This window comes from Streptomyces sp. NPDC020742 (assembly GCF_040641675.1).
GTDB lineage: Bacteria > Actinomycetota > Actinomycetes > Streptomycetales > Streptomycetaceae > Streptomyces.
Genome location: NZ_JBFAEA010000008.1, coordinates 113,883 through 171,024 on the forward strand (window position 1 = coordinate 113,883; position 57,142 = coordinate 171,024).

The 57,142-nt window shown below is 71.0% G+C and carries 50 protein-coding genes, 3 tRNA genes and 3 pseudogenes (2 of these 56 only partly in view); 21 read left to right on the forward strand and 35 right to left on the reverse strand.

Features of this window, described 5'->3' with window-relative positions; genetic code table 11:
• The 8 genes and pseudogenes from AB0G84_RS16770 to pdhA form a co-directional block, all read right to left on the reverse strand.
• A protein-coding gene (locus tag AB0G84_RS16770; protein WP_361320756.1) for a hypothetical protein crosses the window boundary here: on the reverse strand, positions 1-605 show its 5' portion. 241 nt of this gene lie to the left of the window's left edge; 605 of the gene's 846 nt are visible here — the first part of the coding sequence; the start codon lies at positions 603-605; its stop codon lies off the left edge, out of view.
• 140 nt (positions 606-745) lie between these two features.
• The gene (locus AB0G84_RS16775; protein WP_361320758.1) at positions 746-1,723 is read right to left on the reverse strand and encodes an NAD(P)H-quinone oxidoreductase; all 978 of its coding nucleotides are present in this window, start codon (positions 1,721-1,723) and stop codon (positions 746-748) included.
• Between the two features lie 94 nt (positions 1,724-1,817).
• A complete protein-coding gene (locus tag AB0G84_RS16780) occupies positions 1,818-2,957 on the reverse strand; it encodes a potassium channel family protein (RefSeq protein ID WP_361320760.1) in 1,140 nt (379 codons plus the stop codon).
• A complete protein-coding gene (locus tag AB0G84_RS16785) occupies positions 2,954-4,582 on the reverse strand; it encodes a molybdopterin molybdotransferase MoeA (protein ID WP_361320762.1) in 1,629 nt (542 codons plus the stop codon). Before AB0G84_RS16785 ends, AB0G84_RS16780 begins: the two co-directional genes overlap by 4 nt.
• Positions 4,583-4,827: 245 nt before the next feature.
• Positions 4,828-5,661 (reverse strand): annotated as a pseudogene (locus AB0G84_RS16790) (NTP transferase domain-containing protein); the annotation flags it as partial.
• 148 nt (positions 5,662-5,809) lie between these two features.
• Positions 5,810-7,534 carry a dihydrolipoamide acetyltransferase family protein gene (locus AB0G84_RS16795; RefSeq protein ID WP_361320764.1) on the reverse strand — a complete coding sequence of 575 codons (1,725 nt, stop codon included), beginning with the start codon at positions 7,532-7,534 and terminating at the stop codon, positions 5,810-5,812.
• Complete coding sequence (locus AB0G84_RS16800) at positions 7,534-8,568, reverse strand: alpha-ketoacid dehydrogenase subunit beta (RefSeq protein WP_361320766.1); 1,035 nt, start codon at positions 8,566-8,568, stop codon at positions 7,534-7,536. Before AB0G84_RS16800 ends, AB0G84_RS16795 begins: the two co-directional genes overlap by 1 nt.
• On the reverse strand, positions 8,565-9,758 hold the full coding sequence (gene pdhA / locus AB0G84_RS16805; protein WP_361320768.1) for a pyruvate dehydrogenase (acetyl-transferring) E1 component subunit alpha: 1,194 nt from the start codon (positions 9,756-9,758) through the stop codon (positions 8,565-8,567). Before pdhA ends, AB0G84_RS16800 begins: the two co-directional genes overlap by 4 nt.
• A gap of 226 nt (positions 9,759-9,984) precedes the next feature.
• Here pdhA and AB0G84_RS16810 point away from each other — a divergent pair, with 226 nt between their 5' ends.
• Positions 9,985-10,506 (forward strand): Lrp/AsnC family transcriptional regulator, encoded by a 522-nt coding sequence (locus AB0G84_RS16810; RefSeq protein WP_361320770.1) that lies wholly within the window; start codon positions 9,985-9,987, stop codon positions 10,504-10,506.
• A gap of 221 nt (positions 10,507-10,727) precedes the next feature.
• On the opposite strand, the gene AB0G84_RS16815 is transcribed toward AB0G84_RS16810, so the two are convergent.
• Both AB0G84_RS16815 and AB0G84_RS16820 read right to left on the reverse strand, forming a co-directional pair.
• On the reverse strand, positions 10,728-11,318 hold the full coding sequence (locus AB0G84_RS16815; protein ID WP_361320772.1) for a TetR/AcrR family transcriptional regulator: 591 nt from the start codon (positions 11,316-11,318) through the stop codon (positions 10,728-10,730).
• 2 nt (positions 11,319-11,320) lie between these two features.
• Positions 11,321-12,841, reverse strand: a complete 1,521-nt coding sequence (locus AB0G84_RS16820) for a 3-hydroxyacyl-CoA dehydrogenase (RefSeq protein WP_361320774.1) — start codon at positions 12,839-12,841, stop codon at positions 11,321-11,323.
• Positions 12,842-12,989: 148 nt separating this feature from the next.
• Between AB0G84_RS16820 and paaN the strand changes: the two genes are divergently transcribed.
• A complete protein-coding gene (gene paaN / locus AB0G84_RS16825; protein ID WP_361320776.1) occupies positions 12,990-14,672 on the forward strand; it encodes a phenylacetic acid degradation protein PaaN in 1,683 nt (560 codons plus the stop codon).
• A 90-nt stretch (positions 14,673-14,762) separates the two neighbouring features.
• On the opposite strand, the gene AB0G84_RS16830 is transcribed toward paaN, so the two are convergent.
• The 3 genes from AB0G84_RS16830 to AB0G84_RS16840 form a co-directional block, all read right to left on the reverse strand.
• Entirely contained in the window at positions 14,763-15,440 is a 678-nt protein-coding gene (locus tag AB0G84_RS16830) for a TrmH family RNA methyltransferase (RefSeq protein WP_361320778.1), read from the reverse strand.
• Positions 15,437-16,678 carry an HTTM domain-containing protein gene (locus AB0G84_RS16835; protein ID WP_361321061.1) on the reverse strand — a complete coding sequence of 414 codons (1,242 nt, stop codon included), beginning with the start codon at positions 16,676-16,678 and terminating at the stop codon, positions 15,437-15,439. Before AB0G84_RS16835 ends, AB0G84_RS16830 begins: the two co-directional genes overlap by 4 nt.
• A gap of 197 nt (positions 16,679-16,875) precedes the next feature.
• Positions 16,876-17,547, reverse strand: a complete 672-nt coding sequence (locus tag AB0G84_RS16840) for a DUF5819 family protein (RefSeq protein ID WP_361320780.1) — start codon at positions 17,545-17,547, stop codon at positions 16,876-16,878.
• Positions 17,548-17,714: 167 nt separating this feature from the next.
• Here AB0G84_RS16840 and paaA point away from each other — a divergent pair, with 167 nt between their 5' ends.
• The 6 genes from paaA (at position 17,715) to AB0G84_RS16870 (ending at position 22,603) form a co-directional block, all read left to right on the forward strand.
• Positions 17,715-18,665: a 1,2-phenylacetyl-CoA epoxidase subunit PaaA gene (gene paaA / locus AB0G84_RS16845; RefSeq protein ID WP_361320782.1), complete on the forward strand. Its 951-nt coding sequence runs from the start codon at positions 17,715-17,717 to the stop codon at positions 18,663-18,665.
• On the forward strand, positions 18,662-19,000 hold the full coding sequence (paaB, locus tag AB0G84_RS16850) for a 1,2-phenylacetyl-CoA epoxidase subunit PaaB (protein ID WP_361320784.1): 339 nt from the start codon (positions 18,662-18,664) through the stop codon (positions 18,998-19,000). Before paaA ends, paaB begins: the two co-directional genes overlap by 4 nt.
• Positions 18,997-19,716 (forward strand): 1,2-phenylacetyl-CoA epoxidase subunit PaaC, encoded by a 720-nt coding sequence (gene paaC, locus AB0G84_RS16855; protein WP_361320786.1) that lies wholly within the window; start codon positions 18,997-18,999, stop codon positions 19,714-19,716. The genes paaB and paaC overlap by 4 nt, the downstream gene beginning before the upstream one ends.
• On the forward strand, positions 19,710-20,207 hold the full coding sequence (gene paaD, locus AB0G84_RS16860) for a 1,2-phenylacetyl-CoA epoxidase subunit PaaD (RefSeq protein ID WP_361320788.1): 498 nt from the start codon (positions 19,710-19,712) through the stop codon (positions 20,205-20,207). The genes paaC and paaD overlap by 7 nt, the downstream gene beginning before the upstream one ends.
• Complete coding sequence (locus tag AB0G84_RS16865) at positions 20,207-21,250, forward strand: 2Fe-2S iron-sulfur cluster-binding protein (protein WP_361320790.1); 1,044 nt, start codon at positions 20,207-20,209, stop codon at positions 21,248-21,250. The genes paaD and AB0G84_RS16865 overlap by 1 nt, the downstream gene beginning before the upstream one ends.
• A gap of 219 nt (positions 21,251-21,469) precedes the next feature.
• Positions 21,470-22,603 (forward strand): acyl-CoA dehydrogenase family protein, encoded by a 1,134-nt coding sequence (locus AB0G84_RS16870; RefSeq protein WP_361320792.1) that lies wholly within the window; start codon positions 21,470-21,472, stop codon positions 22,601-22,603.
• A gap of 170 nt (positions 22,604-22,773) precedes the next feature.
• Here the strand turns inward: AB0G84_RS16870 and AB0G84_RS16875 are convergent, their stop codons facing one another.
• The 5 genes and pseudogenes from AB0G84_RS16875 to AB0G84_RS16895 all read right to left on the reverse strand — a co-directional run.
• On the reverse strand, positions 22,774-23,118 hold the full coding sequence (locus AB0G84_RS16875) for a rhodanese-like domain-containing protein (protein WP_361320794.1): 345 nt from the start codon (positions 23,116-23,118) through the stop codon (positions 22,774-22,776).
• A 19-nt stretch (positions 23,119-23,137) separates the two neighbouring features.
• Complete coding sequence (locus AB0G84_RS16880) at positions 23,138-24,223, reverse strand: J domain-containing protein (RefSeq protein WP_361320796.1); 1,086 nt, start codon at positions 24,221-24,223, stop codon at positions 23,138-23,140.
• 282 nt (positions 24,224-24,505) lie between these two features.
• Positions 24,506-25,990, reverse strand: coding sequence for a DUF2252 domain-containing protein (locus AB0G84_RS16885; RefSeq protein WP_361320798.1), 1,485 nt, complete (start codon positions 25,988-25,990; stop codon positions 24,506-24,508).
• 226 nt (positions 25,991-26,216) lie between these two features.
• Positions 26,217-27,059, reverse strand: a pseudogene (locus AB0G84_RS16890) (ABC transporter permease); the annotation flags it as partial.
• A 363-nt stretch (positions 27,060-27,422) separates the two neighbouring features.
• Positions 27,423-27,642: pseudogene (locus AB0G84_RS16895) on the reverse strand (ABC transporter permease); the annotation flags it as partial.
• A 302-nt stretch (positions 27,643-27,944) separates the two neighbouring features.
• Here AB0G84_RS16895 and AB0G84_RS16900 point away from each other — a divergent pair.
• On the forward strand, positions 27,945-28,379 hold the full coding sequence (locus AB0G84_RS16900) for a MarR family transcriptional regulator (RefSeq protein ID WP_361320800.1): 435 nt from the start codon (positions 27,945-27,947) through the stop codon (positions 28,377-28,379).
• A gap of 111 nt (positions 28,380-28,490) precedes the next feature.
• Here AB0G84_RS16900 and AB0G84_RS16905 read toward each other — a convergent pair whose 3' ends face one another.
• The gene (locus tag AB0G84_RS16905; RefSeq protein ID WP_361320802.1) at positions 28,491-28,853 is read right to left on the reverse strand and encodes a helix-turn-helix domain-containing protein; all 363 of its coding nucleotides are present in this window, start codon (positions 28,851-28,853) and stop codon (positions 28,491-28,493) included.
• A 125-nt stretch (positions 28,854-28,978) separates the two neighbouring features.
• Here AB0G84_RS16905 and AB0G84_RS16910 point away from each other — a divergent pair, with 125 nt between their 5' ends.
• The gene (locus AB0G84_RS16910) at positions 28,979-29,629 is read left to right on the forward strand and encodes an NAD(P)H-dependent oxidoreductase (RefSeq protein WP_361320804.1); all 651 of its coding nucleotides are present in this window, start codon (positions 28,979-28,981) and stop codon (positions 29,627-29,629) included.
• Positions 29,630-30,061: 432 nt separating this feature from the next.
• Here the strand turns inward: AB0G84_RS16910 and AB0G84_RS16915 are convergent.
• A tRNA-Leu gene (locus AB0G84_RS16915) sits at positions 30,062-30,145 on the reverse strand.
• Between the two features lie 545 nt (positions 30,146-30,690).
• Between AB0G84_RS16915 and AB0G84_RS16920 the strand changes: the two genes are divergently transcribed.
• The 7 genes from AB0G84_RS16920 to AB0G84_RS16950 all read left to right on the forward strand — a co-directional run bounded on the left by AB0G84_RS16920 (position 30,691) and on the right by AB0G84_RS16950 (position 39,381).
• The gene (locus tag AB0G84_RS16920) at positions 30,691-31,521 is read left to right on the forward strand and encodes a DUF3662 and FHA domain-containing protein (RefSeq protein WP_361320806.1); all 831 of its coding nucleotides are present in this window, start codon (positions 30,691-30,693) and stop codon (positions 31,519-31,521) included.
• Between the two features lie 10 nt (positions 31,522-31,531).
• Positions 31,532-32,065 (forward strand): FHA domain-containing protein, encoded by a 534-nt coding sequence (locus AB0G84_RS16925; protein WP_361320808.1) that lies wholly within the window; start codon positions 31,532-31,534, stop codon positions 32,063-32,065.
• A 132-nt stretch (positions 32,066-32,197) separates the two neighbouring features.
• Positions 32,198-33,757 carry a PP2C family serine/threonine-protein phosphatase gene (locus AB0G84_RS16930; RefSeq protein ID WP_361320810.1) on the forward strand — a complete coding sequence of 520 codons (1,560 nt, stop codon included), beginning with the start codon at positions 32,198-32,200 and terminating at the stop codon, positions 33,755-33,757.
• 23 nt (positions 33,758-33,780) lie between these two features.
• Positions 33,781-35,178, forward strand: a complete 1,398-nt coding sequence (locus tag AB0G84_RS16935; RefSeq protein ID WP_361320812.1) for an FtsW/RodA/SpoVE family cell cycle protein — start codon at positions 33,781-33,783, stop codon at positions 35,176-35,178.
• The gene (locus AB0G84_RS16940; protein WP_361320814.1) at positions 35,175-36,644 is read left to right on the forward strand and encodes a penicillin-binding transpeptidase domain-containing protein; all 1,470 of its coding nucleotides are present in this window, start codon (positions 35,175-35,177) and stop codon (positions 36,642-36,644) included. Before AB0G84_RS16935 ends, AB0G84_RS16940 begins: the two co-directional genes overlap by 4 nt.
• Positions 36,645-36,789: 145 nt before the next feature.
• Complete coding sequence (gene pknB / locus AB0G84_RS16945) at positions 36,790-38,781, forward strand: Stk1 family PASTA domain-containing Ser/Thr kinase (RefSeq protein WP_361320816.1); 1,992 nt, start codon at positions 36,790-36,792, stop codon at positions 38,779-38,781.
• 162 nt (positions 38,782-38,943) lie between these two features.
• Positions 38,944-39,381: a hypothetical protein gene (locus tag AB0G84_RS16950; RefSeq protein WP_361320818.1), complete on the forward strand. Its 438-nt coding sequence runs from the start codon at positions 38,944-38,946 to the stop codon at positions 39,379-39,381.
• Between the two features lie 75 nt (positions 39,382-39,456).
• On the opposite strand, the gene AB0G84_RS16955 is transcribed toward AB0G84_RS16950, so the two are convergent.
• From AB0G84_RS16955 to AB0G84_RS16980, 6 genes are all read right to left on the reverse strand, one after another.
• A complete protein-coding gene (locus AB0G84_RS16955; protein WP_361320820.1) occupies positions 39,457-40,197 on the reverse strand; it encodes a class E sortase in 741 nt (246 codons plus the stop codon).
• Positions 40,198-40,222: 25 nt separating this feature from the next.
• Entirely contained in the window at positions 40,223-41,626 is a 1,404-nt protein-coding gene (locus AB0G84_RS16960; protein ID WP_361320822.1) for a class E sortase, read from the reverse strand.
• Positions 41,623-42,279 (reverse strand): aminodeoxychorismate/anthranilate synthase component II, encoded by a 657-nt coding sequence (locus AB0G84_RS16965; RefSeq protein WP_361320824.1) that lies wholly within the window; start codon positions 42,277-42,279, stop codon positions 41,623-41,625. Before AB0G84_RS16965 ends, AB0G84_RS16960 begins: the two co-directional genes overlap by 4 nt.
• A complete protein-coding gene (locus AB0G84_RS16970) occupies positions 42,276-42,452 on the reverse strand; it encodes a hypothetical protein (protein ID WP_361320826.1) in 177 nt (58 codons plus the stop codon). Before AB0G84_RS16970 ends, AB0G84_RS16965 begins: the two co-directional genes overlap by 4 nt.
• Positions 42,453-42,533: 81 nt before the next feature.
• Positions 42,534-43,274: a class E sortase gene (locus AB0G84_RS16975; RefSeq protein WP_361320828.1), complete on the reverse strand. Its 741-nt coding sequence runs from the start codon at positions 43,272-43,274 to the stop codon at positions 42,534-42,536.
• Positions 43,275-43,313: 39 nt separating this feature from the next.
• Positions 43,314-44,084 carry a DUF881 domain-containing protein gene (locus AB0G84_RS16980; protein ID WP_361320830.1) on the reverse strand — a complete coding sequence of 257 codons (771 nt, stop codon included), beginning with the start codon at positions 44,082-44,084 and terminating at the stop codon, positions 43,314-43,316.
• A gap of 216 nt (positions 44,085-44,300) precedes the next feature.
• Here AB0G84_RS16980 and crgA point away from each other — a divergent pair, with 216 nt between their 5' ends.
• Complete coding sequence (crgA, locus tag AB0G84_RS16985; protein WP_361320832.1) at positions 44,301-44,555, forward strand: cell division protein CrgA; 255 nt, start codon at positions 44,301-44,303, stop codon at positions 44,553-44,555.
• Between the two features lie 236 nt (positions 44,556-44,791).
• Here the strand turns inward: crgA and AB0G84_RS16990 are convergent, their stop codons facing one another.
• On the reverse strand, positions 44,792-45,709 hold the full coding sequence (locus tag AB0G84_RS16990) for a rhomboid family intramembrane serine protease (RefSeq protein WP_361320834.1): 918 nt from the start codon (positions 45,707-45,709) through the stop codon (positions 44,792-44,794).
• 114 nt (positions 45,710-45,823) lie between these two features.
• Complete coding sequence (locus AB0G84_RS16995; protein WP_361320836.1) at positions 45,824-46,351, reverse strand: peptidylprolyl isomerase; 528 nt, start codon at positions 46,349-46,351, stop codon at positions 45,824-45,826.
• A gap of 299 nt (positions 46,352-46,650) precedes the next feature.
• Here AB0G84_RS16995 and AB0G84_RS17000 point away from each other — a divergent pair, with 299 nt between their 5' ends.
• Positions 46,651-47,370: a DUF5324 family protein gene (locus tag AB0G84_RS17000; protein WP_361320838.1), complete on the forward strand. Its 720-nt coding sequence runs from the start codon at positions 46,651-46,653 to the stop codon at positions 47,368-47,370.
• A 185-nt stretch (positions 47,371-47,555) separates the two neighbouring features.
• On the opposite strand, the gene AB0G84_RS17005 is transcribed toward AB0G84_RS17000, so the two are convergent.
• Positions 47,556-47,628: transfer RNA gene (locus AB0G84_RS17005), tRNA-Ala, on the reverse strand.
• Positions 47,629-47,755: 127 nt separating this feature from the next.
• On the opposite strand from AB0G84_RS17005, the gene AB0G84_RS17010 reads away from it, so the two are divergent.
• Both AB0G84_RS17010 and AB0G84_RS17015 read left to right on the forward strand, forming a co-directional pair.
• A complete protein-coding gene (locus AB0G84_RS17010; RefSeq protein ID WP_361320840.1) occupies positions 47,756-48,304 on the forward strand; it encodes a DNA-binding protein in 549 nt (182 codons plus the stop codon).
• A gap of 56 nt (positions 48,305-48,360) precedes the next feature.
• Positions 48,361-49,719 carry a serine/threonine-protein kinase gene (locus tag AB0G84_RS17015; protein WP_361320842.1) on the forward strand — a complete coding sequence of 453 codons (1,359 nt, stop codon included), beginning with the start codon at positions 48,361-48,363 and terminating at the stop codon, positions 49,717-49,719.
• Between the two features lie 29 nt (positions 49,720-49,748).
• Here the strand turns inward: AB0G84_RS17015 and AB0G84_RS17020 are convergent, their stop codons facing one another.
• The 6 genes from AB0G84_RS17020 to gyrA form a co-directional block, all read right to left on the reverse strand.
• Positions 49,749-51,146: a hypothetical protein gene (locus AB0G84_RS17020; RefSeq protein WP_361320843.1), complete on the reverse strand. Its 1,398-nt coding sequence runs from the start codon at positions 51,144-51,146 to the stop codon at positions 49,749-49,751.
• 79 nt (positions 51,147-51,225) lie between these two features.
• On the reverse strand, positions 51,226-53,103 hold the full coding sequence (locus AB0G84_RS17025; RefSeq protein ID WP_361320845.1) for a VWA domain-containing protein: 1,878 nt from the start codon (positions 53,101-53,103) through the stop codon (positions 51,226-51,228).
• 243 nt (positions 53,104-53,346) lie between these two features.
• On the reverse strand, positions 53,347-53,481 hold the full coding sequence (locus tag AB0G84_RS17030; protein ID WP_003958712.1) for a DLW-39 family protein: 135 nt from the start codon (positions 53,479-53,481) through the stop codon (positions 53,347-53,349).
• Between the two features lie 188 nt (positions 53,482-53,669).
• Positions 53,670-53,743: transfer RNA gene (locus AB0G84_RS17035), tRNA-Ile, on the reverse strand.
• Between the two features lie 87 nt (positions 53,744-53,830).
• Positions 53,831-54,538, reverse strand: coding sequence for a DUF3566 domain-containing protein (locus AB0G84_RS17040; RefSeq protein ID WP_361320847.1), 708 nt, complete (start codon positions 54,536-54,538; stop codon positions 53,831-53,833).
• Positions 54,539-54,553: 15 nt separating this feature from the next.
• Positions 54,554-57,142, reverse strand: the 3' portion of a protein-coding gene (gene gyrA / locus AB0G84_RS17045) for a DNA gyrase subunit A (RefSeq protein ID WP_361320849.1). The gene runs 12 nt beyond the window's last position; only the last 2,589 of its 2,601 coding nucleotides appear in the window; its start codon lies off the right edge, out of view — the gene reads right to left on this strand; it ends in the stop codon at positions 54,554-54,556.

The following is a 57,142-nucleotide window of genomic DNA, read 5'->3' on the forward strand; positions in this document are numbered from 1 at the left end:
ACGCGGCGCATGGGCGAGCGGCGCGCCGGGGCAGTGGCCGGCGGCTCGGACGCGGCGGCATGACCCTTCGGTGACGCGGGGCGCCGGGGGTGCGCTCGGTCGGCGCCGTGCGAGCGGTCGGGGCGGCGTTCGTCCGGGCCGTAGTCGTCGGAGTACCGGCCGTCGTCGGGCCCGCCCGGCCCGTCGAACCCAGGGCCGAACGGGTGATGCGGGTGGTGGTGCCAGCGCCCCTCGCCGTAGTGACGGTGCCACCGGTGCGGGAACCGCCCGGGGCCGTACGGCGGGCCGTAGCGGTCCGGCAGGTCCCGGAAGCGTCCTCCCGGGCCGAGGCCGAAGCGCCCCTCGTCGGGGAGCCCGCCCAGCCGGTCGTAGGCCCCGAAATCGTCGGGGGTGAGGCTCTGCGGCGCGAGGGCCTCGGGCCCCAGGTCGTCGGGCGGGGAGTCATCGGGCGTATCGCCCGGGCGGACGAGGTTCGGGGGAAGGCCGGCCGGTGTGGCCTGCCGGTCCAAGGCCGCCGCAGGGGTGGCCCCCGTAGGGACAGGCAGGACGACGGCGGCGAACAACAGACCGGTGGCGATGCGCGAACGGAATCCTGGAGCGACCACAGTGCCCCTCCCGTGCCGAGCCGTCGGGTGACCAGCCCAGCGTCACATGTGATCAGTTTCACGGCATCTTGAAGCCGTCGGCAGGGGTACCGCGCGGCAGGGCGGGAGGGGCGGGCGCGGGGCTGGGGCCGGGGCCAGGGTCAGACCGTCAGCACGACCTTGCCGACGTGCGCGCTGGCCTCCACCACGCGGTGGCCCTCGGCGGCATCCGCCATCGGGAGCGTACGGTCCACGATCGCCCGTACCTGGCCATTGCCGATCAGCGGCCAGACGTGCTCACGGACGGCGGCGACGATCGCGGCCTTCTCACTGAGCGGGCGGGCACGCAACCCGGCTCCGGTGATCGCGGCGCGCTTGGCCATCAGCGCGGCGAGGTTCAGCTCCGCCTTCACCCCGCCCTGGAGCCCGATGATCGCCAGCCGTCCACTGACCGCCAGCGCCTTGACGTTCCGCTGGAGGTACTTCGCACCGATGATGTCGAGGATGACGTCCGCGCCCCTGCCGTCGGTGGCCTTGCGGACCTCCTGGACGAAGTCCTGCTCGCGGTAGTCGATGAGGATGTCCGCGCCCAACTCGGCACAGCGGGCCAGCTTTTCGGGACCCCCCGCGGTGACGGCGACCCGCGCGCCGACCGCCTTGGCGAGCTGGATCGCCATGGTGCCGATGCCGCTGGCGCCCCCGTGGACCAGCAAGGTCTCGCCGGGCCGCAGGTGCGCGATCATGAAGACGTTCGACCAGACCGTGCAGGTCACCTCGGGTAGCGCGGCGGCGGTGACCAGGTCCAGGCCGGGCGGCAGTGGCAGCACCTGCCCGGCCGGCACGGCGACCTTCTCCGCATAGCCACCGCCCGCCAGCAGGGCGCACACCTCGTCACCGACCGCCCAGCCGTGCACCCCGGGCCCGAGCGCGACGATGCGCCCCGCGCACTCCAGTCCGGGGTAGGGGGAAGCGCCGGGCGGCGGGTCGTAGAAGCCCTGACGCTGCAGCAGATCCGCGCGGTTCACGGCGCTGGCCACGACCTCGATCAGGACCTCGCCCTCGGCGGGCTGCGGGTCGGGCACGTCCGTCCAGACAAGTGCTTCGGGGCCACCGGGCTCCGGGATAGTGATCGCTCGCATGGGCGCGAGGCTACTCGTCGTCCGCGCCCGGAGCGATGCTGCGGGGGCCGGGAACGCTCCCGGGGCCGATCGTCCGCGCCGCGGTGACGTGCGGTTATTCGTCGGCCCGGCGCATCGGGGAGACCGTGGTACCGGGGAGCGTCGGCTTCCCGGGCTGCTTTCCGGCGGGGCCGGGCTCCTCGGGTGTGACCGCGCGGACGATGGTGATCAGACGGTCCGTGCTCTGCAGCGGACTGGCCTCCGGGTCGTCATATCCCAGCAGCCGGTGGCCCCGCAGGACGGAGACGACCAGGTCGTCGGTCTCCCGTACGGACCGGCCGACCTCGGACTTCACCACGGGGCGCTCCACCAGGTCCAGACCGCTGCCCTGCTGGATGAGGTCCTCCATGACGGTGCCCGCGCTGGGGCTGTGCACGGACAGACCCAGCAGCCGGCCGGCCGCGCTGGCCGAAGTGATCACCGAGTCGGCGCCGGACTGGCGCAGCAGCGGGGCGTTCTCCTCCTCCCGCACCGCGGCGACGATGGTGGCCTTCTTGTTGAGCTGACGGGCGGTCAACGAGACCAGGACCGCGGTGTCATCGCGCTGAGTGGCGATGACGACCTGGTGGGCGCGCTGGATCTCGGCCCGCAGCAGCACATCGCTGCGGGTCGCATCGCCGACCACCCCCGCGTACCCGTCGGCCACCGCCGCCTCGATCACCTTGGTGCTGGGGTCGACGATGACGATGCGGTCGCGGCTCAGCCCGGTCGCCCGCAGGGTCTGGACGGCGGAGCGGCCCTTGGTTCCGAAGCCGACGATGAGGGTGTGGTCGCGCAAGGCGTTTCTCCAGCGTTTCCGTTGCCATTGCTCGCGGGTGCGCTCGGTCAGCACCTCCAGTGTGGTGCCGACCAGAATGATCAGGAACAGCACCCGCAGCGGCGTGATGAGCAGGATGTTCAGCAGCCGCGCGCTGTCGCCGTACGGCACGATGTCGCCGTAACCCGTCGTGGAGAGGGTGACGGTCGCGTAGTAGAAGCAGTCCAGCAGGTCGAGCGGACCGCCCGCGTTGTCGTGGTACTCGTCGCGGTCCAGCCAGACGATGAAGACGGTCGCGAGCAGCACCAGCAGGGCCATCAGCAGCCGCCGGCCCACCTGCCGCAGCGGGGCCTTGGGGGCACGGCGCGGCAGCATCACCCGGTGCGAGCGGTCCTCGGGGACCTCATGTGCCGCAGCGTCGTGCGACGGGAGCTTCACGCGGGGCCTCCGGGCGGTCCGTACGGTGCCCCAGGGGCGGGCCAGTCCGTCGAGGAGTCCGGCGTCCAGCCCGCCGACCAGCCCGATGACCAGGGGAGTTCCAATAGTTCGACGTCGGTGCCGGGCCCCGCGCCCCCGGGCGGCACGACGGCCAGGGCATCGGCGGCGGCGATGCCGCGCAGCATCGCCGGGCCGTGGAAGCGCAGTGGCTCCGCCGTCAGGCCGTACCGCTCGTCGTCGCGACAGGCCACCGGGACCAGCCGGGTGTCCCCCGGGGGGCCGGGGACGGCGCTGGTCAGCGGGGCGCGGTACGGGGCGGCGGGCCGGCGGGCGGCGAGCCGGCGGAGCAGCGGCTCGGCGAGGGTGCACAGGCCGGCGACCGCGGCCAGCGGATTGCCGGGCAGGCCGACGAGGTGCCGGCGCGGGGCGAGCCGGGCGAGCAGCATGGGGTGGCCGGGGCGTACCGCCACGCCGTCCACCAGCACCTCGGCCGCCAGCCGGCGCAGGGTGGAGTGGACGTGGTCGACCGGGCCGGACGCGGTGCCGCCGGTGGTGATCACCACATCGGCGGTGGAACCGGAGACGGCCGCGTACAACGCGTCGGCGTCGTCGGACAGATGGAGCGGTGCGCCGGCCTCGACGCCCAGCGCATGCAGCCACGGGGCCAGCATCGGCCCGAGCGCGTCGCGGATCCGGCCGTCCTGTGGCAGCCCCTGGTCCAGCAGCTCATCGCCCAGGACCAGCACCTCGGCCCGCGGCCGCGGGTGGACGGTCAGCTCGTCGTAGCCGGCTGCCGCCGCCAGGCCCAGCACCGCGGGGGTCACCAGCGCCCCGGCGGGCAGCAGCCGGTCGCCGCGGCGGCACTCCTGGCCCCGCGGGCGGATGTCCTGCCCGGGCGGCGCCGGCCGGGGGGCGTACAGCCGCAGACCGCCGTCACCGGCCGTCCGCACCTCGCCGTGCTCGCTGCGCAGCACGGCGGTGGCGCCGACCGGGAGCCGCGCGCCGGTCGCGATCGGCACGGCATGGCCGTCGATGAGCGCCTCGGCAAGGGCCTGACCGGCGAGTATGCCGTGGTGCGGGCCTGTCCCGGACCCGGCCGCGGGAGGGTCGAGCCGCCAGGGACCGGGCCCGGAGACCGCCCAGCCGTCCATCGCCGAGGTGTCGAACGACGGCAGGTCGGTGAGCGCGGCCAGTGGCTCGGCGAGCGTACGGCCGAGCGCTGCGCCGAGCGCCGTGGTCGTGGGTTCGGGCGGGCCGGACACGGCGCGCCCGGCGATCCGGCGGGCGGTGTGCCAGGGGACGGCGGCCGGCCCGCCGCGGGGTGCGGAGCCGGCGGGGCCGTCAGGACCGTCGGGTTCCTGGGCGTCGGGGCGGCGTCCGGAACCGGAGACACCGGAGGCACTTGAGGCACCGGAGGCACCGCGGTCGCCGGGTCCGTCCGGGCGGGCGTCGCCTGCACCGCGGGGGCGGTCACCGGGGTCACCGCCGGCCCGGGCGTCGGCCGGCGGGGTGCAGCGGGCACCGTTGGCCAGTGCCAGCGCATCGTCGAACTCGTCACCGGGCGCCTCGTCGCAGGCCGCGTACGGCGCGCCGCCGGACCGCCCGGCACGCTCCCCGTCGGTCATCCGGCGCGCTGCGCTTCGCCGCCGTCGCCGACCGGGCCACCGGTATCGGCCTGGCCGCTGGTGCTGGTCGGGCCGCTGCTACCGGCTGGGCCAGTGGTGCTGGCCGGGCCACTGCTACCGGAAGGGGCACTGGTGCCGGAAGGGGCACTGGTGCCGGAAGGGGCGCTGGTGCCGGAAGGGGCGCTGGTGCCGGAGCGGGCACCGGTACTGGTCGGGGCGCCGGTACCGGTCGGGGCGCCGGACTCCTCGGCCTCCGCCGCCCAGCGGTGGGCCAGCGCCGCGGCCCGGTCAGCCAGCTCCGTCACCTCGCGGCCCTGGCGGCCCGCCGCATAGCCGATCAGGAAGGTCGTCAGCGGTGCGGCCGGACGGGCCACGCCGTGCGCCGCGTCCCGTGCGAGGTCGAGAAGCTCGGCGACGTCGACATCGAGCTCCTCGATGCCGAGTTCGGCCTTGACTGCGGTGATCCATTCGTCCAACACGCTTCCATGCTCCCTGATGCGGGCGCGTGCTGCGCTGACGTCCTCCCAGGTGTCGCAGTCGAAGGAGGCCGTGGACAGCGCGTCGGGGACCCGGGCCAGGGCCAGGCGTCCGGTCAGCGTCCGCAGCGACAGGCCGGTCAGGGTGCCGTGTGCCGCCCGCACCCGCGCCAGTTCCCGGCGCAGCACCCCGGTGCGGTAGGCGGCAACGAGCGGCTGGTCCCGTCCCGAGGCGTCCTGGAGGAGTGCGCCGTCCGCCGGTTCGGTGGTGGCCGCCAGCAGGCTCCGTACGGTCGCGACGGTCAGGAACGGCAGGTCGGCGGAGAGGACGAGCACCACCGGGGCGGTGATGTGCCGTAGGCCGGCGTCCAGGGCGGCGAGCGGGCCGCCGCCGGGCGGGTCCTCACGGGCCACCACGACGGCCCGGGCGGTCGGGCGGGCGGGCCCGACGACGACGGTGACCGCGGCATCGGGGCAGGCAGCGAGTACCCGGTCCAGGAGGGGCCGGCCGCCGACGGACAGGGCGGGTTTGTCCGCCCCGCCGAGCCGCCGGGCCGCGCCCCCGGCCAGGACGATGGCGTCGTGGTCGGTGCGGTCGTTCACCCCTTGAGTATCGCCGGGGCCGGCGGCGGTCACACCGAGGAGATGCGGGCCGTCGCGCCGCCGTCCGCCGTGCGGTCAGCCGCCGTGCCCTCCGCCGCCGTGCCGCCCGCCGCCGTGGCCTCCCGGTTACCGCCGCACGGCCCCCGTCTCACAGCCCCCGCAGCAGCAGCGCGGGCTGCTCCACACAGTCGGCCACGTACCGCAGGAACCCGCCCGCGGTGCCGCCGTCGCACACCCGGTGGTCAAAGGTGAGCGAGAGCTGGACGACCTGCCGCACCGCCAACTCGCCGTCGTGGACCCAGGGCTTGGCGGCGATCCGGCCGATGCCGAGCATCGCCGCCTCCGGGTGGTTGATGATCGGCGTGGAGCCGTCGACGCCGAAGACGCCGTAGTTGTTGAGGGTGAAGGTGCCCTGGGTCAGCTCGGCCAGGGACAGGCCGCCCGCCCTGGCGGTTTCGGTGAGCCGGGCCATCTCCGCGGACAGTTGCTCGACCGAGCGCGCCTGGGCGTCCCTGACGACCGGCACAACCAGGCCGCGGTCGGTCTGCGCCGCGAAGCCCAGATGGACCGCCGGCAGCCGGACGATCTCCCGGGTCGTGGTGTCGACCGTGGAGTTGAGCTGCGGGAACCGGGCGAGGGCTGCGGTGGTGATCCGGGCCAGCAGGGCCAGCAGCGACACCTTGGGAGCGCCGGGCACATTCATCGCCCGACGGGCGGTGAGGAGTTCGGTGGCATCGGCGTCCACCCAGCAGGTCGCTTCCGGTATCTCCCGGCGGCTGCGGCTGAACTTCTCGGCCGCCGCACCGAGCATCCCGCGCAACGGGATCCGCTCCTCGCCGGCGGGAGCACCGGCCGCAGCGGCGGTTCCGCCGGTCGCCACCGGGCCGCCGGTGATCATCGGACTGCCGGCGATCATCGGGCTGCCGGCGGTCACCGAACCGCCGACGGCCGTGGCGCCCATGGCGCTGGCTTCCCCGGTGGCGGTCGGGGCCCCCACGCCGCCCGTCACACCGGCAGCGGCACCCGCTGCCTCCGGCTCCGCCTGTCGTGCCCGGATCGCGCGCTCCACATCCGTACGGAGAATCAGCCCGTCCCGCCCGGAGCCCGTCAGCTCCCGCAGGTCCAGGCCGTGTTCCCGCGCCATCCGACGCACCAGCGGGGAGATGACGGCCACCGCACGACTGCCGGCGTCCGCCCCACCGATCGCATCGGCCGCGGTCGCACGGGCCGCTGTCGCACCGGTCCCGGCCACACCGGTCTCGGTCGCGCCGGCCCCGGTCGCATCGGCCGCCGTCGCACCGGGCCGGGCCGCTTCGGCCGCCTCCGTACGCGCCGTGGCTGCCGCTCCGGCCACCGCGCCGGTTCCGGCCACACCGGCCGCCGCCTGCTCCGCCGGCCGCGGCGCCTCCGCCGTGGGGCCCGGGCCGCTGCCCGGCCGGACCCGCCGCCGCCGGGCCGCCGCAGCGCTGGTGCCGTACCCGACGAGCACATTGCCGGACCCGGAGTCCGCGGCGTCCGGACCGCCACTGCCGGTCCGCCCGGAGACGGCTGCCTCCGCGCCGGCGCCCTGAGTCGCCCCGGCCCCCGGCGCCGGCGCCTTGGGTCCCGCCGCCAGATCCTCCGGCGCCGCGCCCACCGCCACCGTCACCAGCGGTGCGCCCACCGGGACTTCCTCCCCCTCCGCACCGAAGCGGGCGGTCACCACGCCGCCGTACGGGCACGGCACCTCCACCATCGCCTTGGCGGTCTCCACCTCGACCACCGGCTGATCGACGGCGACCACCTCACCGACCTCGACCAGCCACTGCACGATCGTCGCCTCGGTGAGGCCCTCCCCCAGGTCGGGCAGGGTGAATTCGCGGACCACGGCCATCACTCACCACGCCCCTCGGTCCAGTCCGACTCCCACTGGAGACGGGCGACGGTGTCCAGGATCCGGTCCACACCGGGCAGGTGGTGGCGCTCCAGCATCGGCGGCGGATACGGGATGTCGAATCCGGCGACGCGCAGCACCGGCGCCTCCAGGTGGTGGAAGCAGCGCTCCGTGATCCGTGCGGCGATCTCCCCTCCGGGACCGCCGAACCCGTTCGACTCGTGGACGACCACGGCCCGTCCGGTGCGGCGCACCGACGCGCAGACCGTGGCGTCGTCGAACGGCATCAGGGAGCGCAGATCGAGCACCTCCAGATCCCAGCCCTCGGCACGGGCGGCCTCGGCGGCCTCCATGCAGACCGGGAGCGACGGACCGTAGGTGATCAGCGTGGCGCTGCTGCCGCGGCGCCGCACCTCGGCCCGGCCCAGCGGAGCCACCGGCGCCGGCGCGTCCGGCGACCAGTCGGACTTGGACCAGTAGAGCCGCTTGGGTTCCAGGAAGACGACCGGGTCGTCCGAGGCAATGGCGGCCCTCAGCAGCCCGTAGGCGTCCTCGACGGTCGCCGGCGTGACGACCTGCAGGCCCGGGGTCGCGAGGTAGTACGCCTCGGAGGAGTCGCTGTGGTGCTCGACCCCGCCGATCCCCCCGCCATAGGGGACACGGATGGTCAGCGGCATGGGCAGCGCGCCGCGGGTGCGGTTGCGCATCCGGGCGACATGGCTGGCCAGCTGCTCGAACGCCGGATAGGCGAAGGCGTCGAACTGCATCTCCACGACCGGCCGCAGCCCGTACATCGCCATCCCGACGGCGGTGCCCAGGATGCCGGCCTCGGCCAGCGCGGTGTCGGTGCAGCGGTCCTCGCCGAACTCCTTGGCGAGGCCGTCGGTGATCCGGAAGACGCCGCCCAGAGTGCCCACGTCCTCGCCCATGACGTGGACGGACGGGTCCTCGGCCATGGCGTCGTGCAGCGCGCGGGTCAGCGCCTGGGCCATGGTGGCGGGCTTGCGCGCGGTGGCCGGAGCGGTGGTCGTCATGGCCTGGCCTCCTCGGCGGACCCGTCGGTGCCCGCTGCGTCCTCGGTGTGTCCGGCGGCCTCCGCGTCCAGCTCGGCACGCAACTGTGCCGCCTGCTCCCGCAGTTGACTGGTCTGCTCGGCGAATACGTGGTCGAACAGCTCCATCGGGTCGAGCCGCGGATCGGCGTTCATACGCTCCCGGAGGTCGGCCGCCATCTGCTCGGCACCCTCGCGGGTGGTGGCGACGAAGGCGTCGGTCAGCAGGTCCCGGGCCGCCAGCTCGTGTTCCACCAGGGCTATCGGGTCGTGCGCCTTCCAGGCCGCGACCTCGGAATCGGTGCGGTAGCGGGTGGCGTCGTCGGCGTTGGTGTGGGCCTCGATGCGGTAGGTCACCGCCTCCACCAGGGTGGGGCCACCACCCCTGCGGGCGCGCTGCACGGCCTCGGTGAGCACCTCGTGCATGGCGGGTGCGTCATTGCCGTCCACCAGGCGGCCCGGCATGCCGTAGCCGACCGCCTTGTGGGCGAGGGACGGCGCGGCGGTCTGCTTGGCGAGCGGAACCGAGATCGCGAAGCCGTTGTTCTGGACGAGGAAGACGACCGGGGCCTGCCAGAGCGCCGCGAAGTTCAGCGCCTCGTGGAAGTCGCCCTCGCTGGTGCCGCCGTCCCCCACCATGGCCAGCGCCACCACGTCGTCGCCCTTCAGGCGGGCCGCGTGCGCCAGGCCCACCGCGTGCGGGAGCTGGGTGGCGAGCGGGGTGCACAGCGGGGCGATCCGGTGTTCGTGCGGGTCGTAGCCGCTGTGCCAGTCGCCGCGCAGCAGCGTCAGGGCCTGCACGGGGTCGAGGCCGCGGGCCACGGCGGCCAGGGTGTCGCGGTAGCTGGGGAAGAGCCAGTCGCGCTCCTCCAGTGCCAGCGCCGCGGCGACCTCGCAGGCCTCCTGACCGGTGGAGGACGGGTAGACCGCCAGCCGACCCTGCCGGGTCAGGGCGGTGGCCTGGGCGTTGTAGCGCCGGCCGCGCACCAGCTGGGCGTACAGCCGGGTCAGCAGTCCGGAGTCGAGCCGGGCCGCGGCGTCCGTGCCCAGGAGGCGGTACGGCTCCGCGTCGGGCAGGAGGGGTGCGGGATCGACGCGCGGGCGCCAGGCGGGCGGCGGTCCGGCCAGGCTGCTCTTGTTCCTGCTGCTGCCGGGCTGCTCAAGGACCGTCATGTCGAGCACCTCCTCGGTTCGAAGGGGGTGGCGCGATGGCGCCTCATAGGGGTGGTGGGCGGACGGCGGGTGGGCAGGATGGACTCGGTCGGGGCGGGTCAGCCCTTCCCTACCGATTGTTCGGTCGCTGATGCATTTTGGCTACAGGCGGGTTCAGCCTGTGGACAAACGGTTCTCCACAGCCTGAGATGAAGACAGGGCGTCCACAAAGGGGAGGCGGGACCATATGCCGGACGAACAGATGGCCAACACCGGCGGACAGTCATCGGCACCACCCGCCACTCCGCCATCACCGGCCGCACGCCCGCTGGACACCATCGACCGCTCGATCCTGCGCATGCTGCAGACCGACGGCCGGGCCTCGATACGTTCCGTGGCCGAGCGGGTGCACGTCTCGCGCGCCAACGCCTACGCCCGGATCAACCGACTGATCGACGACGGCGTGATCCGCGGCTTCAGCGCCCTCGTCGACCAGGAACGGGCGGGCCAGGGCGCCTCCGCGTACATCACCCTGAAGATCGTCCAGAACTCCTGGCGCACCGTGCGCAAGCAGCTCACCTCACTGCCCGGCGCCACCCACATCGCGCTGGTCAGCGGTGACTTCGACGTGCTGCTACTGGTCCACACCAAGGACAACCGCGAGCTGCGGGAACTGGTCCTCACCCGCATCCAGTCCATACCCGAGGTGCTCAGCACCCGCACCCTGCTGGTCTTCGAGGAGACGGACCTGGGCCCCGAGGAGGAGTGAGACCGGCGAACGGGGGCGGGTGAGGGGGCGGGGCGGCTTTCCGTGGTGGGCGGCGCGTGCGGCCGGTCCGGTGCAGGCCGGTCCGGTGCAGGCCGGACCGGTGCAGGCCGGACCGGTGCCGCGCTCGCTCTGCGGCTCTCGCCCTGCGGGAACCTGTGGAGCCTCTGAGGCCTGTGGGGTCCGTGGGGCCCTGCCCGCCCCTCCCTCCGAGAGACCGCCCCTCAGACCTTGCGCAGTCCCGCGAACGCCGTCCGTACGACGGCCTCGGCGACCTCGTCGCGGCTCGCCGCGCCACCACGGCCCGGCCGGTACCACTCCACGATGGAGTTGATCATTCCGAAGAGCAGTCGGGTGGCCAGCCGGATGTCCACGTCGTCGCGCAGATCCCCATCTGCGGCGGCCTGCTTGAGCAGATCGGCCACCTCGTGGTCGAACTCCCGGCGGCGCTCCATGGCCCACCGCTCGGTGTCCGTGTTTCCGCGGACCCTCAACAGCAGCGTCACATAGGGGAGTTCATCCATCAGCACCTCAGCCACGCGCCGGGTGACGTACTCCAGCCGCTCGATGGCCCGCCCCTGGAGGGCCGCCGGCTCCGCCAGGACGCCGAACAGGCCGTCCAGTGACCGGCTTATCGCCCGGTGCAGCAGCTCTTCCTTGCTGCGCACATGGTGGTAGATCGAGGACTTCGAGATGCCGGCCGCCTTGGAGAGGTGCTCCATGGACGTGCCGTCGTAGCCGCGCTCGTTGAACACCTGGACGGCGACCGCGAGCAGCGAATCGGGCGTGTAGGTGTCGCGCTTGGCCATGGTCATGATTAGAGCACCCATTCCTCGAGGTCCGCACGGCGCCGGAGCGCCCAGCAGGGTACATACCGCTGGCCGACGCCCATGTGCCCCAGCGAATCCAGCAGGCCCCACACCCAGTGGGCACCCAGTCGCTCGAGCCACTCCATCGGGCCGCCGGGGTAGTTCACGCCCAACCGCATGGCCGTGTCGATGTCCTCGGGGGACGCCACCCCGCGGGCCGCCGCGTCCACGGCGACATCGATGATCATCGCGATCGTCCGGGCCACGATCATCCCAGGTACGTCCTCGATCACGCTGACCTGCTTGCCCAGCGCCTGGAACAGCCCGATGGCCTCCGACAGGTCCTCCTCGGAGCAGGCCGCCGAAGAGGCGAGGGCGATCCGTGTGGCGGCCCGGTAGTCGAGCGAGAGGTCGAAGCGGATGCACCTGCCGTGGGCCCCGCTCGTCGCCGGACGGCCGTCGGTCAGCGCCAGGCACGCGCCGCCCGGCAGCCTGATGCACCCCTGCGGCTCCCCTGGCGTGCGGTCGCGGGAGACCTTGATCCCCGCCTCCTCGATCAGCTGCGGTAGCTCTGCCGCGGGGCCGGGGAGCTCGGCGTGCACGACCACCGCCTCCGGGGCGGGCCGGGGCGCCTCGGTCCGCGGCTCGGGCCGACGGGCGCCCTCCGCGTAGTCGAACCATCCGCGCCCCGTCTTGCGGCCGTGCAGACCCGACTCGACCAGCCGGCGCTGCGCCAGCGAGGGGGTGAACTTCGGGTCCTGGAAGAAGGCCTGCCACACGGAGTGCGTGACCGCCTCGTTCACGTCCTGTCCGATGAGGTCGGTCAGTTCGAAGGGGCCCATCTTGAAGCCGGCACCGTCGCGCAGCAGCGCATCGAGGGTCGCCGGGTCGGCGGTCCGCTCCTCGTAGGCGCGCAGCGCCTCGGCGTAGAAGGGGCGGGCGATGCGGTTGACGAGGAAACCTGGGGTGTCGGTACAGCGCACCGGCGTCTTGCCCCAGGCAGCCGCGGTGTCGTACGCGGTGGTGGCGGCCGCCTCATCGGTGGCGAAGCCGCTGACCACCTCGACCAGGGGAAGCAACGGGGCGGGGTTGAAGAAGTGCAGGCCCACGCAGCGGCCGGGGTGGCGCAGCCGGCCGGCGACCGCGGTCACCGACAGCGAGGAGGTGTTGGTGGCCAGCAGGCAGTCGGCCGCCACGATGTCCTCCAGGGCCGCGAACAGCTCCTGTTTGGCCGGAAGTTGCTCCAGAATCGCCTCGATGACGACCGCTGCGTCGGCGAGTTCTGCGAGATCGGCGGCGGGGGAGAGGCGCTCACGGGCGGCGTCCCGTTCGGCCGCCGCGATCCGGCCCTTCTCCACCAGCCGGTCCAGCCGGCCGACGATCGCCCCTGCCGCCTGCTCGGCGCGCCCCGGGGCGGTGTCGTAGAGCCGCACGCGATGGCCGGCGACCAGGGCCACCTGCGCGATGCCCTGTCCCATGGTGCCCGTGCCGACCACTGCCACGGTGCTGCTGGTCCCGATAGCCGTCATGCCAGCTGATCCTCCCCGACCGACTTTTCCACAGGCCGGTCGGGCCCTCTTGCCCCGACCGATCGTTCGGTTACTCTAACTCCGTTGACCTGTCCGCTCCCAGCCCTTCATCCACCCTCCGCCCAGCTCGACGAGGAGTTGGTCATCGATGGCCGCCGAAATGACCGCAGCGCAGTTGATCGAGAAGCACCGCCCGACTCTCGACCAGGCGCTGGAGGCGATCCGCACCCGCGCGTACTGGTCCCCGCACCCGGAGCACCCCAAGGCGTACGGCGAGAGCGCCGCGCCCGACGGCCTGGCCGCCTTCGAGGCACTGCGCGGCAAGCGGTTCGAGCTCGACCAGCCCGGCACCGACGACTGGGCGGGCGAAGAAGTCTCGCCGTACGGTCCGGAGTTGGGCATCAGTTATCCGCACCCCGACGTGGACGTGCTGCTGCCGGCGATGCGCTCGGCGATGCCCGCCTGGCGGGACGCGGGTCCGGAGACCCGCGCGGCGGTGTGTCTGGAGATCCTCGCCCGGATCAGCGCGCGCACCCATGAGTTCGCCCAGGCCGTGATGCACACCAGCGGGCAGGCCTTCATGATGGCGTTCCAGGCGGGCGGCCCGCACGCCCAGGACCGCGGCCTGGAGGCGGTGGCGTACGCCTACGCCGAGCAGACCCGCACCCCCCAGCGGGCGGCGTGGTCCAAGCCGCAGGGCAAGCGCGACCCGCTGGAGCTGTCCAAGGGCTTCACGGCCGTGCCGCGCGGTGTGGCCCTGATGATCGGCTGTAACACCTTCCCGACCTGGAATGGCTACCCGGGCCTGTTCGCCTCTCTGGCCACCGGCAATCCGGTGCTGGTCAAGCCGCATCCGCGGGCCGTGCTGCCGCTGGCGCTGACCGTCAAGGTGGCCCGCGAGGTGCTCGACGACGCCGGTTTCCCCGCCGACCTGGTGTGCCTGGCCGTGGACCGGCCCGGCGAGGGGCTGGCCAAGGCGCTGGCCGTCCGCCCCGAGGTCCGGATCATCGACTACACCGGATCGACCGCCTTCGGCGACTGGCTGGAGGAGCACGCCCGGCAGGCGCAGGTCTACACGGAGAAGGCCGGCGTCAACACCGTGGTCATCGAGTCGACCGATGACTACAAGGGCATGCTCGGCAACCTCGCCTTCTCGCTGTCGCTCTACAGCGGCCAGATGTGCACTACCCCGCAGAACCTGCTGATCCCCCGCGGGGGCATCACCACCGACGCCGGCCCCAAGACGTACGACGAGGTCGTCAGCGATCTGGCGGGCGCGGTCAACGGCCTGCTGGGCGATGACGCACGGGCCAACGCCCTGCTGGGCGCGATCGTCAATCCGCAGGTCAGGGAGCGGATCGATACCGCCGCCGGACTGGGCGAGGTGGCGCTGGCCTCCCGCGAGGTGGCCAACCCCGACTTCCCCGGGGCCACGGTCCGCACGCCGGTGATCGTCAAGCTGGACGGGGCCAAGCCGGACTCCGAGGCGGCGTACCTGTCGGAGTGCTTCGGGCCGGTGTCGTTCGCGGTGGCGGTCGATTCGGCCGCCGACGCGGTGGACCTGCTGCGCCGCACGGTCCGCGAGAAGGGCGCCATGACGGTCGGCGCCTACACCACCTCGGCCGAGGTCGAGCAGCTGGTGGAGGAGGCCTGCCTGGAGGAGTGCGCCCAGCTGTCGCTGAACCTGACCGGCGGGGTCTATGTGAACCAGACCGCGGCGTTCTCGGACTTCCACGGCTCCGGCGGCAACCCGGCGGCCAATGCGGTGTTGTGCGACAGCGCGTTCGTGGCGAACCGCTTCCGCACGGTGGAGGTGCGGCGACCGGCCTGACCGGAGCACCGGCCGGGTCCGGGAGCCACCCCCGGGCCCGCCCTCGCCGGGCCGGCGGCGGACCCGGTCGCCGGCCGGCGACCGACTCCGTCAGCCGGCGTCCGGCCGCCCGTCGATCCGGGCATGGCGGCCGATCCAGGCGTGCATGGCAATGGCGGCCGCCGCCCCCGCATTGATTGAGCGGGTCGAGCCGAACTGTGCGATCGAGCAGACCAGCGAGGCGTGGCGGCGCGCCTCCTCGGTCAGCCCCGGCCCCTCCTGCCCGAAGAGCAGCACGCAGCGACGCGGCAGCTCGGTGGCCTCCAGCGGCACGGCTCCGGGGAGGTTGTCGATCCCGATGATCGGCAACCCCTCGGCCACCGCCCAGGCGGTGAGGTCCGCGGTGTCCGGGTGGTGGCGGACGTGCTGGTAGCGGTCGGTCACCATCGCGCCGCGGCGGTTCCACCGGCGCTGCCCGACGATATGGACCTCCTTGGCCAGGAACGCATTCGCGGTCCGTACCACCGAGCCGATGTTGAAGTCATGGCCCCAGTTCTCCACCGCCACATGGAAGTCATGGCGCTGGGTGTCGAGGTCCGCGACGATCGCCTCACGCGTCCAGTAGCGGTAGCGGTCGACGACATTGCGGCGATCGCCGTGCGCGAGCAGCTCGGGGTCGTAGCGGTCGTCCTGCGGCCAGGGCTCCGGGTGCGGGCCGACGCCGATCTGGCCCCCGTATCCGTCGTCGTACTGCAAGGGCTCGGCGGGGGCGGTCTTCTCGCTGCTCACCCCACGAGCGTATGGCCACCGCCGCCGTGCTCCGTACGTGCCTCCGGCGCTCCGCCCTCGGGCCCGCCGCCGGACACAGCCGCCTCCGGCCGCCGGAACATGCGCTCGCGCAGGCCGGAGAGACGACCGGAGAGCCAGGTCAGGGCGTTGGTGGGCAGGAAGACCGCATCCGCCGCGATCATCGCGAGCGAGAAGAACGGCAGCCCCAGCAGGAACGCGATCGAGAGGTGCTCACAGATCATCGCGACCAGTAGCACGTTCTTCAGCCGGCGGTTGAAGAGGGTGAACGGGAAGGCGACCTGCACGATCACCGTGCCGTAGGTCACCAGCATGATCACGATGCCGTTGCTGCCCAACAGCTGGGAGAGCGCCGGCCAGGGCGAGAAGTAGTCCAGGTGCATCGGGTAGAACACCGCGGTGCCGTCCTGCCAGCGGCTTCCCTGGATCTTGTACCAACCGGCGGTGGCGTAGATCAGACAGACCTCGACCATGATCACCAGCAGCGCGCCGTTGTGGGCGAGCTTGGCGAGGGTGTCCAGGACGATCCGCGGCTCACCGGGGGCGTACCGCTGCACCGCCCACCACACGGCGTGCGTCGCCCACAGCCCCCACAGCACCAGGCTCCAGCCGAGGTGCGGGAACGGGCCGTGTCCGAACCAGGTCAGGCCATGGGCCCCGCTCAGCTGGGCGGCGGCCAGGCAGAGCCCCAGCACGGCCCACAGCACGATGCCGGTCAGATCGCGGGTGGGTGCGGTGCCCCCGCCGGACCCGGCCTTCCGGGCACGGCGCGCGTCGAGCGACCAGACCTGACCGCACCGAGTCAGCACGAGGTACATCGACATCAGGTGGATGACGTTGTCGCCGCCGTCCCCTATGAAGATGCTGCGGTTCTGCAGCGAGATCACGCCGAGCATGAAGAGCACCGACATGGTGCGGGTGCGCCAGCCGAGCATCAGCGCCGCGCTGGCGGCGATGGCCACCAGGTAGACGATCTCGAACCAGCCGCGGCCGTCGGACCAGAGCAGTGCGGAGAAGGCGTGGTTGGCGTCCAGGAGGCGGCGCGCCATGTCCAGGCTCCAGGGGCCGTCGGGCCCGTAGAGCGCATGGCGGTTCGGCCACTCGCGCAGCAGGAACAGCAGCCAGGTCGCCGCGAAGCCGATCCGGATCACGGCGGTCTGGTAGGGAGCCAGCGCCCGGCCGGTGGCGCGCGCAAAGACCCGCCCTATGGCGCGCTCGATGCGGGTCTCCTCATATGGGGCGACGGGGCCGGCGGCAGACGCGTGGGGAGCCTGGGCCTCGCCGGCTTCCTGGGGCGACTGGAGGCTCGGGGGCTGCTGGGCTGCCTGCGCCTGTGGTGGCACCTCGGCCGGCTCCGTGGTGCCCGGGGACCGAGGTGCGCTCTGCGGCTGGTGCGGCTGCTGGGGCGTCGGTGACGTCACTGGATCTTCGCCCCCTCGGGCAGGTCGTTTGCGGTGACCTGCCACCAGGGCAGCACGCGGTACACGGGCCGGTTGCTGATCTTCTCGGTGCTCCACGGGGGCGGCACGACCGGTGTGGTCTGCGAACGGACCTGGACCTGCTCGATCCGGCCGCCGTCCCTGACCCACTCCCCGCTCATCCGGGCCATCACGATCCGTCGGATATAGCGCTCGGACAGCTCACCGCGCGGGCCGATGGGGCGGTTCTGCGGCGTGTGGGTGTTCACGACGAGCTCCCAGCCGCGGCGCAGCTGGTTCTGCTGGGTGTGGCTGGGCAGCGGGTTGTGGAGTATGGCCCGGCCGTCGCGGGCGGTCAGGTCGGTCCAGCCGGTGGTGCGGGTGGTGCCGTCCGCGCCGCGCATCTGGGCGCGGGCCTGGACGGCGATGTTCTGCTGGAGCGGGTTGGGCGCGAACAGCTTCCAGTTCTGCTCGTACTCGGGATACACGTAATCGCTGATCAGCGCGCCCTGCTGCTTGCTGAGCGTGTTCGACGGCGCGACGTGCAGGAACATCATCGCGACATGGATCGCGACGACCACCGCGACGGCGCAGGCCGCCGCTCCTATGACGATCCGCGCGGGCAGCGAGAGCGCGGCCAGTGGCCGCGTTTCGTCCCCGTATGACTGCATTCCCGCCCCGTTCCCAGAATCCATGCGGTCAACTCCGCTCCGGAACCGTACCTATGTGGCTGCACCCGGCACACCCTCCCCCGCGTTATCCACAGGCTTGACACCCGCGGCCCACCCACTCACCATTGAACCGAACGATCGGTCGGTCGGGAGCGAGGGGGCACCACATGACGACGATCGCGCCGGAGGAGGCGACTCGCGAGGCGGTGTTCGACGCCACGGTGGCGGCGGAGGAGCGCATCGAACCGCGGGACTGGATGCCGGATGCCTACCGCTCGACGCTGGTACGCCAGATAGCGCAGCACGCACACTCCGAGATCATCGGCATGCAGCCGGAGGGCAACTGGATCACCCGCGCGCCCTCCCTGCGCCGCAAGGCGATCCTGCTGGCCAAGGTGCAGGACGAGGCCGGTCACGGGCTGTACCTCTACAGCGCCGCCGAGACCCTGGGCACCAGCCGCGAGGAGCTGCTCGACAAGCTCCACTCCGGCCGTCAGAAGTACTCCTCGATCTTCAACTACCCCACGCTGACCTGGGCCGATGTCGGTGCCATCGGCTGGCTGGTGGACGGCGCCGCAATCACGAACCAGGTCCCGCTGTGCCGGTGCTCATACGGCCCCTACGCCCGCGCGATGGTCCGGATCTGCAAGGAGGAGTCCTTCCACCAGCGCCAGGGCTACGAGCTGCTGCTGCACCTCAGCCGCGGCACCCGGGCCCAGCACGAGATGGCGCAGGACGCGGTGGACCGCTGGTGGTGGCCCTCCCTGATGATGTTCGGCCCGCCGGACGACGAGTCGTCGCACTCCGCGCAGTCCATGGCCTGGAAGATCAAGCGGCACTCCAACGACGAGCTGCGCCAGCGCTTCGTGGACATCTGCGTCCCCCAGGCCGAGGCCCTCGGGCTCACCCTCCCCGACCCGGACCTGAGCTGGAACGAGGAGCGCGGCCACTGGGACTTCGGCCCGATCGACTGGAACGAGTTCCGCGAGGTGCTCAAGGGCAACGGCCCCTGCAACGACGAGCGGATCGGCCGCCGCCGGCGGGCTCATGAGGAAGGCGCCTGGGTGCGCGAGGCAGCCGCCGCCCACGCGGCGAAGCACGGGAAGGGCGTCCGATGACGACACCGCACCGCACCGAAGGCACCACGGCCGCGCAGGACGCGGTCGCCGGGCCGGCGGACTGGCCACTGTGGGAGGTGTTCGTCCGCAGCCGGCGCGGCCTGTCCCACACCCACGCCGGCAGCCTGCACGCCCCGGACGCCGCCATGGCGCTGCGCAACGCCCGCGATCTGTACACCCGCCGCTCGGAAGGCGTCTCCATCTGGGTGGTGCCCTCCGCCCAGGTCACCGCCTCCTCACCGGACGAGAAGGACAGTTTCTTCGAGCCGGCCGGCGACAAGCCCTACCGCCACCCGACCTTCTACGAGATCCCGGAGGGGGTGCACCACCTGTGACCGACGTCCTCACCACCCCGGCCCTCGCCCTCGGGGACGACGCGCTGATCCTCTCCCACCGGCTGGGCGAGTGGGTGGGGCACGCCCCCGTCCTGGAGGAGGAGGTCGCGCTCGCCAATATCGCGCTGGACCTGCTCGGCCAGGCCCGGGTCCTGCTCTCCCTGGCCGGTGACGAGGACGAGCTGGCGTACCTGCGCGAGGAGCGGCAGTTCCGCAACCTCCAGCTCGTCGAGCAGCCCAACGGCGACTTCGCCCACACCATCGCCCGCCAGCTCTACTTCTCCACCTACCAGGAGCTGCTCTACGAGCACCTCGCCTCCGGGGAGAGCGAGGTGGCGCCGCTGGCCGCGAAGGCCGTCAAGGAGATCGCCTACCACCGCGACCACGCCGAGCAGTGGACGGTGCGGCTGGGCGACGGCACCGACGAGAGCCACCGCCGGATGCAGGACGCCCTGGACGCCCTCTGGCGCTTCACCGGCGAGCTGTTCGAGCCGGTGGAAGGGCTGGCAGGGGTGCCGTGGGCCACCCTCCACGACGCCTGGACGGCCCGGATCACCGCCACCCTCGACCAGGCCACCCTCACCGTCCCCGACGGCCCACGGCGCGGCGGCTGGACGGCCGGCGCGGGCCGACAGGGCCTGCACACCGAGCCGTTCGGACGGCTGCTCGCCGAGATGCAGCACCTCCACCGCAGCCACCCGGGGGCGACATGGTGACCACCACCGCCCTCGAAACGGAGCTCCTGGCACTCGCCGGCTCGGTTCCGGACCCCGAACTGCCCGTCCTCACCCTCGCCGAACTCGGCGTCCTCCGTGGGGTACGCCTGACCGCCCCGGACCGCGTCGAGGTCACGCTCACACCGACGTACACCGGCTGCCCCGCCATCGAGGCGATGTCCGCCGACATAGAGCGGGTGCTGCACGACCACGGCATACCGGAGGTCGAGGTCCGTACGGTGCTCGCCCCTCCGTGGACCACCGACGCGATCACCTCCGAGGGCCGCCGGAAGCTCGCCGCCTTCGGCATCGCCCCGCCCCGCCCGACGGGACCGGCCACCGGACCGGTCACCGTCGACCTCACGCTCCGCTGCCCGCACTGCGGATCGACCGACACCACCCTGCTGAGCCGGTTCTCCTCCACCGCATGCAAGGCGCTGCGCCGCTGCGAGTCCTGCCGCGAACCCTTCGACCACTTCAAGGAGTTGTGATGTTCCACCCGCTCCGGGTCCAGGAGGTCGAGCGGCTCACGGACGACGCGGTGGCCGTCACCTTCGACGTCCCGCCCGCCCTGCGCACGACCTTCCGGCACGTCCCCGGGCAGCACATCGCACTGCGCAGAACGGTCGACGGCCAGGAGATCCGCCGTACGTACTCCATCTGCACTCCGGCCACCGACGAGCCGGTGCTCCGCGTCGGCATCCGTCTGGTCGAGGACGGCGCCTTCTCGACGTACGCCCTCAAGGAACTCGCCGTCGGCGACACGGTGGAGGTGATGGCCCCCGCCGGCCGGTTCACCCTCGCACCCCGCCCCGGCCACTTCGTGGGGATCGTAGGCGGCAGCGGCATCACCCCCGTGCTGTCCATTGCCACCACCCTGCTCGCCCAGCAGCCGGACGCCCGCTTCTGTCTGATCCGCAGCGACCGCACGGCGGCCTCGACGATGTTCCTGGAGGAGGTGGCCGACCTCAAGGACCGCTTTCCCGAGCGCTTCCAGCTCATCCACGCCCTCTCCCGCGAGGAACAGCAGACCGGCCTGCCCTCCGGCCGCCTCGACGAGCCCCGGCTCCGCACACTGTTGCCCGCCCTGCTCACGACCGACGCCGTCGACGGCTGGTACCTCTGTGGCCCCTACGGTCTGGTCCAGAGCGCCGAAAGCGCCCTGCGCGCACTCGGCGTCCCCCGCGACCGCATCCACGAAGAGATCTTCCACATAGCCGACGGCGCCCCGGCCGCGCCCGCTGCCGCCACCCCCGCCCACAGCGCCGTGACCGCCACCCTCGACGGCCGCTCCGGCACCTGGCCGGTCCAGGACGGTGAACCGCTGCTGGAAACGGTGCTCCGCAACCGCGCGGACGCCCCGTACGCCTGCAAGGGCGGCGTCTGCGGCACCTGCCGGGCCTTCCTGGTCTCCGGCAAGGTCCGCATGGACCGGAACTTCGCCCTGGAGTCCGACGAGGTCGACGCCGGCTACGTCCTGGCCTGCCAGTCCCATCCGGTCACCGAGAAGGTGGAGCTGGACTTCGATCGATGAGGGACGGTGCGCCAGGGCCGGAGCCCCAAGGGCACGACGACGCCGCCCACCTCCCTCCGCCGGCCCCGGCACGCCACCCCACCGCCCCGGCCGGCCTGATCCGTGCCGCCTTTGCCCACCGCCACCATTCCCAATTCCTGGAACCTGTTCTACCTTGACGCTTCGTCAGATCTCCTTCGTCAGATCTCAGGTCGAGGCGTCGCGTGGAAGGACGGACCAGTGGACTTCACCTTCACCGAGGAGCAGCAGGCCGCTGTCGAAGCGGCGCAGGCCGTCTTCTCCGGCATCGCCCCGGACAGCGTCCCCAGCCCCGCACTCCTCCCGGGAGCCGTCGCCGACGATTTCGACCGCGCCCTGTGGCACCGGCTCGCCGACGCCGATCTGCTGGGTCTGCCGATCACACCCGAGCACGGCGGCGCAGGCCTGGACCCCCTCGCACTCTGCCTCGTACTGCGGGAGTCCGCCAAGGTCCTGGCACGGGTGCCGCTGTTGGAGTCCGGTGCCGCGGCGCTGACCCTTCAGAAGTACGCGGCCGACGGACTGCGTACGGAGGTACTGCCACAGGTCGCCACCGGGGACCTCGTCGTGACCGCCGCTGCGGCCGGGCGCACCGGGCACGAACCGGCGGAACGCGCTGTGGAAGCCCGACAGGACGGCACCGACTGGATCCTCAACGGCCTCCAGACCGCGGTCCCCTGGGGCGGGGCCGCGGACCGGATCCTGCTACCCGCCCACACCGCCGACGGCCACGCCGTACTCGCCCTCGTCCCGCGTACCCACCCCGGCGTCACACTCGCCGATCAGGTCTCCACCAACGGCGAGCGCCTCGCCGAGGTCGGGCTGGACGGCGTACGCCTCGACGACCGGGAAGTGATCACCGACCCCGCTGCCTGGGAGCTACTGCGCCACCTGCTGACCGTCGGCACCTGCGCGCTCGCCCTGGGCCTGGGCGAACAGGTCCTCACGATGACCAGCGATTACACCAGCAAGCGCGAACAGTTCGGGCACCCGGTGGCCACCTTCCAGGCGGTCGCGGTCCAGGCCGCCGACCGCTTCATCGACCTGCGCGCCATGGAAGCCACGCTCTGGCAGGCCGCCTGGCGCCTCACCACCGACGCCGCCGGCCCGCTGCCGCCCGCCGGCGACGTCGCGGTCGCCAAGATCTGGGCCTCCGAGGGCGTCCGCCGCGTCGTCCAGACCGCCCAGCACCTGCACGGCGGCTTCGGCGCCGACACCGACTACCCGCTGCACCGCTACCACGCCTGGGCCAAGCAGCTCGAACTCTCCCTCGGCCCCGCCGCCGCCCACGAGGAGGCCCTCGGCGACCTGCTGGCGGCTCATCCACTGGGGTGAGAACGAGGTATGCGGGGGACGGCGTGCGGTGTGGTGTGCGTGGGGTACGGCGCGCGTGGAGCTCGGCTGGTTCGCGGGCGGAGCCTCACGGCTCGGCGCGCTGTGCGTGACGTACGGCGCCAGGCGGGTGCGGCGCGCCCGAGCCGCTTGGCCCGGACGCGGCCGCCCGCCTAGATCACGGTTCCCGAGCCGCCCTTGCCGTCCGATACGGGACGGCCGGCGGCCTCCCAGGCCTGCATGCCGCCCGAGACGTTCACCGCGTCGACGCCCTGCTGGATCAGGTACTGCGCCACCTGCGCCGAGCGCCCACCGACCCGGCACATCACATAGACCTTGCCGCTCTCGGGCGCCGCCTCGGTCAACTCACCGTAGCGGGCGACGAATTCACTCATCGGGATGTGCAGGGCTCCCTCGGCGTGCCCCGCCTGCCACTCGTCGTCCTCACGTACGTCCAGGAGGAAGTCGCCGGACGAGAGCGCATCGACGGCGACGGTGGGTACAGAACCAAATTGCATGGCCACGACGCTACCCGACCTACCCGACCAGCTGCGCAAGGTAGGCCTCGCGCTCGGCGACATCGGCGAGCAGCTTCTCGGCGATCTCGTCCAGCAACCTATCCGGGTCCTCCGGCGCCATCTTGATCATCGCGCCGATCGCGCTGTCCTCCAGCTCTGCGGCAACGGCGGCCAGCAACTCCTTGCGTTCGGCCAGCCACTCCAGGCGGGCGTAGAGCTCCTCGCTCTCGCTCAGCCGCTGCTCGGCCGGCGCCGGACCGGCCTCCCACTCCTGCGCCAGCTCCCGCAGGGCCGCCTCGTCACCCCGGCCGTACGCCGTGTTGACGCGCGCGATGAACGCGTCCCGGCGGGCCCGCTCCGCGTCGTCCCGCGCCAGGTCGGGGTGGGCCTTACGGACCAGGTCGCGGTAGGCCTTGCGGGCTTCCTCACTGGGCCGCACCTTCTGCGGCGGCTGCACCGGCTGCTCGGTCAGCATGGCCTGCGCCTCCGGGAACAGCCCGTCCGACCCCATCCAGCCGTGAAACAGCTCTTCCACCTGCGGCATCGGCAGCACGGCCGCCCGTGCCTCCCGCGCCTTGCGGAGGTCCTCCGGGTCGCCCGTACGCGCCGCCACCGCCTCGGCGATCTGCGCATCCAGCTCGTCCAGCCGCGCGTACATGGGGCCGAGCCGCTGGTGGTGCAGGCGGGAGAAGTTCTCCACCTCGACCCGGAACGTCTCCACGGCGATCTCGAACTCGATCAACGCCTGCTCCGCCGCCAGCACCGCCTTCGCCAGCCGCCGAGTCGCCTCGTGCTGCGCCTCGTCGTGCGGCTCGTCGTGCGGCTCGTCCTGCACCCCGGCGCCATCCCGGGACGTAGCGCTCTGGCCGGTGGCGTCCTGGCCGGTGGCGTCCTGGCCGGTCGTGGCCTGGCCGGTCGTGGCCTGGCCGGTCGTGGCCTGACGCGTCGCATCCTGGTCCGTGGTGTCCGGCCCCGTCGCGGCCTGGCGCGTGGCGTCCTGGCCCGTCGCGTCCGGGGACTGCGGATCGCCCTGGACACCCGATGTGCCCGGTACATCCGCTCCGTGCTGGCTGTCCTGCGCGTTCTCCGCGTGCGAGTTCGTCACCCGGTCAGCGTACGGCCCATAGGCGCCCCGGCCCTCGGCCGCCATTCACCGGCGGATTCCGTGCGCCCGCTCATCAGCTCATTCATCCCCTCGGCCGCTCACCGCTCACCGATCACCTGGCCCGTGAGCCAGGCCAACGCTCGCTGGGCACGCATGCACCGATGTATGCACCGGTGCATGCGCAGGCCTTCACCCGGCTCTCTCACCCCGCGCCCTTGCCTGGTCCTCCCACCCCGCGCCCTCCTCCAGGCCCTTCACGCCGCACTGCTGAAGCTTCTGCGCTCACACCCCCATCTCTGCCGCGATGTGGCCACCCTTCACGGCCTTGGTCAGCGCTGCGTGGTCGGCTTCGGTGCGGTCTGCGTAGGAGACCGCGAAGCGGGCCATCGCCTCGTCCAGCTCCTCGTTCTTGCCGCAGTAGCCGGCCACCAGGCGTGGGTCGGCGCTGTGGGCATGGGCCCGGGCCAGGAGGGCACCGGTCATCCGCGCGTAGTCGTCCAGCTGCTCGCCGGTGAGCTGCGCCGGGTCCACGCTGCCCTTGCGGTTGCGGAACTGGCGTACCTGGAAGGGAAGCCCTCCCGACAGCGCCGCCCCGGCCCCTGCCGCTGTCCCCGGCGAGGTGCCGGCGGCGGCCGGCGCTATGTCCTGCACCGTCGTCCAACCCAGCAGGATGTCGCTGACCACCTGCATCCGGCGCTGGCCGAGCACCACCCGGCGGCCCTCGTGGGTCACCGACGGAACGGGGAAGCCGGCCTTCTCGACGTACGGCGTCAGCACCGATCCGCGGGCCTCCTTCACCTGGAGCACCAACGGCTCGCCCCGGTGGTCCAGCAACAGCACCACATACGACCGCAGGCCCACACTGCCCGTGCCGACCACACGGAAGGCCACATCGTGCACCGCGTACCGAGCCAGCAGCGGCAGCCGGTCCTCGGGGAGAGTCTCCAGGTAGGCGGTGAGCGAGGAGGCCACCGCCGCTGCCTCGGCATCCGGTACCCGACGCAGCACCGGCGGGGCATCCACGAACCGGCGCCCGCCGCCCGCTGTCTGCTCCGTCGCCTTCGCTGCGAACCGCGCGCTGGTGTTCTTCCGCGCCTTGGCCGACACCTGCTCCAGCGTACCCAGCAGATCCCGTGCGTCGGTGTGCGAGACGAGTTCCTCGTCGGCGATCGCGTTCCACGCCTCGGTCACCGGCAGCTTCGCCAGCAGTCGCATGGTGCGCCGGTACGCGCCCGCGGCGTCCTGCGCCGCCGCCCGGCAGTCGTCCTCGCCGGCGCCGGCCTCCCGACCGGCCAGCACGATGGACGTGGCGAGCCGCTTCACATCCCACTCCCACGGCCCGTACACGGCCTCGTCGAAGTCATTGAGGTCGATGACAAGGCCGCCCCGGGCATCGCCGTAGAGGCCGAAGTTGGCGGCGTGCGCATCCCCGCAGATCTGCGCGCCGATGCCGGTCACCGGGGCGTCCGCCAGGTCGTACGCCATCAGGCCCGCGGAACCGCGGAGGAAGGCGAACGGGCTGGCGGCCATCCGGCCGACCCGTATCGGCGTCAACTCTGGCAGCCTCCCGGCATTGGACTCCTCGACAGCCGCCACAGCATCAGGCCTCCCGGCTTCGCACAGCAGCGCGTCCTGCTCGGAGCGGGGAAGCCGGTCACGAAGCGCCCGGCCGACGGCCTTGGGCGACGGCCCGGAAACCCCGAACGGTCCCGACGCCCCGTCCGCATCAGCCTTGGCAAACCCCGGTACGTACGGCACACGCGCCATGGCGGGCCACCTCCCCCTTCTGTCCTGCGCGGGCCGTCTCTGGCGTCGCGGGTCCTGTCACGGTTGTTGCGTTCGGCGCACCGGAGTTCCTCCCACTCGCCTGAGCTGTTCCGGCGTGGCCGACGCGTCATGACGTTACCGACACCTCGTCAAGGCCCGCACGGCCTGTGGATAACTCTCCGGCGACGCCCTGTCACGTCCCTGCATCAGCAGCCCGGTCACGGCCCTACACCCCGACGGCCTCCTCCAGTTCCTCCTCCGTTCCGTCCACGAGCTCCGCCTGCGCCCGGCCGCGTCCCCACTGCATCGGCATCGGCTCAGGCCCCGTCGCAGACACCGCAGCCACCGCGGCCGCCGCCACCGCCGCCGCGTTGGCCGCAGCCTCCGCCTCTGCGGTCCGCCGCCGCTTCTCGGCCAGCGCCGCCACCGCGACCATCACCACGCCCGCGACCAACCACAGCGCCAGCGACCAGAGATGACCGGACAAGCCGTAGTCGTCGAAGTAGACATGGCTGCGGACGCCCTCCACGAACCCCGCGCCGTTCCAGAAGGAGTGCAGCCCCGCGAAGAATCCGTTCTGCATCTCGGGGCGGAAGATGCCGCCGGAGGAGGTGAAGTTGAGCATCACGAAGAGGGCCATCACACCGAGCGTCGTCCAGCGCTTCAGGAAGGTGTGCAATCCGGTGCCGATCAACAGGATGCCCGCGGAGTAGAGCCAGGCCATCCCCCACAGGCCCGCCAGGCCGTGATCGACCAGATGGAAGACCGGGCCGGCGAAGGCCGTACCGATCAGGCTGACCACGAGGGACGTGCCGATCGCCAACGCCGCCCGCAGCCGGACCGGCAGCACGGCGCCGGCGCCGCCGATCACCGCGACCGAGGCGTACGAGCCGATGCTGATCGCGACCAGCAGGAAGAAGATGCCCTGGCCGGTCGGGTCGTCGTCCGCGGTCGGTACGACGTCGGTGACCTTCAGCGGGGCGCCCTGTTCCGCCGCGACGGGCGTGAAGATCTTCTGTACGACGGAGGCGCTGGTGTCGGACCCGGCGGTCGCCACCAGCAGTTCGGGCGCCAACGAGCCCGGAGCGCGCACCACCGCACGCGAAACTCCGGCCGCATCAGACACGCCAGACGTACCAGCTGCACCAGCTGCACCAGCTGCACCAGCTGCACTGGAAGCATCGGACACAGGGGAGGTACCGGAGGCACCGGAAGCAGGCGCATCGGAAGCGCTCCACGTCTCCAGCGAACGCGCAGACCCCGAAGACCCCACGCTCCCCAAAGACCCCACACCCCCCGAAGACCCTGCAGCACCCGAAGACCCTGCAGCACCCGAAAGCCCCGCAGCGCCCGAAGACTCCGCGGTCCAGGAAGGCTTCGCACCCCCCGAGACCCTCGAACCACGCTTCGCCGCCTCGGCCTCCCCCTTGCTCACATACGCGCCGAAGATCTCCTGGTGCTTGAGCTGATCGACCGCCGCAGACCGGTCGGCAACAGTCCGTACCTCCAGGTCACCGCCCGCCTTGTCGTTGATCGACTGCGCGAGCAGCTGTGCCCTGCGGCTCGTTCCGACGACCGCCACGGGAAGGAAGGTCATGCGGTTCCGGATGCGCGAACGCGCCCAGGTACGCCAAGCCCATCCCGATGCACATCAGCAGCGGGGTGAGCAGGTGCGTCAGGACATGACGCAGCCCGGCGGAATGGGCTGGACGCGTGGTGCGGTGGCCGCCGTGTTGTGCGCTTCGGTGGTCGGGACGTCGGACCCTGCTCATGGGCAGCCCTCTCAGCTCGTCGGCTCGGTTGCCGTCACCCGCCGGGCGGAAGCCGACCCGATAGGCCTCGTCACACACGTCAGGCCCGTCAGACCGCACCGGCCCGAACCGGAGGCAATAGTTGGCAAATACAACTCCCCCTTCACGTTGTACTGTACAACTACCTCTACGAAAGGCAAACCGTGGCCCACCGCGACGACTCCGTCGAGACCATCCAGCAGGAGATGACCGCATTCGCCCGACGGGCCCGGGCGACCGCCGCGCGGATGCACCCCGAGCTGTCGCTGGTCTCCTACACCTTGCTGGCACACCTCGACGACCAGCAGGGATGCCGCGCCACAGATCTCGCGGCGCACTACTTCCTGGACAAGTCCACGGTCAGCCGGCAGATCGCCGCACTGGAGAAGCTCGGCTTCGTCGAGCGCCGCGTCGACCCCGACGACCACCGCGTCCAGGTCCTGCACCCCACAGAGAAGGGCGCCCAGGTCCTGGCCAACGTCACGGCCAGCCGCCGCCAGGCCTTCCACGAACGCCTGGCCGACTGGGACGAGGACGACCTCGACCGCTTCGCGACATACCTGCGGCGCTACAACGCGGCCCAGGAACGCCTGGGGTGAACCCCTCCGACATGCGCCACCCGGAAAGCCCCCCTGAACCCCGCCCGCGCCCCAACCAGGCCAGCCACCCCCGCGCCAGCCGCCCCGCCCCGGCCTCGGCCCCCAGCCCGGCTACTTCCGGAACCGCTCCGGGCACTGCCCCCCGGCGGCAAGATAGGTCTCCGCCCAGCGCCCCAGCTCCGCGAGCGCGGGCTCCATCGCCAGGCCGGCCTCCGTGAGCCGGTAGGCGACGCGCAACGGCGGCCCCTCGTCCACCTCGCGTACGACCAGCCCGGTCGCCGCCAGCTCCATCAGGCGGTCGGAGAGCATCCGCTCACTGATGCCCGGGATGGCCCGGCGCAGATCGGCGAAGTGGACCCGGCCCGGCATCAGGGTGGCGACGATCAGCCCCGTCCACCGCTTCCCGAAGACCTCGAAGACGCGCGCCATGCCGTCATCGACCTGCCTGCACATCGCCTCGCCACGGTCCGCCATACGTCCCAGAATACCGCCCTCCGGTTTGCTACTGCAGAAAAGTAAGCTCCTGTGCTATCAATAGCCACGTACGAAATTCAACCAACTGCCGGACCCCGCCGGCCGCGCACCGAAGGACGTTTTCCATGGCCACGCTTCTGCTGATCGACTCCTCCGTCTTCCCCGAGGGCGGCTCCGCCTCCCGCTCCGTCACCGCCGCCTTCCGCACGGCATGGGAGGAGCAGCACCCCGACGGCACGGTGATCCACCGCGATCTGGCCGCCGACCCGCTGCCGCACCTGGACGGCGTCGCCGCCTCCGCGGGCTTCTCCGACCCCGCCACCCACTCCGCCGAGCAGCAGGCCGCCTTTGCGCTGCGGGTCAAGCTCGCCGAGGAGCTGGAGCAGGCCGACGCGGTCGTCATAGCCGCGCCGATGTACAACTTCACGATCCCCTCGACCCTGAAGGCATGGCTCGACCAGGTGATCATCATGGGTCGCACGGCCGGTGAGACGCCGTCCGCCAAGGGCACCCCGGTCACCGTCGTCGCCAGCCGCGGCGGGTCGTACGCACCGGGCACGCCCCGTGAGTCCTTCGAGTACGTGCAGAACTACCTGGAGGCCGTCCTCGGCGGCGGTATGGGCCTGGACGTCGACTTCATCGTCCCGGAGCTGACCATGGCCCCCAACAACCCGGCGATGGCCGAGCTCATCCCGCTGTACGAGGCCTCCCGCGAGAAGGCCCACGAGGAGGCCGCCACCAAGGCCAAGGTCCTGACCCAGCGCCTCGCCGTCTGAGTCGCCCCGCGCCTGCCCCCGGGGACACCGGGGGCGCCGGGACACCGGGGCTGCCGAGCCACCCCCGAAGCGGCTGCGCCCGCAAGCCGCCGAGGTGACCGAGGCCACACCCGCTGCGGGCCCCGGACACACAGGACGCCGGCCAACGGCCCCGGGAACGGCCGTTCGCGACACCGCTCCGGCCGGTCACCCACCGCCGCACCCGAGCCCACCTGCGGCACCTGTGACGCAGACCTCACACTTCTCGCGGTCTGCACGGTCGCCGGAATACACGGAGGGCCATCACCGAAATACCTCGTAATGCCACATGCCTCGCAATTGCCGTGCAAGCCATCGGGGTACCGGAGATTCCGTGACACACCCAACAATGTGAGGAAGACAACGAAAGACCCCCGGTCTCCGGATTTCTCCGGAGACCGGGGGTCTCATCTGTGCGCGAGGGGGGAGTTGAACCCCCACGCCCTTTCGGGCACTGGAACCTGAATCCAGCGCGTCTGCCTATTCCGCCACCCGCGCATGGGTGCTGCCGATTGATTCTCTCACGCGATCCGGGCTGTTCCGTCCGGGTCTTGTGCGAGCGCCTGCCGACATCCAGAACATTAGCACGCTGGAAGGGGTGGGTTCACACGCCTTTCCCCGGGCACCCGTCTCCTTGTCCGAGGCAGGGCGCACCCCGCCGTGCCTCGGACATTCGCCGAGCACCACCCCAAGGGTTCACACTCGCGGTAGCCCGTAACCGGAACCGATCCACCCGGGCCACTGTCCGGGTCGGGTGAGCGGACCCGTACCGTGCGGTGTCCGACTCCGGGCCCCGCCCGGCCGGAGTGGTCGACGGTTGCGGGACACTGTGCTCGGGGCACATCTACGATCGCAGTGCACAAGCAGTGGGCAAGGAGCAAGCAAGCAAGCAGGCACCGGGCAACCCTGTGAGGGGCGACACTCGTCCTCAAGGCGGGAAAGGGGAACCAGCCGATTTCCCGACGCGTGGATACGATCAGTAAGCAGTATCAGGACGACCCGAGCAGGACGACCCCGACGAAGACTGAGGAAGGAGGTGCCCCGTGGGAGTACTGAAGCGTTTCGAGCAGCGTCTCGAAGGTCTCGTCAACGGCACCTTCGCCAAGGTGTTCAAGTCAGAGGTGCAGCCCGTTGAGATCGCCGGCGCGCTGCAGCGCGAGTGCGACAACAACGCCACCATCTGGAACCGCGACCGCACGGTCGTCCCCAATGACTTCATCGTCGAGCTGAGCGCCCCCGACTACGACCGGCTGAGCCCGTACAGCGGGCAGCTCGGCGACGAGCTCTCCAGCATGGTTCGCGACTACGCCAAGCAGCAGCGCTACACCTTCATGGGGTCGGTCAAGGTCCACCTGGAGAAGGCCGAGGATCTCGACACCGGCCTGTACCGCGTCCGGAGCCGTACGCTCGCGTCCAGCTCCTCGCAGGACCAGCCCGGCCAGGCGGCCCACCGCGCCTCCTCGGCGCCCCAGGGCGGCCGGGCCGGCGGCGGCCATGTGAGTGCACCTCCGATGCCCTCGTCCCCGCCTCCCGGCGGCGCACAGCCCGTACCCCGTACGGCACCGCCCGGTGCAGGACCGCAGCCCCATGCGCAGACCCGGCGCTGGATCGAGATCAACGGCACCCGCCACCAGATCTCGCGCCCCACGCTCGTGCTGGGCCGCAGCACCGACGCTGACGTACGGATCGACGACCCGGGTGTGTCCCGGCGTCACTGCGAGATCCGGGTCGGAACGCCCCCCACGATCCAGGATCTGGGTTCCACCAACGGCATCGTGGTGGACGGGCAACACACCACTCGCGCTAGTCTCCGCGACGGCTCGCGGATTGTCGTGGGCAGTACCACCATCGTTTACCGGCAAGCCGAAGGGTGAAGCGGGGGCAATGTCAGAGCTGACCCTCACGGTCATGCGGTTGGGTTTCCTCGCCGTACTGTGGCTGTTCGTCATCGTGGCCGTTCAGGTCATCCGCAGCGATCTGTTCGGTACCCGCGTCACGCAACGCGGGGCCGCCAGGCGCGGCGGGCAGGAGGCGCGTAACCAGCGCCCGGCCGCCCCGCCGCAGCAGCAGCAACAACAACGGCGCCAGGACAGCGGCCGCGGCGGCAACCGGCAGCGGCGCGGGGCGCCCACCAAGCTGGTGGTCTCCGAGGGCTCGCTGACCGGTACCACCGTCGCCCTCCAGGGGCAGACGATCTCCCTGGGACGTGCGCACGACTCCACGATCGTGCTGGACGACGACTACGCCTCCAGCCGGCATGCCAGGATCTACCCGGACCGTGACGGCCAGTGGATCGTCGAGGACCTCGGTTCCACCAACGGCACGTACCTGGACCGGTCCCGGCTGACGACCCCGACGCCGATTCCGCTCGGAGCCCCGATCCGCATCGGCAAGACCGTCATCGAGCTGCGGAAGTAGTACGACAATGAGCGAGCGCAGCGAGCGAGCCGCGGCGGTCCACTCGGCGGACCCGGACGTGCTCCCGACCGGAGGGTGGGCAGTGTGGCTCGACGAGACCGGCTGTACCCCGAGCCGACGGGTGAGGTGCGCATGAGTCTGTCACTGCGCTTCGCCGCCGGATCGCACAAGGGCATGATCCGCGAGGGCAACGAAGACTCCGGCTACGCCGGCCCGCGACTGCTCGCCATCGCCGACGGCATGGGCGGCCAGGCCGCCGGTGAGGTCGCCTCCTCCGAGGTGATCTCCACCCTCGTCCAGCTCGACGACGACGTTCCGGGTTCGGACATCCTGACCTCGCTCGGCACCGCCGTGCAGCGCGCCAACGATCAGCTGCGGGTGATGGTCGAGGAGGACCCCCAGCTCGAGGGCATGGGCACCACGCTCACCGCCCTGCTCTGGACCGGCCAGCGGCTCGGCCTGGTGCACGTCGGCGACTCGCGCGCCTACCTGCTGCGGGACGGCGTCCTGACCCAGATCACCCAGGACCACACCTGGGTGCAGCGGCTGGTCGACGAGGGCCGGATCACCGAGGAAGAGGCCACCACGCACCCGCAGCGGTCGCTGCTGATGCGGGCACTGGGCAGCGGCGACCACGTCGAGCCCGACCTGTCGATCCGCGAGGTGCGGGCCGGCGACCGGTACCTGATCTGCTCGGACGGGCTGTCCGGGGTGGTCAGCCACCAGACGCTGGAAGAGACCCTCGCCAGCTACCACGGCCCGCACGAGACGGTGCAGGAGCTGATCCAGCTCGCGCTGCGCGGCGGCGGCCCGGACAACATCACCTGCATCGTCGCCGACGTCCTGGACGTGGACGGCAACGAGTCGATGGCCGGGCAGCTCAACGACACCCCGGTGGTCGTCGGCGCCGTCGCGGAGAACCAGAACCAGCTCAACGACCCCAGCACGATGCAGACCCCGGCCGCCCGGGCCGCCGAGCTCGGCCGCCCCGGCGGGGCGCCGACCGCGCCCGGTGGCGCCTTCGGTCCGCCCGGAAGCGGTGACCCGGAAGTGGGCGGCCCGCCGCAGGGCTCCTTCGGCGCGTTCATGGACGAGGACTTCGTCAAGCCGAAGCGGCGCGGCGGCTGGGTCAAGCGGTCGCTGTTCATCGCGCTGGCGCTCGGGGTGATCGGCGGTGGTCTCTACGGCGGCTACCGCTGGACGCAGACCCAGTACTTCGTCGGTGCCAAGGACGACCACGTCGCGCTCTACCGGGGCATCAGCCAGAACCTCGCCTGGATCACCCTCAACGAGGTGGACCAGGACCACCCCGACATCGAACTCAAGTACCTGCCCTCCTATCAGCAGAAGCAGATCAAGGCGACCATCGCGGCCGACAGCCGCGCGGAGGCCGACGAGCGGATCACCGCGCTGAGCCAGCAGGCCAACGCCTGCCGCAGCAAGGAGCAGCGGGAGGCCGCCGAGCGGGAAGCGGCGCGCAACAGGGGCAAGGGCCAGGCGGGCACGCCGAAGCCCGGTACGTCCCCCAAGCCCGGTTCGAGCCCCAAGCCCGGCACCCACGACCGGACGGTCACGGGCGGCGCCGGTGCGGCCGGCGCCCTCGCGGCGTCCCCGACTCCCACAGCCACTCCCAGCCAGGCCCCCTCCGAGGAGCAGCAGAAGCTGGAAAAAAATTGCAGCACCCAGCAGTGAGGGCGTAGGGGGCCGTAGATCTCATGAGCAGTACCACCAACACCACCACCATCGGCACCATCGGAGCCCCGAGCCGCCGCAACACCGAGCTGGCGCTGCTCATCTTCGCGGTGATCATCCCGGTGTTCGCGTACATCAACGTCGGGCTCGCCAAGGAGGAGACCGTCCCCGCGGGCGTCTTCGGCTACACGCTGGGCCTCGGCCTGCTGGCGGGCGTGGCGCACCTCGTGGTGCGCAAGTGGGCGCCGTACGCGGACCCGCTGATGCTGCCGATCGCCACCCTCCTCAACGGTCTGGGCCTGGTGTTCATCTGGCGGCTGGACCAGGAGCCGCAGATCAGCACCCCGCAGCTGGGCGGTGCGATGGCGCCGGGGCAGCTGATGTGGTCGACGCTCGGCGTCGCGCTCTTCCTCGGCGTGCTGATCTTCCTCAAGGACCACCGGGTCCTGCAGCGCTACACCTACATCTCGATGGTGGTCGCGCTGGTCCTGCTGATCTCCCCGATCTTCTTCCCGGCCCGCTTCGGCGCGCGCATCTGGATCACCATCCCCGGTGTCGGCTCACTGCAGCCCGGCGAGTTCGCCAAGATCATCATCGCGATCTTCTTCGCGGGCTACCTGATGGTGAAGCGGGACGCGCTGGCGCTGGCCAGCCGCCGCTTCATGGGCCTGTACCTGCCGCGCGGCCGTGACCTCGGCCCGATCCTGGTCATCTGGGCGCTCAGCCTGATGATCCTGGTCTTCGAGACCGACCTGGGTACCTCGCTGCTGTTCTTCGGCCTCTTCGTGATCATGCTGTACGTCGCGACCGAGCGCACCAGCTGGATCGTCTTCGGTCTGCTGCTGAGCGCCGGCGGCGCGGTCGCGGTGGCCACCTTCGAGTCCCATGTGCAGGTCCGTGTCCACAACTGGCTGAACCCGCTGGAACTGCTCAACGGCGGTGTCACCGAGACCGCGCAGGCGATGTACTCCTTCGGGTCCGGCGGCATCCTCGGCTCGGGCCTGGGCCAGGGCTACTCCCGCCTCATCGGCGGTATCGCACCCAAGAGCGACTACATCCTCGCCACCGTCGGCGAGGAGATCGGCCTGGCCGGTCTGATGGCCATCCTGATGCTCTACGGCCTGCTGATCGAGCGCGGTATCCGTACGGCGCTGGCCGCCCGCGACCCGTTCGGCAAGCTGCTGGCCGTCGGCCTCTCCGGCGCCTTCGCGCTGCAGGTCTTCGTCGTCGCCGGCGGTGTGACCGGCCTGATCCCGCTGACCGGTATGACGATGCCGTTCCTCGCCCAGGGTGGCTCCTCCGTGATCGCCAACTGGGCGCTGGTCGCCATCCTGCTCCGCATCAGTGACACCGCGCGCCGTCCGGCGCCGACCCCCGCCCCGTCCACCGACGCCGAGATGACCCAGGTGGTCCGCCCGTGAACAAGCCTCTGCGCCGGGTCGCGATCTTCTGCGGCCTGCTCGTCCTCGCCCTGCTCGTCCGCGTCAACTGGGTCCAGTTCGTCGACGGCGACAAGCTCAAGAACGACTCGCACAACCGCCGGGTGGCCATCGAGCGGTACAGCACACCGCGCGGCAACATCATCGTCGACGGCAAGGCGATCACCGGCTCCACGACCACCGACAGCGGCGACTTCAAGTACAAGCGCACGTACAAGAACGGCAAGATGTGGGCGCCGGTCACCGGCTACGCCTCGCAGGCCTTCGACGCCAACCAGCTGGAGAAGCTGAACGACGGCATCCTCAGCGGCACCGACGACCGGCTCTTCTTCAGCCGCACGGTCGACATGTTCACCGGCAGCAAGCAGAAGGGCGGCAACGTCGTCACGACGCTGGACGCCAAGGCGCAGAAGGCCGCGTTCGACGGCCTGGGCAAGCAGAAGGGCGCGGTCGCCGCGATCAACCCGGAGACCGGCGCGATCCTGGCGCTGGCCAGCACCCCCTCGTACGACCCGTCCACCTTCGCCGGGATGAGCGACAAGGACGCCCGGGCGTACATCGGGCTGCAGAAGAAGAACAACCCCGATGAGCCGATGCTCAACCGGGCGCTGCGCCAGACCTACCCGCCCGGCTCGACCTTCAAGGTCGTCACCGCCTCGGCGGCGCTGGAGAACGGCCTCTACAACAACGTCGACTCCAGGACCAACTCGCCGGTGCCGTACACGCTGCCCGACACCTCGGGTCTCCCGCTGAAGAACGAGGGCTCCATCCAGTGTGAGAACGTCAGCCTGCGCGAGGCCCTGCGTCTGTCGTGCAACACGGTCTTCGGCAAGATCAGCGCTGACCTCGGCAACAAGAAGATGAAGGACGAGGCGGAGAAGTTCGGCTTCAACAACTCGAAGATCGACACCCCGGTCCGGGCCGCGGAGAGCATCTTCCCCACGGACAACCGCCCGCAGAACGCGATGGCGGGCATCGGCCAGGCCTCCAACCGCGCCACCCCGCTGCAGATGGCCATGGTCGCTTCGGCGGTCGCCAACGGCGGCAAGCTGATGAAGCCGTACATGGTCGACCAGCTGGTGGCGCCGAACCTCAATGTGGTGCAGCAGCACACGCCGCAGGAGATGAGCCAGCCGCTGAGTCCGGAGAACGCCCAGAAGGTCCAGAGCATCATGGAGACCGTGGTCAAGGAGGGCACGGGAACCGCCGCTCAGATCCCGGGCGTCACAGTCGGGGGTAAGACGGGTACCGCCCAGCACGGCGAGAACAACAAGGACAACCCGTACGCCTGGTTCATCTCGTATGCGAAGACCGACAAGGGCACGCCCGTCGCGGTCGCCGTCGTCATCGAGGGGTCCGACACCCTGCGTGACGACATCGCCGGCGGCAGGCTCGCCGCGCCGATCGCGAAGCGCGTCATGCAGGCGGTGCTCCAGGACGAGAAGTGACTCGGGTCATGCCAATACCGGTCACGTATCAGGTTGCGGCTCCGGCCCGGTCCGATGCGGCGTCCCGGGTACGGTAGCCCGGACAGCACACCGCCGGACCACACACGGGTGCGGTCGGGACTGACGGAGAGGGCTGGAGAAGCTTATGGAAGAGCCGCGTCGCCTCGGCGGCCGGTACGAGCTGGGCTCGGTGCTCGGCCGTGGTGGCATGGCCGAGGTGTACCTCGCGCATGACACCCGCCTCGGCCGCACCGTGGCGGTGAAGACGCTGCGGGTGGATCTTGCCCGCGATCCGTCCTTCCAAGCCCGGTTCCGCCGTGAGGCCCAGTCGGCCGCCTCGCTGAACCATCCGTCGATCGTCGCGGTCTACGACACCGGCGAGGACTACGTCGACGGTGTCTCGATCCCGTACATCGTCATGGAGTACGTGGACGGGTCCACGCTGCGTGAGCTGCTGCACTCCGGCCGCAAGCTGCTGCCCGAGCGCTCGCTGGAGATGACCACCGGTGTCCTCCAGGCGCTGGAGTACTCCCACCGGGCCGGCATCGTCCACCGCGACATCAAGCCGGCGAACGTCATGCTGACGCGCACCGGCCAGGTCAAGGTCATGGACTTCGGCATCGCCCGGGCCATGGGCGATGCCGGGATGACCATGACGCAGACCGCGGCGGTCATCGGCACGGCCCAGTACCTCTCTCCGGAACAGGCCAAGGGCGAGCAGGTCGATGCCCGCTCCGACCTGTACTCCACCGGCTGTCTGCTCTACGAGCTGCTCACCGTCCGGCCCCCGTTCGTCGGTGACTCACCGGTCGCGGTGGCCTATCAGCATGTCCGCGAGGAGCCGCAGAAGCCGAGCAACTTCGACCCCGAGATCACGCCGGAGATGGACGCGATCGTCCTGAAGGCGCTGGTCAAGGACCCGGACTACCGCTATCAGTCGGCCGACGAGATGCGCGCCGACATCGAGGCAGCGCTGGACGGCCAGCCGGTCGCGGCGACGTCCGCCCTGGGCGCGGCCGGTTTCGACCAGGACCAGCCGACGACGATGCTGCGGCCGCAGGATCCGGCCGGCCAGACCTCCATGCTCCCGCCGATGGCCCCGGACGACGGCGGCTACGGCTACGACGAGCGGGGCGACCGGCGGCGGGGCGGCGGCCAGAAGAAGAGCAACGTCTCGACGATCCTGCTGGTGCTCGCCGCGGTGCTGGTACTCGTCGGTGCGATCTTCATCGGCAAGGCGATGTTCAGCGGCAACCACAAGGGCGGCACGACGCCGGTGCCCAGCCTCATCGGCAAGACCCTCTCGGAGGCCAAGGCCTCGGGCGTGAACAGCAGCTTCAAGGTCGCTCTGGGCGGCCGCAAGGCGTGCGAGAACGTCAAGAAGGGCCAGATCACCGAGCAGAAGCCAAAGGCCGGCGGCGAGATCCCCAAGGACGACACGGTCACGGTCACGGTGTGCTCGGGCCGGGCCAAGACCACGGTCCCCGACGTCAACGGCCTCTCCTTCCCCAACGCCGTGAAGGAGCTCAACAACAAGGGCTTCGACAAGGTCAAGCAGGAGGTCAAGGTCTCCGACCGTACGCCGGGCACGGTCATCGGCCAGACCCCCGATGGCCAAAGCAAGGCCACCAAGGACACCCAGATCACGCTGACCGTGGCCCAGGAGAGCCCCAAGGCCGGGGTTCCGGACGTCACGGGCCAGGACGCCAACGCGGCCGAGAAGCAGCTGAGGGACCTCGGGTTCGAGGTCACCAAGACCGAGGAGCAGGTCTCCGACCCCAACCAGGTCGGCAAGGTCACCAAGCAGTCCCCTGAGGGCAACAGCCAGGCCAAGCAGGGTTCCACGGTCACCCTCACGGTCGGCAAGGCGGCGGCGCAGACGCCGATGCCGGGCGTGGTCGGCCGTACGGTGAAGGAGGCGAGGCAGGCGCTCCAGCAGGCCGGTTTCACCAACATCCAGTTCGCCGCGGGCAGTGCACAGGACGACAAGGCACGGGTGGCCAACCAGGACCCGGCGCCGAACACGCCGGTAGACCCCACGACCACCACCGTGACGCTGACCACCGTCGGTGGCGGCGGCAACGGTGACAACGGTGGCGGCGGCATCTTCGGCGGAATGTTCGGAGGCAACAACTAGCGGCCCGCAGCGCGGCCTCACGTCGGAGCCCCGGCAGCCTGGGAAGGCTGCCGGGGCTCCGACGTTCCCATCCCGGACGGGTCACCGAAGATAAGTAGGTTGACCCACTTCCTGACGGCCCGTAGCTTCCTGAGGTACTCGATCAACTGCCAGGGGGAAGATTTGAAGAACAGCACGCGCCGTGCCGCGTCCATCGCCGCGCTTTCCGGGATCACTCTCGCGTTCGGCCTGGTCAACGCCGGCTCCGCCGCTGCTTCGACGCCGTCCGGATGCTCCTCGGTGCGACAGCTCGGACCCACCGCGTACGTGAAGTACAAGGGGAAGACGGCCGCCTCGGTCAAGCAGTACTACGGCTGCGGAAAGATGTACGGCTACCTCGTGGTGTGGGAGTCCTTCCGCAAGAGCACCAAGTGGTCGTACGCGTCCATCTCCGTCACCACACCGGACGGCCACGCCCACGGCATGACACTGAAGAACCGCCCGGCCTACGAAATGTGGAGCGGCGGCTACGCCACGACCAACTGCACCACGGCCTTCGGCCGCGTTCAGGTCGGCTCCGGGTCCGACACCGCGTACGTGCAGACGTCCATGGTCTGCTGATCGCGGCATTCGGCATCGCGTCCGTGGCAGCACTCTCCGGAGTGCCGCCACGGACGTTTCACTTGCCCGTGTTCGTCAGCGCAGTTCCTTCGGCGGGGTGCGGTCCGCGTCGACCTTCTCGGTGCGGACCAGTTCGCCCCAGACGATGTAGCGGTAGGTGGAGGTGTAGACCGGGGTGCAGGTCGTGAGGGTGATGTAGCGGCCGGCCCGGTGCTTGCCGGACTCCTTGGGGACCTTGTTGAGCACGTCGACGTTGTACTTCGAGGTCTCCGGCAGGGTCGCGAAGACCTTGTAGACGTACCAGGTGTCCTTGGTCTCGAAGACGATCGGGTCGCCGTCCTTGAGCTTGTCGATGTTGTGGAACTTCGCGCCGTGGCCGTCGCGGTGCGCGGCGAGGGTGAAGTTCCCCTTCTTCGCCTGCGGCAGCGCGGACTTGACCGGCTTGGTGTAGTAGCCGGCCACCCCCTCGTTGAGCACCGCGCTGCTGGTGCCCTTCTTGACCAGCACCTCGCCGTTGTTCATCGCCGGCACGTGCAGAAAGCCGATGCCGTCCTTGGTGTCGAGCTCCCCCGGCCCCTTGGGGGCGCTGCTCGCCCAGTGCTTGCGCACCGCATCGCCCTGCTTGTGCGCCTCACGGTCGGCGAGGACGTTGGTCCACCACAGCGAGTAGGCGACGAACAGGCCCAGGACCAGACCGGCCGTGATCAGTAGCTCACCGATGACGCTGACGACGGAGGCGACGGTCCGGCGGACCCGGCGCGGCGTGGGTGGTGGCGCGGACCGGTGGCTTTCCTCTTCGGTTCCGGTAGCAGTCACCGCGTAGCACCCCTCTTTTGTTCGCTCAGCCGCCGAGCGCGTCCGGTTTGCCCTTGCTCCGCGGCCGCTCGTCGACCATCTTGCCCCAGACGATCATCCGAAAGGTACTGGTGAATTCCGGGGTACAGGTCGTCAGGGTGATGTAGCGGCCCGGGCCGGTGAACCCCGAGCCGGGCGGCACCGGACCGATCACGCTGACGTTGCTCGGAGACGTCTGCGGGAGGATGCTCTCCATCTCGTACGTGTAGTACGAGGACTTCGTCTCGACGATGATCTTGTCGCCCTTGGTGAGCTTGTTGATGTAGCGGAACGGCTCGCCGTGGGTGTTGCGATGGGCGGCGACGGCGAAGTTGCCCTTCTTGTCCCAGGGCATCGCCGTCTTGACCCCGCTGGCCTTGTCGTAGTGCCCGATCAGGCCGTGGTCCAGCACGTTGTGCTTGTCGATGCCCTCGGCTATCGGCGCCTTCACATCCAGCTTGGGGATGTACATGATCCCGAAGCGCTCGCCGTCCGCCAGGTTCTTCTTCTCGCCGCCGCCCTTGTCCCACTCGTGCTGGAGGTTGTTGGCGGCACCACCGGCCTCCTGCTCGGCCATCACGTTCGTCCACCACAGCTGGTAGGTCACAAAGAGCAGCATCAGCACGCCGAGGGTGATGAACACCTCGCCCAGCGCGCGGCTGGCGATCAGGCTGGGGCTGTCCTTTGCGGCGCGGGCGGCCCGTCGGGCCTCCAGCCGGGAGGTGGGCGCCGAGGGCGCCCCAGTGGCCGTGGAGGCGGGTTCCGCGGCGCTGGTAGCGCCGCTGTGCCGGCGGCGCCTACCACCTCGTTTGGCGGCCTCCTGGGCGGCCTTGCGCCGGGCTGCGCGGCCTCCGACGGCAGGCGGCGTGGCCGAGGACGTGGTTTCACGTGAAACGGCCGTCTCGGTTTCACGTGAAACGCCCGCGCCGGTTTCACGTGAAACATCGTCCCCGCGGCCCTTCTCGGCCTGCCGGAGCGCCATCGTCGCGTCGTCGTTCGGCCAGGGCGCGGAGGGCGGGGCGGCGGGCGGAGTGACCGGGGTGGAGGCGGGCGAGGGCTGGGCGGCCTGCGGAGCCTCCGGCGCAGTGTACGGCGCGCGTATCGGCCCGGCCGGGGCCTGCTGCTCCGGCTGCTGGTGCGGCCGGAACCATGGGGAGCCCTGCGCCCCGTCCGTCGGTGCCGGCTCCTGCGTGGGTCCCGGCGCCGCGTGCCGACGTCGGCGGCCGGTGCCGGGCGCTGCGGAGGGCGGCGGCGCCTGCTGCCCCGGCAGGGGATCGTTCAGCGGGTCGTTGAGCTGCCCCACCGCCGCCTCGAATGCGTCGGGCTGCCGGTACCGGCCCTGCGGCCCGTACGGCGGCTGCTCGTACGGATCGGAGGATCTCCCTTCGCGCTCGGGGCGCGTTGCGGTCACGCGCCGGCCTTGCCGACCACCGGGGCCAGCCCCGTAGAGCGCTCCACAGCTCCCTTGTCGCCGCATTCGACGAGCCAGTTGGCCAGCATCCGGTGCCCCCACTCGGTGAGCACCGACTCCGGATGGAACTGCACGCCCTCGACCGGCAGTTCGCGGTGCCGCAGCCCCATCACGATCCGCCCGCCGGGCACGTCGTCGGCCTCCGTCCAGGAAGTGACGATCAGTTCGTCGGGGACGGTGTCCGGCTCGACGGCCAGCGAGTGGTAGCGGGTGGCGGTGAAGGGCGAGGGCAGCCCGGAGAAGACGCCCAGGCCCTCATGGAGGACCGGTGAGGTCTTGCCGTGCAACAGCTCGGGCGCCCGGTCCACCACACCGCCGTACGCGACTGCCATCGACTGCATGCCCAGGCACACCCCGAAGACCGGGACGCCGGTGTCCGCACAGTGCCGGACCATGTCGACGCAGACGCCGGCCTGCTCGGGCGTACCGGGGCCGGGCGAGAGCAGCACCCCGTCGAAGCCGTCCTGGGCGTGCCGGGGCGCGACCTCGTCGTTGCGGAGCACCTCGCACTCGGCGCCGAGCTGGTAGAGGTACTGGACGAGGTTGAAGACGAAGCTGTCGTAGTTGTCGACTACGAGAATGCGGGCGGTCATCGGACGGCTGCCATCCCTTCATCGACAGTGACGTCATTGAAGGGGAGCAGCGGCTCCGCCCACGGAAAGACGTACTGGAAGAGCACGAAGACGACCGCCAGCACAAGCACCACGGAAAGCAGCGCCTTCACCCACGTGTTGCCCGGCAGATGCCGCCAGATCCAGCCGTACATGCTGTCGCTGTCCCCTTGCCGATGCCGATGACGATGTCGATTGCCACACCAGAGTAAGGGGCGAGGGCGGGCACAGGTGGGTCAGCCGGTCAAAGCCGATGGCCTTCCCTGTGCCGCGGGTTGGGTGGAATCCAGGTGTCCCCAGGCGATCAGCCGGTGGCTGTGGCCCCATTCCGGCTCACAGGTCGTCAGCGTCAGATAGCGGCCCGGGCCATTGAAGCCGGACTTCCGCGGGACCGGGTCGAGCACGCCGATGTCGGTGGGCAGGGTCGTGTACGGACGGTTGTCGATGCGGTAGGTGAACCACGTCGTGCCGTCGGTGAGGACCACGGCGTCGCCCGGGCGCAGCTCGGGGAAGTCCTTGAACGGGTCGCCGTAGGTGCGGCGGTGGCCGGCGACGGCGAAGTTGCCGAGCTGGCCGAGGCGGGCGGTGCGGTCGTAATGGCCGAGGCCGCGCTGGAGGACGTCGGTCCCGGTGCCTTCGAGGACGGGCTTGGCCCAGTCCCGGCCGAAGCGCGGGACGTACATCACCGCGAAGGAGGCACCCGGTGTGTAGCGGCGGGGCGGAGCGGTGGGGGTGGCGGGGGCGCCGGGGGCCGGGGTGCGCCCCGGGGCGGCGGCCGGCCCGGTCGCCCACTGCTGCTGGAGCCTGCCGATCTCACGGTCCATGGCGCTGTCGGCCCGTACGCCGGTCCAGAAGAGGAGGTAGCCCACGAAGAGCACGATCAGCGCCCCTACCGTGACACAGATCTCGCTGAGGGTCCGCACGAGCCACCGCACCGTCGCCCGGCTCCGCGCCCTCGTCCGCCCCCGCACCGTCATCCGGCCCCGCCCCTCCCCGCCGCCCCCACGGCGTGCGGGCTACGGCTTCACAGGCTGTGCGTAGTGCAGATCCACTGTGCCGGAGTAGCCGGGCAGAGTCACCGCCTCGCGCTGGTCGACTTTCCAGCCGAGGCCGTAGGCGTTGACGTACTGCAGGTAGTTCTGGATCGCGGGGGAGGCGTTGAGCGCATTGTTGAGCTGCTCGCGGTTGCCGACGGCAGTGACCTTGTACGGCGGGGAGTAGACCCGGCCCTGGAGGATCAGGGTGTTGCCGACGCAGCGCACCGCGCTGGTGGAGATCAGCCGCTGGTCCATGACCTTGATGCCCTTGGCGCCGCCGTGCCACAGGGCGTTCACCACGGCCTGCAGGTCCTGCTGGTGGATGACCAGGTCGTTGGGCTGCGGCTCGGGCAGCCCGGGGATCTTGGCTGTGGCGTTCGGCGGGGCATCGGTGAGCGTGACGGTCACGCCCTGGCCGGCAACCGGTTTGGTCCCGGCGTTCTTCTCCAGCGCCTTGAGCTTGGCCTCCTCGGCCTTGGAGCTGCCGTTATCGCGCTGGGCGAGGGCGTCGACCTCCTCGCGGAGGGTCGCGTTGCGGTCGTCCTGGGCGCCGTTCTTCTGGCTGCGTTCCTGGATGAGGTCGGACAGTCGCAGCATGGAGTCGTCGGAGCGCAGATTGGTGCCCCGTGCGGTGTCGAAGCTCAGCCAGAACATCAGACCGGCCAGTGCGAAGACCACCAGGGTGAGCAGCCGCGCGGGCCGCAGACGGGGACGGCCGGGGCGGACGGAGGGGTCAGCGGGATTGCTCAACGTACCCTTGCTCCTTACGACGCCGCGGAAGCACTACGCTAACGGACGCCCGGGAAAGGAATCCGCTCCCCATCGCGTCCGTAGCCCGGCGCACCTCGTGCCTCCCCCACGGGGCGGGAGTTCCCCTACTCTCGGCTTCGCCGGGCGGGCGGTACCCCCATCCCGCTCGGGAGACGTCGAGAATGGGGGAGCAGCACATCGACAGGAGAGTTCCTCGTGCCGAAGTCACGGATCCGCAAGAAGGACGACTTCACGCCGCCGCCGGCGAAGTCCACCAACCTGAAGATGAACTCAGGCCGTGGCTGGGTGGCCCCGTTGATGCTGGCGATGTTCCTGATCGGGCTCGTGTGGATCGTGATGTTCTACGTGTCCGAGGGCGAGCTGCCGGTCGCCGCCATGGGCAACTGGAACATCGTCTGCGGCTTCGGCTTCATCGCGGTGGGCTTCGGCGTATCCACCCAGTGGAAGTAGCGCAAGCCCTACCCAAGGCCATCCACACGGTTATCCACAGCCGGGGAAAACTTCAGAAGATCTGTGGATAACCTTCCGGAGGTTGACGCCGGTGTGATCGGCGGCACCCCGGCCGGACCTGCGCCTCCCCCCGCTCTTGCTGGGGAAACGCAGGTCAGAACGGTCCGGAACGAGGGTTCCGCACAGCACGCACAAGACCGGCCACGCACTGTGGACAACGTGCAGGTACGGGCTCCTCAGCCCACCAGCTGAAGGGTCCGTACCCACACCACGGCACCGATCGCGAGCAGCGCCAGCGCACAGGTGGCGCCATGGACCACGGCCCGGCGGTCGCGCGGCGCATGCACCATCCCGAAGGCCACTGCGGCGCCCACCACCAGGCCGCCGACATGCGCCTGCCAGGCGATGTTCGGCCACAGGAAGGTGAAGGCCAGGTTCAGGCCGAGCAGGATCAGCACCGGCTTCATGTCGTAGTTCAGCCGCCGCATCAGCACCGCGGTCGCGCCCAGCAGCCCGAAGATCGCCCCGGACGCCCCCAGCGAGGGCTGGTTCTGGGCCGCGAGGAAGTACGACAGGGCGCTGCCGCCCAGGCCGGACAGCAGGTAGAGCGCGGTGAACCGCAGCCGGCCCAGCGCCGCCTCCAGGGGCGGCCCCAGCCACCACAGCGAGAGCATGTTGAACGCGATGTGCGGGATCGCGCTGTGCAGGAACATCGCGGTCACCAGGCGGTAGTACTCGCCCTCGGCGACGCCCACCAGCTGGTACTGCCCCGGATCGAAGGCGAGGCCGAGCAGGTCGAGGTGCTGGACCAGCGGGCTGGCGTCGCCGCCGGTCGCCAGCACCGCCACGAAGACTGCGGCGTTGAGCCCTATGAGGATCTTGGTGATCAGTCGAGGGTCGGCCGTGAGCGTGCCGCCGGCGATCGTGCGCGGCACCGTCGCCCGCGGCGCATGGCCGGTACCGCTGCCGCTGCGTACGCACTCCGGGCACTGGAAGCCGACCGAGGCGCTGACCATGCACTCCGGGCAGATCGGCCGGTCGCAGCGGGTACAGCGGACCCCGGTCGGGCGGTCCGGGTGGCGGTGGCAGCCCGGCAGGCCGCCGTCGCCCCGCGCGTCCTGCGGCTCCTGTGGGCTGCCTGGCACCTGCTCCATCGGTCCCCTCGTCCTCGTCGCTGTCCGGGGCGCGTCAAACACACCGCCCCGCCCGAAGTACGACCGGGCGGGGCGCAATGGTTCCCCGGAGCGCTCCGGGGCACAAGACGCGGCTCAGCGGGTCTCGACGACCACCGACTCGATCACCACGTCGTTGACCGGACGGTCGGTGCGCGGGTTGGTCTGGGTGCCGATGATGGCGTCGACGACCTTCTTGCCGGCGTCGGTGCTGACCTCGCCGAAGATCGTGTGCTTGCCGGTCAGCCACGCGGTCGGCGCGACGGTGATGAAGAACTGCGAGCCGTTGGTGCCCGGGCCGGCGTTCGCCATGGCCAGCAGGTACGGCTTGGTGAAGGCCAGGTCGGGGTGGAACTCGTCCCCGAACTCGTAGCCGGGGCCACCGGTGCCGTTGCCCAGCGGGTCACCACCCTGGATCATGAAGCCGCTGATCACCCGGTGGAAGATCGTGCCGTCGTACAGCGGCGCGGTGGTCTTCTTGCCGGTCGCGGGGTCGGTCCACTCCCGCTCGCCCTTGGCGAGCTCGACGAAGTTCTTGACCGTCTTGGGTGCATGGTTCGGCAGAAGCCGAATCTCGATGTCGCCCTGGTTCGTCTTCAGGGTGGCGTAGAGCTGCTCAGCCACGAGTCAACCTTCCATAAGTCTTCGCTGGACGGTCCCTGATCCTCGCACGAACCGCCCGTGCCGGTGTCCGGCCACCGCCCCGTGCCGGTCTTCGCACTGATTTCGGGCGCCGCGGACGCCACGTCGTGGCATTGTCGTCACCAAGGCTCCGGAAGTGTCGGCAATGACCCGGATGCCCGCTCTCGCATGCCGTACCAGCCATGAGCGGGCATGATCTTCAGACGGGTGGACAGGCGACACAACAGACACGGGGGACCAACCCCCCAGCCCCCGGACATGCCACCGAGGAGGAGGATCCCGTGACCCGCAAGAACAGCGTGCGCGCCGCGACCGATACGGCCAAGGACAGCGTGCGGCACGCCGCGGAGGTGGTGGCTCCGTATGCCGGTACGGCCAAGGACGCCGCCGTGCACTACACGCACGAGGCCCGTACGCGGCTGGGCCCGCGGGTGGCCGAGGCCGCTCATCAGGCCCGAGCGCAGTTCGACACGCATCTGCACCCGCGGATCGAGCACGCCCGTGGCGCCCTGCCGCCCAAGGTCGACGCGGCGGCGACCCGGGCCGCCTGCCGCACCCGCAAGGCGGCCCGCCAAGCGGCCGAGTACACCGCCCCGCGGCTGGAGCACGCCGTGACCAGTGCCCGGGCCGCGGCCGAGCCGGTGCGCGAGGAGGCCGTCATCCGGGGCGCCGCCGCGCTCGCCGCGCTCCGCGGCCAGGTGACGGCCGCCGAGATCACCAAGCTGCAGAAGAAGCACAGCCGCCACGCCAAGTGCGGCCGGGCCGCCAAGCGGCTGGCCCTGGTGGGCATCGCGGTCGGCGCCGCGGTCGCCGCGTGGAAGTGGTGGGACAAGCAGGCCAACCCGGACTGGCTGGTCGAGCCGCCGGCCCCCACCGAGGTCGGCGAGCGCGGCCGGCTGAGTGCGGTGGACGGCACCGAGGGGGCCGAGCTCGACCCCGACGTCCAGGCCAAGCAGGCCGATGCGGAGGCCGACGAGCGGGGCGGCGGTACCACGGCCTGAGCCCGGCCACGGCACCGGACACGCACCGGGCCGTGCCCCCGTCCCGTACGAGGGACGGCGGGCACGGCCCGCTCGCATGCGGGCGGAGCGGGGCCGGCGGCCGGATAACGATCCGTCAGCATCCGCACTGGCATGAAAAAAGCCCCTCTGACCAGCGGTTTCGCCGACCGGAAGGGCTTGGGGAGTGGAGCCTAGGGGAGTCGAACCCCTGACATCTGCCATGCAAAGACAGCGCTCTACCAACTGAGCTAAGGCCCCTTCGCGCACCAGGGTACCCGGTGTCCGGACCCTTTCCCGACCGGGTATCGCCGCACACCGTCGCTCTCCGTAGGATGCTTCGCGAGATTCGCGGCAGCGAAGCGATCGGGGAGTCAGGGGAGAGGGTATGGACGCAGCACAGCAGGAAGCCACCGCGCGGGCCCGGGAGCTTCAGCGCAGTTGGTACGGGGAGCCTCTGGGTGCGCTGTTCCGCCGTCTCATCGACGACCTCGGGCTCAACCAGGCCCGGCTCGCCGCCGTGCTCGGGCTGTCCGCCCCGATGCTCTCCCAGCTGATGAGCGGGCAGCGGGCGAAGATAGGCAACCCGGCCGTGGTCCAGCGGGTCCAGGCACTCCAGGAACTGTCCGGTCAGGTCGCGGACGGCAGCGTCAGCGCCGCCGAGGCCACCGACCGCATGGAAGAGATCAAGAAGACGGCGGGCGGATCGGTGCTCAACAACACCACACAGCAGACGTCGTCGACGGGGGCGACCACGGTCCGCCGCGTGGTCCGTGAGATCCAGTCGTTGCTGAGATCGGTCTCCGACGCCGGCGACATCATCGATGCGGCGAACTCCCTCGCCCCCACTCACCCCGAACTGGCAGAGTTCCTCCGGGTCTACGGTGCCGGCCGCACCGCCGATGCGGTCGCCCACTACGAGGCGCACCAGAGCTAGGGTGCGTCGGCCACGGCCACAGGGGACGTCGCGAGTCAGGAAGCGGACGGGGCGCAATGGGTGAGATCTTCGGCGGCCGGTACGAGCTGATCGATCCGATCGGACGGGGCGGGGTGGGCGCCGTCTGGCGCGCCTGGGACCACCGGCGTCGCCGCTATGTGGCGGCCAAGGTGTTGCAGCAGAGCGATGCCCACACCCTGCTGCGCTTCGTCCGCGAACAGGCGCTGCGGATCGACCATCCGCATGTGCTGGCCCCCGCGAGCTGGGCCGCCGACGACGACAAGGTGCTGTTCACCATGGACCTGGTGCACGGCGGCTCGCTGGCGCACCTGACCGGCGATTACGGCCCCCTGCCGCCCCGGTTCGTGTGCACCCTGCTGGACCAACTGCTGGCCGGGCTGACCGCGGTGCACGCGGAGGGGGTGGTGCATCGCGACATCAAACCGGCGAACATCCTGTTGGAAGCCACCGGCACCGGCCGCCCGCACCTGCGGCTGTCGGACTTCGGCATCGCGATGCGCAAGGGCGAGCCGCGACTCACCGAGGCCAACTATGTGGTGGGCACGCCGGGTTACTTCGCTCCGGAGCAGATGCTCGGCGCCGAACCGGACTTCCCGGCCGACCTGTTCGCGGTCGGTCTGGTCGCGGTCTATCTGCTCACGGGCATCAAGCCGGACGTCGAGGAGCTGGTCGGGCACTTCGCCGACCACGGGATCCCGAACGCGCCCGAGGGCATCCCGGAGCCGCTGTGGCAGGTGCTGGGCTCTCTGGTGCACCCGAACCCGGACTGCCGCTTCAAGACCGCCACGGGGGCGCGCAAGGCGGTCCTGTCGGCGGTGGAGCTGCTTCCGGACCCGACGATCGAGGACGAGCTCGTCGAGGTCTTCGACCACATCGGTCCGCTGCCGGCCGGGTACGGACCGGAGGGGCCGACAGCCGACCGGGAAGCAGCCGGGGAGCCGACGACGGGCGCCCCGGCCGGCCCCGGCTCCACCGGGCAGCGCTCCCTGACGGACACCGGCAGCTTCCAGCTCGCCCCGCCGGAGCCGAGCAACCCTCCGACGCCGAGCAACCCTCCGACGCCGGGCAGCCCTCCGACGCCGCCCCCCGTGCCGCTGCCCGCACCGGCGGCCACGCCCCCTCCGGCGCCGGCAGAGGTACCGCCGGCGCCGCCCGTGCCCGCGTACGAGCCGACCGCCACGGTCCCCCCGAGGAGCGCCGTCACCCGCCCGTACACGGCCGGGCCGCACCCGGTTGTCGGGCAGCCACCTGCCGGCACACCGACCGGCGTGCCGGCCGCGGCGCCACCCGCCCCGTACCGAAGGCCGGGACCGCCCCCGAAGGTCGCGGTGCCGGTATTGATCGTGGCGCTGCTGTGCATCGCGGTGGGCGTCTGGGCGCTGCTGTCCGCCTGACCGACCCGCACCGGTCGGGCCCGTCGGGGCTACCTGCCCGGCGGTGGGCCGAACTGCTGCTGGTGCCCGTGGTGTTGCCCCGGCTGCGTGGGCCGGTGCGGTCCCCCGCGCTGCTGCGGCAGCTCGGGCGCGGTACCCGGCCCGCGGGACCCGGCAGCGGCCGACCGCCGGGCCACGAGGGTCCATGACCCCAGTCCCGCCAGCAGCACCGCCCCCGTGCCGATCCCGGCATACCCCACCACCGTCAAGGTGCCGCTCTTCGCCGCCTCCTGCGCGGTCCGGCCGGTCCGTGCCGTCTCCTGGTCCTCCGGAGTGACGGTGAAGGCGCCGGCTGGATCGGCGTAACCGGGCCCGGACTTGGCGGCGCCCCGGACATCGACCCGGAGGGTCAGTTCCGCGCCCTTGGGGAAGTACTGCGCGGCGTCCGGGTGCAGGCTGACCTCCAGGTAGTACCAGCCGGCGAACCGCATCGCGCTGACCGAGTCGGTCGGGTCGAGACGGTTGCCGTAGTCGACCGGTGCGGTGAACACCTTGGCGGCGGCGGGCTGCCCGCGGTACGGGACGAAGTTGTTCGTGCTGACCGCGCCACGAGCCGGGTTGTAGACGCCCAGTCCGAGCGCATTGGTGACGAAGTCATGTGAGGCGGCCGGGGAGTTCGGGAGCTCCGCGCTGAGGTTGAGCCGCTGCCCCCAGTCCACCGGTACGCGGTAGAAGCGGCTCTCACCGGGCTTGATGCGGTCCCGCCACACGCCCGCGGCGACCGAACCGGCGTCGTTGAATCCGGTGCCGCCCTGGGCGTTGCGCTTGGTGGCATCGGTGCGCGGTGCAGGCGTCGCGGTGCTCCAGGTGCCCCGGCCCGGCCGGGCAGGCGTACTGCCCTTCAGCGGCGGCTCATCGAGGTGGTCCAGCTCGATGGGCCAGAGGTCGGGCCCTGAAGTGGCCGACCCGTCGCGTTCGACCACCACGTAGTACGGACCGGCCTTCTGGCAGTCGGAACGGTCGGTGCCGATGCGGCGGAAGGCGTAGTCGGCGATCGGATAGGCCATCCCGCCGCCGTTGAAGGACGGAGTCGCCTCCGAGCAGGTGGCGCCGCTGCTGTCCTGGACGGTGAGGGTGAGCTTGTCCTTGTAGTCCTCGACCTTGGTGCCCGGGCGGGGCGCGGCGACCACCGAGAAGTAGGCGTTGTTCCTGTCATCGAGTGTGACCGCGTAGTACTTCTGCTCACCGCGCCGGATGGTGTCGGTGTGCAGTCCGGGCTTGAGCGGGGGCGCTGTCGCGGCACTGGAGGTGCCCTTGACCTCCGTGGCGCCGTCCGCGGTCCGGTATCCGGGCACGCTCTCGGCCGCGGCCACCGCCATCGCCCCCGGAAGGGCCGTTGCCGCGGCCAGTGCGGCCACGAAGGCCGCCGCTCTCTGCCCATGTTTCACGTGAAACACCGCCCGAGTCGTCCTGCGCCCCGTCACTACGAGCCACCCCTCATCGGATCCGAATCCCGCCCGCGACGGCCTATTTGCTGCGGGCCCGCACATAGGCCAACGCCAGGCCGGCCAGCAGCAGCACCCCCACACCGCCGACGGCCAGAGCCACCACACGCCCGGTGGACCATCCTCCTCCGCCGGCCCCGGCGCCGTCCGCCGAGGGCCCGGATTGGTCGGCAGTGGAGCCGGGCTTGACCGCGGCTGCCCCCGCTTCGGGCCCGGCCTTCTCCTTGCCCAGTACCGCGATCCGCAGCACCACGCCGATCTGCGGGTTCTCCGCGATCTCAGAAACCTTGGCACCCAGCCTCACCGCGAGGTAGAAGTCCCCCTTGGAGTGAACGGGGATCACATTGGGGTGGCCCTCATAGCGGTTGGTCCAGGAGACCGGGACCGTGCCCATGCTGAGCGACGCCAGCCGCCCGTTGTACGGCACCTGCGGGCTGAAGACGCCGGTACCGCTGCCGACCGGGGTACGGAACGGGGTGTAGACCTGGGTGCCGCCGGAGGACGTGATCGAGCTGTGGCCCTTGACGGTCGGTTCGTTGGCGAACTCCACGTCGTAGCGCAGCTGCTGGCCCCAGCCGACCGGCACCTTGTACCAGAGGGTCTGGGCCGGCAGGACCTTGTCCCGCCAGACCCCCGGGTGCAGGGTCACGGCGTCGTTGAAGCCGGTACCGCCGGTGACGTTCCGGGGCGCAGTGGTCGGCAGCGTGGCGTCCTCGCCGCCCGCGCCGTAGTCCGGCTCCGACTGCGCGGGCGTGACGCCCTTCTTCAGCGGGTGTTCCACGTGAAACGTCAGCTCCAGCGGCCAGCGCGCGGCGTCCGAGCCAGGAGCGGACTGACGCTTGACGACCAGCCAGTACCGGCCGGCCTTGTCACAGGTACCGGTACCGCTCTGTGACGGCACCCGGCTGATGCCCGCGGTCAGCGGGGTGGCCCCCTCCGTCTGTCCGAACTGCTCGGTGGTGGAGCCGCAGCTGCCCTCGGCGCCCTTGGTGATCTCGGTGCTCAGCCGGTCGAGGAGACCGATGGTCGCGCCGGCCCGGGGCGCCACGGTCGCCGAGAAGTCGGCCGTCGAGACGGCGTCGAGGTCGACCGCGTAGGTACGCGTCTCACCGGGCCCGATGGTGTCCAGGTACTGCCCGGCGTCCAGGTGCGGAGCTCCGCTCCTGCTCGCCGTGCTGCGGACCTGCCTGCCCTGCAACCGGTAGCCCTTGACGGAGAGTTGCCCCGCACGCTGCAACTGACGGGCGAGCGCCCGGGCATCCGGTGCGTCGTAGTACCGCCCGTTGCCGGCCTTGGCGATGCACTCCAGCTGGGACCGGGCCTTGCCGGCCACCTGGAAGCCGATGGTGTCGATGTGCAGATCCACGCCGGACGCGGCGAGTTGGGCGGCCACCTTGCACGGCGGTGGCGCCTGGCAGGTGTCCTCGCCGTCGGAGATCAGCAGGATCGTCCGCGTGCCGGTCGCCCCCGCGACGGCCTGGGGAAGGTCGCCTGCGGCCTTGCGCAGGGAGAGCCCGATGGGGGTGTCGCCCTTGGGCCGTACGCCCGCGACGGCCCGCTTGAGGCCCGCGCGGTCGAGGGCCGCGACCGGCTGGGCGAGCCGGGTGTCGTCACAGCCCTTGGGATGGTCGGCGCCGTAGACCCGCAGACCGGTCGGATACCCGTCGGGGAGCGCATCGGCGACCGTCCCCACGGCCTTCCGGGCGGCAGCGATCCGGGTGCTCCCCGAGCCGTCGTCCTCCGCCATCGAGCCCGAGGAGTCGAGCACCATCACCATGCCGGAGCCGTCGGCAGGCGGTGCCGCGGACGGGGCCGCGGTGGCCGGAAAAGGTGTGGCGGTCAGGGCAAGCAGCAGCCCGCCGAGCCACGCCACCGCCCCCTTGCACACTCGGTGCGTCATCGTCTTGATCCCCCTTGTGCCCTGCTGGTCACATCACAGACAGAAGCTTTGCTTACGCAATCTAATGGTGTGCTGTAGCAAACTCAAGAAGATCACCGTCACGGTCCTACAACGACAATCAGCCACCCCGCACCGGCCTCCCGCGCCCCCGCGGCGGACCGCGCCCCCTAGCCCCGGACATACGAAACCCCGACCGCCCTCAGGCAGTCGGGGTCCGTACGAATCTGCTGTGCGTGTGGGGTCTCAGACACCCGAACCTGCGGGCACGGAGTCGGTCGCCTCCGTCCACAGATCCTGCTCGGCGCGATCCGCCTGGATCTGGCGGTACACGAGGAGCCCGCCGATGGCGGCCAGTGCGACCAGGAGAAGCTTCTTCACCGCGCGACCTCGTCTTTCGTTGACGTAGGGGACCTATGTCGGCCGATGATACACACCGGTCGATATCGATCGGTTACCTAGCCCGCGCTCGGCAACGCCTTGTCTCGGGCCGCCGACCCGGGCCAACTTCCGCCTCCGAACAACGAATCGGCCCGGCCGGGAAGTTCCCGGCCGGGCCGTTCGTGCAGTGCGGCTACCAGGACTTGAACCTGGGGCCTCTTCCTTATCAGGGAAGCGCTCTAACCGTCTGAGCTATAGCCGCTCGCTGGCTGCACCGAAAGATTAGCGCACTTCAGAGGCGTTCCCAAAATCGGTTCCCGAAGGCCCGGGAACGCCCTCCCGCACCGGGTCACTCGTCCTCGGCGAGCGTGAGCTCCACGCCTCCGACGAAGCCCGCCGACAGGTTGTAGATGAAGGCCCCGAGCGTGGCCAGCGCGGTCGCCAGGACCACGTCGATCACCGCGATGATCGAGGTGAACAGCAGCACCCTCGGCAGCGACAGGAACCCCTGCAGATCGAAGCCGCCGCCGTCGCCGTTGGTGGTGGCCTCGCTGATCGTGCCGCCGACCGTGGAGAAGACACCCATGGCGTTCATCACCATCCACAGCACCGCGGCGGCCACCACCGTGCAGATGCCCAGCGCGACCGACAGCAGGAAGCTGACCTTCATCACCGACCACGGATCGGCACGCGCCACCCGCAGCCGGGCCTTGCGCGTCCGCGGCGCCGTTTGGACGTCCGTGCGCGGCCGGCGGACCGCCTGCCCTGCGCCCTGCCCGGCACCGGTGGAGTACGCCTGAGGCGGCTGGTACGGCTGCTGCTGGCCGCCCTGTGCCGACGGGGCCGGCTGTGCCGTCCCCTGCGGCTCCGGCTTGGGCTGCGGCTGTGGTTGACGGGTGTCGGTCACGGTTCCCCCCTCTTGAGAGCCCTCGTCCCGGGGGCCGTTGTCAGAAATGGCGGAGCCACGGGCGCCGGACTCCGTCACGGTTGCGGGTCCGGACGAGGAGCCCTTCCCGGCTCCCGCTCCACCCGCTGTTGCGCCCGTGGCTCCACTCACGACCTGCTCCTCGTGCTACTCCGCCGCGGCCTCGGTGTCGTCGGCCGCCGTGGCCTCCGCGGGCGCCTCGTCCGCGTCGACCTCTTCGGCCTCGCGACCCGCCTCGGCGTTCCGTGCGATCCCGACGACGGCATCGCGCTTGCCCAGGTTGATCAGTTGGACGCCCATGGTGTCACGGCCGGTCTCACGGACCTCATTGACCCGCGTACGGATCACGCCACCGCTGAGCGTGATCGCGAGGATCTCATCGGTCTCCTCGACGACCAGCGCCCCGACCAGCGAACCCCGGTCCTCGACGATCTTGGCGGCCTTGATGCCCAGACCACCGCGGCCCTGGACCCGGTACTCGTCGACCGCGGTGCGCTTGGCGTAGCCGCCGTCCGTCGCGGTGAAGACGTAGGTGTTGGCGCGGACCACGTTCATCGAGAGCAGCTCATCGCCCTCGCGGAAGCTCATGCCCTTCACACCGGAGGTGGCCCGGCCCATCGGGCGCAGCGCCTCATCCGTCGCGGTGAACCGGATCGACTGAGCCTTCTTGCTGATCAGCAGCAGGTCATCGGTCTCCGAGACCAGCTCGGCGCCGATCAGCTCGTCGTCCGAGCCGTCCTCCTGCTCACGCAGGTTGATCGCGATCACACCACCGGAGCGGGGCGAGTCGTAGTCCTTGAGCGGGGTCTTCTTGACCAGGCCGGCCTTGGTGGCGAGCACCAGGTACGGGGTGGCCTCGTAGTCGCGGATCGCCAGGATCTGGGCGATCTGCTCGTCCGGCTGGAAGGCCAGCAGGTTGGCCACGTGCTGGCCGCGCGCGTCCCGCCCCGCGTCCGGCAGCTCATAGGCCTTGGCCCGGTAGACCCGGCCCTTGTTCGTGAAGAACAGCAGCCAGTGGTGGGTGGTGGAGACGAAGAAGTGGTCGACGATGTCGTCTTCCTTGAGCTTCGTGCCCCGGACGCCCTTGCCGCCGCGCTTCTGCGAGCGGTAGTCGTCGGTCTTGGTGCGCTTCACATAGCCGCCACGGCTGATCGTGACGACGATGTCCTCCTCGGCGATCAGGTCCTCGATGGACATGTCGCCCTCGAAGGGCACCAGCTTGGAGCGCCGGTCGTCGCCGAACTTCTCGACGATCGCGGCGAGTTCCTCGCTGATGATCTGGCGCTGCCGCTCCGGCGAGGCCAGGATCGCGTTGTACTCGTTGATCTTGCGCTGCAGCTCGTCGTGCTCCGCGGTGATCTTCTGGCGCTCCAGGGCGGCCAGCCGACGCAGCTGCATCTCCAGGATCGCGTTCGCCTGGATCTCGTCGATCTCCAGCAGGCCCATCAGGCCCTCGCGCGCGATCTCGACCGTCTCGCTGCGCCGGATCAGCGCGATGACCTCGTCGATCGCGTCCAGCGCCTTGAGCAGACCACGCAGGATGTGCGCCCGCTCCTCGGCCTTGCGCAGCCGGAACTTCGTCCGGCGGACGATGACCTCGATCTGGTGGGTGACCCAGTTGCGGATGAACGCGTCCAGGGACAGCGTGCGCGGCACCCCGTCCACCAGGGCGAGCATGTTCGCACCGAAGTTGGTCTGCAGATCGGTGTGCTTGTAGAGGTTGTTGAGGACGACCTTGGCGACCGCGTCCCGCTTGAGGACGATCACCAGCCGCTGGCCGGTGCGCGAGGACGTCTCGTCACGGACGTCCGCGATACCGCCGATCTTGCCGTCCTTGACCAGGTCGGCAATCTTCTGGGCGAGGTTGTCCGGGTTGACCTGGTAGGGCAGCTCGGTGACCACCAGGCACTGGCGGTTCTGGATCTCCTCGACCTCGACCACCGCGCGCATGGTGATCGAGCCGCGGCCGGTGCGGTAGGCCTCCTCGATGCCCTTGCGGCCCACCACCAGCGCACCGGTGGGGAAGTCCGGGCCCTTGATCCGCTCGATCAGGGCGTCCAGCAGCTCCTCGTGGGAGGCCTCCGGGTGCTCCAGCGCCCACTGGGCACCGGCCGCGACCTCGCGCAGGTTGTGCGGCGGGATATTGGTGGCCATACCGACCGCGATACCGGCCGAGCCGTTGATCAGCAGGTTCGGGAAGCGGGACGGCAGGACCGTCGGCTCCTGGTTACGGCCGTCGTAGTTGTCCTGGAAGTCGACGGTCTCCTCGTCGATGTCCCGGAGCATCTCCATCGACAGCGGCGCCATCTTGCACTCGGTGTACCGCATGGCCGCGGCCGGGTCGTTGCCCGGGGAGCCGAAGTTGCCGTTGGAGTCGACCAGCGGCATCCGCATCGACCACGGCTGCGCCAGGCGCACCAGCGCGTCGTAGATCGAGGAGTCGCCGTGCGGGTGGTACGTACCCATGACGTCACCGACGACGCGGGCACACTTGTAGAAGCCCTTCTCGGGGCGGTAGCCGCCGTCGTACATCGCGTACAGCACCCGGCGGTGGACGGGCTTGAGACCGTCGCGGATGTCGGGCAGCGCACGCGAGACGATGACGGACATCGCGTAGTCGAGGTAGGAGCGCTGCATCTCCGTCTCGAGCCCGACGGGCTCGACACGCATCCCGACGCCTTCGATGGTGGCGGGCGCGCCCTCGGCGGTCACGCCGTCCGGGGTCACAGGGGAGTT

Coding starts and splice junctions, on each gene's coding strand:
- AB0G84_RS16905 (WP_361320802.1), bottom strand. CDS start 28,853: ATGGCGGACCGTGGCGAGGCGATGTGCAGGCAGGTCGATGACGGCATG.
- AB0G84_RS17010 (WP_361320840.1), top strand. CDS start 47,756: ATGGACGCAGCACAGCAGGAAGCCACCGCGCGGGCCCGGGAGCTTCAG.
- paaA (WP_361320782.1), top strand. CDS start 17,715: ATGACGACGATCGCGCCGGAGGAGGCGACTCGCGAGGCGGTGTTCGAC.
- AB0G84_RS16885 (WP_361320798.1), bottom strand. CDS start 25,990: ATGGCGCGTGTGCCGTACGTACCGGGGTTTGCCAAGGCTGATGCGGAC.
- AB0G84_RS16815 (WP_361320772.1), bottom strand. CDS start 11,318: ATGACCATGGCCAAGCGCGACACCTACACGCCCGATTCGCTGCTCGCG.
- AB0G84_RS16910 (WP_361320804.1), top strand. CDS start 28,979: ATGGCCACGCTTCTGCTGATCGACTCCTCCGTCTTCCCCGAGGGCGGC.
- AB0G84_RS17015 (WP_361320842.1), top strand. CDS start 48,361: ATGGGTGAGATCTTCGGCGGCCGGTACGAGCTGATCGATCCGATCGGA.
- AB0G84_RS16925 (WP_361320808.1), top strand. CDS start 31,532: ATGTCAGAGCTGACCCTCACGGTCATGCGGTTGGGTTTCCTCGCCGTA.
- AB0G84_RS16810 (WP_361320770.1), top strand. CDS start 9,985: ATGCCGGACGAACAGATGGCCAACACCGGCGGACAGTCATCGGCACCA.
- AB0G84_RS16865 (WP_361320790.1), top strand. CDS start 20,207: ATGTTCCACCCGCTCCGGGTCCAGGAGGTCGAGCGGCTCACGGACGAC.
- AB0G84_RS16935 (WP_361320812.1), top strand. CDS start 33,781: ATGAGCAGTACCACCAACACCACCACCATCGGCACCATCGGAGCCCCG.
- AB0G84_RS16795 (WP_361320764.1), bottom strand. CDS start 7,534: ATGGCCGTGGTCCGCGAATTCACCCTGCCCGACCTGGGGGAGGGCCTC.
- AB0G84_RS16970 (WP_361320826.1), bottom strand. CDS start 42,452: ATGTACGGCTGGATCTGGCGGCATCTGCCGGGCAACACGTGGGTGAAG.
- AB0G84_RS16840 (WP_361320780.1), bottom strand. CDS start 17,547: ATGCAGTCATACGGGGACGAAACGCGGCCACTGGCCGCGCTCTCGCTG.
- paaN (WP_361320776.1), top strand. CDS start 12,990: ATGGCCGCCGAAATGACCGCAGCGCAGTTGATCGAGAAGCACCGCCCG.
- AB0G84_RS16785 (WP_361320762.1), bottom strand. CDS start 4,582: ATGACCGACGGGGAGCGTGCCGGGCGGTCCGGCGGCGCGCCGTACGCG.
- paaD (WP_361320788.1), top strand. CDS start 19,710: ATGGTGACCACCACCGCCCTCGAAACGGAGCTCCTGGCACTCGCCGGC.
- AB0G84_RS16820 (WP_361320774.1), bottom strand. CDS start 12,841: ATGACGGCTATCGGGACCAGCAGCACCGTGGCAGTGGTCGGCACGGGC.
- pknB (WP_361320816.1), top strand. CDS start 36,790: ATGGAAGAGCCGCGTCGCCTCGGCGGCCGGTACGAGCTGGGCTCGGTG.
- AB0G84_RS16875 (WP_361320794.1), bottom strand. CDS start 23,118: ATGCAATTTGGTTCTGTACCCACCGTCGCCGTCGATGCGCTCTCGTCC.
- AB0G84_RS17025 (WP_361320845.1), bottom strand. CDS start 53,103: ATGACGCACCGAGTGTGCAAGGGGGCGGTGGCGTGGCTCGGCGGGCTG.
- AB0G84_RS16800 (WP_361320766.1), bottom strand. CDS start 8,568: ATGACGACCACCGCTCCGGCCACCGCGCGCAAGCCCGCCACCATGGCC.
- pdhA (WP_361320768.1), bottom strand. CDS start 9,758: ATGACGGTCCTTGAGCAGCCCGGCAGCAGCAGGAACAAGAGCAGCCTG.
- AB0G84_RS16775 (WP_361320758.1), bottom strand. CDS start 1,723: ATGCGAGCGATCACTATCCCGGAGCCCGGTGGCCCCGAAGCACTTGTC.
- AB0G84_RS16975 (WP_361320828.1), bottom strand. CDS start 43,274: ATGACGGTGCGGGGGCGGACGAGGGCGCGGAGCCGGGCGACGGTGCGG.
- AB0G84_RS16930 (WP_361320810.1), top strand. CDS start 32,198: ATGAGTCTGTCACTGCGCTTCGCCGCCGGATCGCACAAGGGCATGATC.
- AB0G84_RS16990 (WP_361320834.1), bottom strand. CDS start 45,709: ATGGAGCAGGTGCCAGGCAGCCCACAGGAGCCGCAGGACGCGCGGGGC.
- AB0G84_RS16965 (WP_361320824.1), bottom strand. CDS start 42,279: ATGACCGCCCGCATTCTCGTAGTCGACAACTACGACAGCTTCGTCTTC.
- paaB (WP_361320784.1), top strand. CDS start 18,662: ATGACGACACCGCACCGCACCGAAGGCACCACGGCCGCGCAGGACGCG.